This is a genomic window from Arthrobacter sp. C152 (genome assembly GCF_054890965.1).
Window position 1 is genome coordinate 1 of sequence record NZ_JBTZSU010000001.1, and the last position, 57,332, is coordinate 57,332.

Below are 57,332 nucleotides of genomic sequence, written 5' to 3' on the forward strand. Positions count from 1 at the left end.
TGCCGGTGCCGTTGGTACCGAGGCCGAGGTCGATGGCGGCTGCGACGTCGGTGGTCGTGCCGGCCGTGGGATCGGACGTGCTTGCCGTCCCCAGCCCAAGGTCGACGTTCACAGCGGCGGCGGCGCCCGTTGAACCGGCCGGCGTTGGGTCACCCAGCAGGCCCAACGACGTCGAGTCAGCGGGAGCCGCCGAGATCATGGCGGAAGCGGAGAGGTCCGCTCCAGTAGTGGTGTCCGCGGCATTCGCGGCGGTGCAGCCGAGGGCCAAAAGGCCGCCGGCAAAGAGGGTGCCGAGCAGCCCCCTGCGAAGGTTGGAACTCATGGTGGAATCTCCTGAGAAAGTTGAGGTTGGGGCGCTTGTCAGCTGCCCTTGTGGCCACGTGCTGCCCGGTGAAGGGCAGACGGGTCTCAACTAGTCAGGGGAAGAACCGGGGTCGAACGACACCGGTGCGGGCGCATGCTCGGGGTCTTCGAGGCCGCGCACGGCTGCGGCGAAGTGGAACTGGTAATCAAAAGCATCGAGCCAGGCGGCAGCCCCCGAGGGCCCGGCAGGCGATCCTCCCGCCCCCGTGCCCGAGCCCGGGGCCGGAGGGGCCGGGGCAGGCACAGGTGAAGGACCGGCGGGGAGGGGGTCACCCACAGCGGACGCAGGGCCCGCGGATTCGACGGCGGCAGTGGCCGCCAGGAGTTCAGAGCCTTGGGTACCGGCCTGGATGGCCGCCCCAGCGGCTGTTCCATTGGATTCGACAGCGATCTCCGGGGACGCGGTATCGGCGACAGGAGCGCCGGGCGAGGCCGCCGCGGCCGCGGGCAGGTCCGGTGCAGGCAGCCCGGGGGTGCCAACTACAGCGGGAAGATCCGGAAGCGTGACGGGCAGCACATCCGTCCCGGTGACAAGATCGGAAACCGGTTGGACTACCGGCTCAAGCACCGGAAGGGCATCGGACACGGGGGCAACGACAACCTGCACAACGTCCGAAGCCAGGCTGTCGGCTCCGCCGGCGATGGGGGCGGTGACGGTTGATACCGTCCCTGCCGGCACCACCTGGTTGGCGACCGGAACGGACGCGGCGAGGTCATCGGCCAGTCCGGAAACCTGGGCCGCCACTGGCTCGAGCAGGCCGCGGGGCTCTGCAGCAGCTCCCGCCGCTGTATCCACCGCCGTGGCCTGGGCCGGGCCGGCAAGGCTTTGGGTCAGGGATGAGACCTGCTCTGACACGCCGCCCAGGAGGGACGAGGAGTCGGTGCCTGCATCGGCGGTGGCAGCCGTGGAAGAGAGCGTCAGCCAGGTGACTGCGGCGGCTCCGGCAAGGAGCGCTGGGCGCAGGGCACGCCACGGCGAACTTCTCCGAGCCATGCGTACCACCCCCCAGTGAACGTTGCGGCCGGCAGCGGACGTTGCAGCCGACGCTGCCTACATCGTAAGACTGCTTATGACTGAAAGTCGAGGGAATCCCTACAACAAATTTACAATTGGGAACGCGGCGCGCGTGAAGCCATCAACAGCAAGGCGAAGCTGTCATATCCGCGGGTCAGTGGCTGTCATTCGGATATGTGACGCCAAGTTGGGCTCGCACCCCATCGAAGAGGCGCATGGTGTTCAACGAATCCTCCAGCGGCATCACGGGGCTCTCGGTCAACCCCTGCTGAATGCAGCGCGTCACCTCGCGGAGCTCGTAGGCGTACCCCTTGCCCACGACGTCGAACGTCTCTGTCCGGCGGTCATCCCAGCCCTTGGTGATGACCAGTTCACGCGGGTTGTTGATGGAGCCAATGCTTTGCAGGTAGCCGAGGCTCCCCGACACTGTGGCGGTCCGCGGGCCGTGGGCCAGCAGCGACGAGGTCAGCTGCACCTGGGCTGCGTGGCCGTAGCCCAGGGTCATGGCATTCTGGGCGTCCACGCCGTCGTCGTTGACGAAGCCGGTTGCGCTCACGGTGTGCGGAAAACCGAGCGTGCCAAGGGCCCAGAGCAGCGGGTAGACGGCGAGGTCCAGCAGGGCGCCCCCGCCGTCTTTCCGGGACCACAGCCTTGCCGTCGGCGAGTACGGCGCGGGGAATCCGAGGTCGGCCGTGATCCAGTGGATGTCACCCAACTCGCCGGACGCTGCGATGTCGAAGGCGCGCTGCATCGAGGGCAGGAAACGGCTCCACACGGCCTCCATCAGGAAAAGGTTCCGGCTTCGTGCATAGTCGATGAGTTCCGCGGCTTCCCGCGCATTGATGGTGAAGGCCTTCTCGCACAGCACGTGCTTGCCCGCGGTGAGCGCGGCAAGCACAATCTCGTGGTGCTGGGCGTGTGGCGTGGCGACGTAGACGACGTCCACGGCCTCATCGGCGAGGAGCCGCTGGTAGCCGGGGACGCCGTCGTCGTCCCCGTAGGCCTTGGCGAAGTCGTAGGCCACTGCAAATGCGTCCGCCGTGTCCTGCGCCCGTGAACTGACCGCGTACAACTGGGCGTCGGCGAGCAGCGCCAGCTCCTGCGAGACGGCGCGGGCGATGCTGCCGGTCGAGATGATGCCCCACCGCAGCGGAGCACCTGTGGCGGAGCGGGGATCCTTGTCCGGCTGGCTGAAAAGCCACGGCGTGGCGATGGGGGCACTCATGGATGCCATCCTGTCACAGCGGGGCGGAACGGTTTGGGAATTTCCGCGCCCGGAACGGGGCGGCGGACCGGGGCCGACGGCGGGAGGAACTGGAGGGCGGTTCCCCCGCCGACGGCACCGGATGGTCAGGCCGTGGCCGCGGCGGCGCTGCGGCTATGGACCGGTTCCTCCGTGAGCCTGCCCTGCTGGAGGCGGAAGCGCCGGTCGGTCTTATTCGCCAGGGCCCGGTCATGCGTCACCACCAGGATTGTGGTGTTGTGGTCCCGGCGGAGCGAGCTGAGGAGTTCGATGATGTGGTCCCCCGTCTGCTCATCCAGGTTGCCCGTCGGTTCGTCGGCAAGGATCAGCTTGGGCTCGTTGGCCAGGGCCCGCGCAATGGCCACGCGCTGCTGCTCGCCGCCGGAGAGCCTGTTGATGCGCCGCCCGTGCTTGGACGGATCCAGCTGGACCTGCTCCAACAAATCCTGGGCTCGCTGCAGCCTGGCTGCCTTACGCAGGCCGGCGAACTCCATCGGCAGCATCACGTTGTCCACTGCCGACAGGTTGGGGATGAGGTTGAACTGCTGGAAAACGAATCCAATATCGCGCCGGCGGTACTCAGTCAGCTTGGCGTCCGGCATGCCCGCGAGGCTCACGCCGTTGACCATCACGTCCCCGCTGGTCGGCTTGTCCAAGGCCCCCAGCAGGGAGAGCAGGGTGCTCTTGCCGCTGCCGCTCTTGCCCACGATCGAGGCCAGGGTGCCCTGTTCGAGGACGAAGCTGACGTCGTTGACCGGCTTGATGGTGCGGTCACCGGAGTTGAAGGTGCGGACCAGGTTCTTGACTTCAATCATGGCTATTCTCCTCGCAGGACTTCGATGGGACGGATGCGCGCGGTGAGCAGCGCGGGAACCAGGGCTCCGATGATGGCGACGCCGAACACGGCAGCGATGCCTCCGGCGATCACGCCGGGGGAGGCGCTCGCGGTGACGGAGTTCAGCAGCTGGGAGGCGCCGCCGAAGGGGCCGCCCTGGCCGCCGGGGAATCCGCCTCCCGCCCCGCCTCCGGGGAAGCCGCGGCCGGTGCTGGCAGTCGCCGTCGTGGTGGTGTTGCTGCTGATCAGGGCGGAGGCGATGCTTCCGCTGGCGAAGGAGGCGATCGCCGCGCCGACAGCACTGCCGAGGGCGGCAAGGACCAGTGCTTCCAGGACGAACTGCAGCCCGATGGTGCGGTTCGGCGCCCCGATCGCCTTCAGCACCCCGATCTCGCGGCGGCGCTCGCGGACCAGCATCACCATGATGAGCAGGATGATGATCCCGGCCGTGCCCAGCGCGGCGATGAAGGCGATGAAGGAGATGTTCTTCACGCTGTTGAGGGAGCTGAGGGCGGTCTGCAGGTTCTGTCCCTGGGTGACATCTGCCTTGCCGGTGCCGAGGGCGGCCTGCAGGGCGGTCTTGGTGGCGGCGACGTTTTCCAGGGAGTTGACGGTGACGATCATGCTGGACAGTTCGCCCGGCGTGCCGGCGAGGGTCTGTGCCGTGGGGAGCGTCAGGTAGACGGCGTTGTTGCCGAAGGCGGTGCCGGCGTCGAACAGTCCGGCCACGGTGTAGGTCTGGTCATTGATGGTGAACGTGGACCCGACGGCCAGGTTGTTCTTTTCGGCCAGCGTGGTGCCCAGCAGGGCGCTGGTGGACGCGGCCGAATAGTCGCCGAGTCCGGCGCCCTGGGTGATGTTGAGGGCCTTGCCGGTGGTGTCGACTTCCGCGCCGACGCCGGTGGCGGTGATCGGCAGGGACCGGGCGGGCTGCGTGGTTCCGGTGCTGCCTGTGGCGCCGTTGGCCTGCTGGTTGCGGTTGCCGAGGGTGCCGGCGTCCACTGCGGCGGTGAGGCTGGTGGTCAGGGTAGCCGCGGCCTGGCCGCCGGGGCCGCCCTGCCCGCCGGGCCCCGTTTGGGTTCCGGCCGCGGCCTGCGCTGCGGCCTCGCTGGCGTTGCGGAGCCTCAAGGATGAGGTCCCGACGACGGCGCTGACGTCCGCCACGCTGCCGGCCGTGGCTGCCTGGTCGGTGGTGAGCGGCTCACCGCCCCCTTCGAAGCCTTGCCCGCCCGCGGGGTTCACCGTGAGCACCGTGCCGACGGAGGCATTGAGCTCCTGCACTTTCGCTCCGACGGCCTGGTTGGCCACCAGCATGGCCAGGGCCAGGCCGATGGCGACTGCCAGCACCGCGACGACTGCCGCGGTGCGGACCTTGTTTCTGAAGGCATTGCCTACGCTTCGTGCGAGGACGCTCGCGTTTCTCCTATGGTTCAGGTGCCGGCCCGGGAGGCCGGCTTCAGCTTCCACAGTCGCCGGGGTCCCTGTGCGGCAAACAGGGCAAACCTATGTTTCTCCTGTGAAGACCTCTTGACATCGCTGTCACGCCGCGCGTAAGAATAAAGCACCGCCGAGAAACCGATTTCTCGGGCGTGAGCAATGTTCCTTTCACCCGCACCCACCAAAGGCATGTGGTCTGTTTGGCATGCCGGAAACAAGGCCAATGACGCCCCTCAAAAGCGACAAAGCACGAACCTCCACCACCGACAGGCTCCGAAGGGCTGCAGGAATTGCCGCGTCGGCGTCGGCGCTGGCGCTCGCCGCCGGAATGGCTATGACTGCACCCGCAACGGCCGGTCCCGCCCCGACCGGCGGCGGGGTGATCAAAGCTGACGATGCGGCACCCACCGGATGGGCCGCCGTCGGACGCGGAACAAACGGCGGTGCAGGCGCACCCGCCGGAAGCCGGTACGAGGTGGGCACGCTCAGCGAACTGAAAGCCGCCTTGGCCAACAACGGCCGGCCCACTGAACCCAAGATCATCTACGTCAATGGAACGATCGACGGAAACCAGGCACCCGACGGACGGATCCTTGGCGAACAGGATTACGCCCCGGGCTACGACATCGCCAAATACATCTCCTGCTTTGGCCCCGACGGAAAGGTATGGAGCGACCAGACCTTTGACTACTGCAAGAAGCAGCGCCAGCTGCGGCAGACCGGAAGCAACAACATGAAACGGCAGATCGAGGTGAGCCTGCCCAGCAATACGACGCTGATCGGGCTTGGGGCGGATTCCGGGTTCGTCGGCGCCAACATCGTGATCCTGAACGCCACCAATGTAGTGGTGCGGAATGTCAGCGTTGAAGCTCCCGTTGACTTCTTCACCACATGGTCACCCGATGACGGCGACGGCGCCTGGAATGCACGGTTTGACGCGTTGTCCTCGGTGACATCGGACCATATCTGGATCGACCACGTCAGCCTGTCCGACGGCCGCTTCCCGGATGGCGATGCGCCCCTGGGCCCCCACGGCAAACATGCCAACCGGCACGACGGCCTGCTGGACCTCAAGGACGGAACCGACTTTGTGACCATCTCCAACAGCAGGCTCTCCAACCACGACAAAACCATGCTGCTGGGTTCCGGTGACGAGCACGTAGACAAGGACGGCGGCAAACTGCGGGTCAGCTACGTTGGCAACTATTTCGAGAACCTCCAGCAGCGCGCACCCCGCGTCCGGTTCGGCCAGGTCCACGTGGTCAACAACTACTTCGCGGGCCGCACGGACGATCCCGACTATCCACTGCTAAGCCGGGCCCAGGGCGGCAGCAGCTACTTCCTCGGCGCCGGGTACGAGTCCCGGATCTTCTCCGAACGCAATGCCTTCGAATACACCGGCCCCGGCGCCGACCCGTCCATCATGGTCAGCAGCTACAACGGCAACCGCTTCAGTGACACCGGCTCCTGGTACAACGGCCAACCGGCGGACCTGAATGCCATCGCCAAGGCTTCCTTTGAACAGAACAGGGCAGGAGCGCTCGCTGAAGCCGAGGCCACCGGGGCACCCGCTCCGGACTGGACGGGCTGGGAATTCACCACGGACGTGGGCTGGAACCCGGCTGGCGTCTACAGCTACAAGGCCTTCACCACACCGCAGGCGGTCAAGAACCATGCCCTGCAGTTCACCGGGCCCGGGGTGCTCACCGTGAACCGTTAGGCTCCAGGCCAAGGAAGAACGGAACAGCCCGGTCCCCGAAGAAGGGACCGGGCTGTTCCGGATCGATTTATGTGGAGATCGCGTTACTTGGTGATCGGGCCGAGTACCGGGTCGTCGGTGTAGGCCGTCTTCACGTTGGCGGCGGTGACAATAACCGGTGCCAGCAGGTAGGCGGGAACAACCTTGTTGCCGTTGTTGTAGGACTTGTCGTCATTCACCTCAGGCTTCTTGCCGGCCTGGAGGTCCTTCACCATGGTGATGGCGTGCTCAACGAGCTTGCGGGTGTCCTTGTTGATGGTGGAGTACTGCTCGCCGGCCATGATCGACTTGACCGACTCCACCTCGGAGTCCTGCCCGGTGACCACAGGAATCGGCTTGCCGGCGGCCTTGACGGACGTCAGGACTGCGCGGGCCAGGGTGTCGTTGGGGGAGAGGACGCCGTCCAGATTGGCGCTGGTGTAGCTGCCGGTCAGCAGCGTGTCGGCGCGGCGCTGGGCGTTCTCAGCCTTCCAGCCCTGCGTCACGGCCTGCTCGAAGCTGGTCTGGCCCGAGACGACCTTGAGGGTGCCGTCGTCGATCTTCGGCTTCAGGACGCTCATGGCGCCGTCAAAGAAGACCTTCGCGTTGGCGTCGTCAGGGGAGCCGGCGAAGAGTTCGATGTTGTACGGACCCGACGGCTTCTTGGCCTTGAGTCCGTCCAGCAGCGCCTGGCCCTGGAGTACGCCGACCTTGAAGTTGTCGTAGGCCACGTAGTAGTCCACGTTGTCGGTGTTCAGCAGGAGCCGGTCGTACGCGATGACGGTGGCGCCGGCATCCTTGGCCTGCTTGAGCTGGGTGCCCAGCTGGGAACCGTCGATGGCGCCCACGATGATGACCTTGGCGCCCTTGGTCACCATGGCGCTGATCTGGTTCTGCTGCTCGGAGACGCCGCCGTTGGCGAACTGGACGTCAGCCTTGAACCCGGCACCGTTAAGCCCGTCATTGAACAGCTTCTCGGCGAGGACCCAGTTTTCACTGGTCTTCTGCGGCAGTGCGACGCCGATGGAGGAGTTCTGTTCGAATCCGCCGGCTCCTCCGCTGGCTCCGCCCGAGGGGGTTTCCGAGCGGCCGCAGCCCGTCAGCGCCAGTGCTGCGATGGCAGCAACCGCTGCGGCCTTTCCTGCTTTACCAAACATTCGCATTGTTGGTTCTCTTTCTCTATGTGATGGAACAGTGTTCAGGCGGCAAACTTCAGGCTTCCCTGGCGATCGCTTCCTTGGTGGAGGTGGTCTCGTCGGGCTGGAGCGGCGTGCTGGGACCGCCGGAGGGGCGGCCCATGTTCCTGGTCAGCATGCCGATGATCGAGCGCTTGCCCTGGGTCTTGTTGTAGACATCGAAGGCGACGGCGATCAGCAGGACCAGGCCCTTGATGATCTGGGTGAGGTCGGCGCCCACGCCCAGGAGCTGCAGGCCGTTGTTCAGGACCGCCATGACCAGGCCACCGATGATGGACCCGACCACGGTGCCCACGCCGCCGGTGACTGCGGCGCCACCGATGAAGACTGCGGCGATGGCGTCCAGTTCCCAGCCCACGCCGTCAAACGGCCCCGATGCGGTGGAGCGGCCCACGAAGATCATGCCGGCCAGGCCGGCCAGGATGGACATGTTCATCATGACCAGGAAGTTGACCTTCTTGGACTGCACACCGGAGAGCTCGGCAGCGTGCCGGTTGCCGCCGACCGCGTAGACGTGGCGGCCCAGGATGGTGCGGGATGAAATGAAGCCGTAGATCAGCACCAGGACCGCGAGGATCAGGCCGGGGATGGGGAAGGAGGTGCCGGGGCGGCCGGTGGCGAACAGGTAGGTGGCGTACAGGATCGCGGCGCAGATCAGGACCAGCTTCACGACCGTGACCCACATTTCGGGGACCTCGGCGCCCAGCGCCTTGGCCCTGGCACGGGAGCGCAGTTCACCGACCACCACGAAAGCGGCGACGGCGATGCCCAGCAGCAAGGTCAGGTTGTTGTAGCCGGTGTTCGGGCCGACCTCGGGCAGGTAGCCGGAACCCAGGTACTGGAAGTCGTTGGGAACGGGGATGGTGTTGGACTTGCCCACGAACTGGTTGAAGCCACGGAACAGGAGCATTCCCGCCAGCGTCACGATGAAGGCGGGGATTCCCACATACGCGGTCCACCAGCCCTGCCAGGCACCGATCACGGCGCCGAGCACCAGCCCCAGCAGGACGCCGGCCCACCAGGGGATTCCCCAGTCGCGGATGGCCAGGGCCACGGTGACGCCCACGAATGCGGCGACCGAACCGACGGACAGGTCGATGTGGCCGGCGATGATCACCAGGACCATGCCGATCGCCAGGATCAGGATGTAGGAGTTGCCGTTGAAGAGGTTGATGACGTTGCCGGGGGTCAGCGTCCGGCCGTCGGTGGCGAACTGGAAGAAGATGATCAGGGCCACAAGGGCGAAGATCATGCCGAATTGGCGGGTGTTGCCGCCAAACAGCTTTTTGAGGGCGTTCATGGTGTCAGTCCTTGTGTCCGGAAGGTTCTGGGTGGTCCAGAGGGTCAGGCGGCTTTTCGGGTAGCGGAGGTCATCAGCTTCATCAGGCTTTCCTGGCTGGCCTCTTCTTTGGTCAGGACGCCGGTGATGGCGCCTTCGAAGATGGTGTAGATGCGGTCGGACAGTCCCAGGAGTTCGGGCAGTTCCGAGGAGATGACGATCACGCCCTTGCCCTGGTTGGCCAGCTGCTGGATGATGCCGTAGATCTCGTACTTGGCTCCGACATCGATGCCACGGGTGGGTTCGTCAAGGATCAGCAGGTCGGGGTCGGTGAACATCCACTTTGCGAGGACCACCTTCTGCTGGTTGCCGCCGGACAGCTTGGCGACGCCTTCCTCCACGGACGGGGTCTTGGTGCGCAGCGACTTGCGGTACTGCTCCGCAACCGTGAATTCCTGGTTGGGATCCACCACCGAGTTGTGGCTGATCTTCTTCAGCGCAGCCGAGACCGTGGTGGTCTTGATGTCATCCAGCAGGTTCAGGCCCAGGGACTTGCGGTCCTCGGTGACGTAGCCCAGGCCGGCGTCGATGGCATGGCGCACATTCTTCAGGACCACCTCCTTGCCGTCCTTGTAGATGTGGCCGTCGATGAAGCGCCCGTAGGAACGGCCGAAGACGGAGCGGGCCAGTTCGGTGCGGCCGGCGCCCATGAGGCCGGCGAAGCCCACGATTTCGCCGCGGCGGACGAAGAAGCTGGAGTTCTTGCAGACCAGCCGGTCCTGGACGCTGGGGTGCCCCACCGTCCAGTTCTTGACCTCGAAGAACACCTCGCCGATTTTGGGGGTGTGGTCCGGGAACCGGGATTCCAGCGTGCGGCCCACCATGCCCTTGATGATGCGGTCCTCGTCCACGCCGTCCTTCTTGACGTCCAGCGTCTCGATGGACTTGCCGTCGCGGATGATGGTGATGGAATCGGCGATCTGCTCGATCTCGTTGAGCTTGTGGGAAATCATGATCGAGGTGATGCCTTTGGCCTTCAGGCCCAGCATCAGGTCCAGCAGGTGCTGCGAATCCGACTCGTTCAGGGCGGCGGTGGGCTCGTCCAGGATGAGGATCTTCACGGACTTGTTCAGCGCCTTGGCGATTTCCACCAGCTGCTGCTTGCCGACGCCGATTTCCTTGATGGGGGTGTCGGGATCGTCCCGCAGCCCAACGCGGGCCAGCAGGTCCAGCGACCGCAGCCGGGCCTCGGACCAGTCGATGATGCCGCGCTTGGTGGGCTCATTCCCCAGGAAGATGTTTTCCATGATGGACAGTTCGGGGATCAGCGCGAGTTCCTGGTGGATGATCACGATGCCCGCGTGCTCGCTGGCCCGGATGTCCCGGAACTGCTGCACCTGGCCCTGGTAGACGATGTCGCCGTCGTAGCTCCCGTACGGGTAGACCCCGGAGAGGACCTTCATGAGGGTTGACTTGCCGGCGCCGTTCTCGCCGCAGATGGCGTGGATTTCGCCGGCCTTCACCCGAAGGTTCACATTCGACAAGGCTTTAACGCCGGGGAATTCCTTGGTGATGGAGCGCATCTCAAGGATGATCGGCTCCGCTTGCGTGGTCTGGGACGTCATGAGCCCTAACCCTCCAATGCAAATGACTTCTTTGTCCGGCCGGCAAAGCGCAGGGCCGTCTGAACCAAAAGTAAACTGGATCACAGCTATTGTCGTCAAGTCTTTAACGCAATTGCCGGATAACGAAATGGTCTAGGACTTGCGGATCCCCGCGTGCTGGAAGACCAGGGCGGCGGCGCCGAGGGCCTCCGCGCGGTCCCCGAGTGAGGACATGGCAAGGGTGGTGGTTTCACCGATCACCGGCACCGCATGCCGGATCAAACCCCGCCGGATCGGGTCCAGCAGGATGTCTCCCAGGCCGGCCAGCGGGCCGCCCACCACGATCACTTCGGGGTTGATCAGGTTGGCCACATTGCCCAGGGCCCGGCCCACCGCCAGGCCGGCGTCATCCACCACCCGCAGTGTCGCGGGGTCCCGGTTCAGGGCTTTCCGGACGATGTCCGCCGGTGTCACCGGCCGGTCGTCGCCGCGGCTGAGCAGCTCGATCATGGTGGTGGTCGAGGCGATGGTTTCCAGGCAGCCGCGGTTGCCGCAGCGGCATACGAGGCCCTGTTCGTGGATGGTGGCGTGCCCGATTTCGCCGGTGATCCCCACGTTGCCGTAGTACGGTGCTCCGTTGAGGATCAGGCCGGCGCCGATGCCCGAACCGATCTTCAGGAACAATAGGTTGCTGACCCCCGTATGCTGGCCCCACGTGACCTCGGACCAGGCCCCGAGGTTGGCGTCGTTGTCAACAAAGACGGGGATTCTTAGGGTTTCCTCGAGGTGCTGCAGGATGTTGATGCCCACCCATTCGGGAAGGATTGCACCCTGCGCCACGGTTCCGGTGCGCCGGTCGATGGGGCCGGGGATTCCGACGCCGGCACCCACCACGGCGCTGCGCTCCACGCCGCTTTCCTGCAGCAGTTTGTCCAGCAGTGCCACGGCCGCCTGGATGCCTTCGTCGGCCTGGTGGCCGAGGGGGAGCATGACCGATTCCTCGGCGATGACGTGGTAGCTCAACGATGCCAGGACGACGCGGAGGTGGCGGCGGCCGAAGTCGATTCCCACGGCCACGGCACCGTTGCTGTTGAGGCGCACATTCAGCGCCCGCCTGCCCGAGCTCGTGATGGGCTCAGTGGACGCGAGCCCGGAATCGAGCATGATCTTGACGATGTTCGAGACGGTCGCCGTGGAGAGTCCTGTTTGCCGGGCGAGTTCGGCCTGGGTGGACGGGCCGCCCATCAGGGTCTCGATAATCCGCTGCTGGTTCAGCTGCCGCAGGGCTGACTGTGAGCCGGGATTTTTGGGTTTGCTCCTCGTTGAGCGCGGGGTTGCGGACATGCTAAGAACATTGCCCTATTTCCAGTCTTGTAGTCAAGAAGTTAACGCATACGTCGCTTTGATGCCCTAAAGCAAGTTGGCCGGGCAGCACCGAGGAGGAGGAGAGTGGCAGCCGGTGCATTGCATCCCGCGGACAGTTCGCCCGGGGCCAAACGACCCGCGGCCAGCCCGGGCGCACTGGCTACGCTGGAAAGCAGGAACACGCCGCGCCCCAGCCCGGGCCGGATGAGAGTCGAAGGGAAGGTGGCGAAGATGCTGCTGTCCGTCCTCCAGGAAAACGCCGTGGTGCTGGACGTCGAGGCCAACCTGCGGACCATTGCCGACGCCGCAAATCGTGCTGCCCGGGCGGGGGCCGCGCTGCTGCTGACCCCGGAGCTGTTTCCCGTCGGCTATGCACCGCTCAGGCTCCGCAGCGAATTTGACCCCGAACGCCTCCCAGATATCCGCGCCCGGCTTTCCGGAATCGCCCGGGAGAACCGGATTGGCCTGGTCTACAGCCTCCCTGCCGTGGCTGCAGCCGGACGCGATCAGGAGGCCGGCGGCCGCTGGCACATCAGCGCCACCCTCGTGGACGCGGAGGGCGTGGAAGTCCTCGACTACGCCAAGGTGCACCTCTTCGGCGCGGAGGAACATGCTGCCTTTGCGGCTGCCGCTGAGCCTCCCGCCGTCGTCGATTTCCAGGGCATCCAAACGTCCCTGCTGATCTGCTACGACATCGAGTTTCCGGAGGCCGCCCGGGCGGCCGCCACCCGCGGCGCCGAATTGCTCCTGGTCCCGACGGCACTCTCCGCAGGGTATGAAGGCGTGCCCCAGGTCCTGGTCCGGGCGCGGGCGCTGGAAAGCCAGCTGAACGTGGCCTACGCCAACCATTGCGGCAGCGAGGACGCGTACACGTTCCTCGGGGGGAGTGTGGTGGCGGGGCCTGGCGGGACGCTGCTGGCCGAAGCAGGCGGGGAGGCCCGCCTGCTTTTCGCCGAGGTGGGCACGGAGCCCGTCCGGGCGGCGCGGGCGGACGTCCCGTACCTCCAGGACCGCCGGCCGGCGCTGTACCGGGAATGGGACAGCCAGGCCTGGCCCCCGGCTGCCGGACTAGGACAATGAATCGACGTACTGCAGCGCGAACCATAGCTCTGCCCGCACCTGCGCCTGGTTGAGGTCCATGTCCAGGACCTCGGCAACGATGCCGATCTGCCGGCGCACGCTGTTGCGGTGCAGCCCCAGCCGCTTGGCCGAGCCGTCCCAGCTGCCGTTCTCGCTGAGCCAGCCGTGCAGTACGGTGAGCAGCGTTTCCCGGCGGTCCGGTTCCAGCGCCAGGACCGGGCCCAGGAGGCGTCCGGCCAGCAGGGTTCCGGCCTCCCGTCCCAGCAGCCCGGCCACCGACCAGGTCACCTCGTCCGCGCGGACGCTTTGGCCGCTCCGTTGCACCTGGCTGCGCAGGGAAGTCGCCCGCTGGTAGGCGGCGGGCAGGCTGGTAAGTTCGGCCGGCTCGCCGACCACCAGGCGCCAGCCGAGTTTTTCGATGTCGGCGAGCAGGGCGTCGTCCACCTTGAGGCGCGTGATGGCGGCGAAACCGTAGTCCGTAATTTCCACCAGTTTGGTGTCGAACATCCGCCGCCACTGCAGCAGTTCCCGCACCGGGCTGTCGCCGGCGGGCCAGTCGGGAGCTTCGACCTTGATGCCCTGCACCACGCGCGCGGGCGCAGATCTCGTGGAGGTGAGGCTTTGCGCCAGCAGGTCCTTCAGCCCGTTGACCTGCTTGGTGCTGCCCGTGGACAGGCTCTCGGGATGAAGCAGCACAGCGGTGGCCAGCTGGCTGGGCGCGAGGGATCCGCTGGTCCGCTGCCGCACCAGCAGTTCCAGCAGCCCCACCGCAGATTGGACCACATTGTTCTGCGCGGGCGTCAGCGGCGCGTCCGAGCCGAGGATGAGCGCCCCGAGGTTGGCGTCCCTGGTGCTGCGCAGCGGGTGGCCGACCACGAGCGCAGAGCCGGGCTGGTCGAACCCGTCCATCTCCACGCGGGGCCCACTGCCGGAGAGCAGCCGTTCCAGCATGGGCGCCAGGAGCGGAAGTTCGACGGCGGGGCTGCCGCCGGCGCTGGTGCCGCGTGCCCGCACCCGCCCGTCGGCGCCCACCAGCAGTGCCCACACTGGGACGCGCTGGACCAGCGCGGCAAGCAGTTCATGCTCAGGTTTTGGGGAGAGCACTGCACGCATGAGCTGGCGGTTGGTTTCGGCAAGCTGCCGGAAGACCCGGGCATTGTCGGTCTCCAGCAGCTGGGAGAACTGCAGGCCGATCGCGGCGAAGGGCAGCGCCTCCGGCACTTCGAGCAGCGTGAGGTTGTGCCGGCGGCAGGCCGCGACCACCGCATCGGGGACGGCGTCGAAATAGGGCCTGATGCCGAACCCGAGCGCTGCGACTTTGGCCGCCACGAGCCGCCGGACGTACGCGTCCACGTTGGCGGGCGAGCCGCCGTCACCCAGGAACGGCAGTCCCGCCGTGAGCAGGAACTCGCCTTCGGGAAGGTAGGGGGTGGGGTCCTCCAGTTCGCTGGGTTCAACCCAGCGCAGCAGCCGGTCCCCGCTGCCGCCGTCGTGAAGCATCTTCAACAACGGCGGCAGCTGCTCAAGGAACTGCTGGAGCGTGACGAAACTCAGGCGGGCGGCGTCGGCGGGCTCAGTCATGGGCGGGCCCGGCGGCTGCCGGCTCCTGGTAGTCCGGGCATTCATGCGCCGCGGTCCGGCGGCCGGAGCCGCGGTAGGAGCGCTGCAGCCGGGGCGCGATCCGGTTGATGATCTCATCCCCGTGGCTGCCGATCGCCGCCCCCCAGTCGTCGGCGCTGGCAGCACCGGTGGCCGGATCCCCGAACAGCACCGCCGTATCGCCCACGGCGATACCCAAAAGGTCCGGGCCAAGGTCCACCATGAACTGGTCCATGCAGACCTTGCCGATCACCGGTACCCGCCGGCCGCCGACAGTCACCAGGGGGCGGCCGCTGATGCCCTTGGGAATGCCGTCCGCGTACCCCAGCGGGATAAGGCCAAGGTAGCGGGGTTCGTAGGTGATGGCCTGGTGCTCGTAGCTGATGCCGGTGCCGGCGGGAACCTTCTTCACCATGACCAGGGGAGCCGTCACGCTGAGCGCGGGCCGCAGGCCGAAGTCGGCGGGATGCAGGTGGTCGGCGGGGGCCAGCCCGTACACGGCCAGGCCGGCCCGGACCATGTCGAAGTGGTGCTCCGGGCGGTCGAGGATGTTGGCGGAACTGGACACATGCCGGAGCTGAGGCGTGAGCCCCGCCTCGTGCGCAGCCTGGACGGCGTGTTCGAAGTCGGCCACCGCGGCGGCGTTCGCCGGATGGGCAGGCACATCAGCCCATGCAAGGTGCGTCCAGACACCTCGGACGCGGAGGGTGCCGTCCAGTTCGGCCTCCCGGGCCCGGCCCACGAGGGCAGCCCAGTCTTCCTTCCGCGCACCGCCGCGGCTGAGTCCGCTGTCCAGTTCCAGGTGCACGACGGCGGGACGGCCCAGCTGCCTGGCGGCACCTGCCAGTACCTCCAGCTGGGAGACGCTGCCGATGGAGACGTCGATGCTGTTCCGCAGTGCTTCCCCGATGTCTGCGCTGGTCTGGGATGCCAGATAAAGCCACGACAGGATGGGGGCCGTGATGCCCGCTTTTCGCAGGTCGACGGCCTCCTTCAGCTGGGCCGTCCCCAGCCAGTCGGCGCCCGAGGCGACCGCGGTGCGAGCCACCTCCACGAGGCCGTGGCCATAGGCGTTTCCCTTGACCACGGCCATGAAGAATCCGGCCCTGCTGCGGGTTTTCAACGCCCTGGTGTTGTCCGAAATGGCGGAAAGATCGACGATGACCTGTCCGGAAAACGCCGCCGGGGCGGCCGCATCGCATTGTGCATTAAGTCTCATGGGTGACCACTATAGGGCAATCTGCACCGGGCTGAGAGCTGACTCACATGCCAGCCTTGAGGAGGGGAAACCGCAACTACTCTGAAGGGACGTCAACGGTGACCGTGCCTGTGACCACTCAAAACTCCATTGCGCCCGACGCGGCCCGGCCACGCCTGCTGGACCAGCTGCTGCGGCGCAAACCGATCGGACAGATGGTCCGCGAGGCCGAAGGCATCGACGGCGGCACGCCGCTGGTACGCAGCTTCGGCGTCCTCCAGCTGACCATGATCAGCGTCGGCGCCACCCTTGGGACCGGCATCCTGGTGATCCTGGGCGAATCGGTTCCGCTGGCCGGCCCGGCCATCTGGATCTCGTTCGTCATTGCCGGGCTTGCCGCCCTGCTGTCCGCAGTGTCCTACGCCGAAATGGCCGGCCTGGTGCCGGTGGCCGGATCCAGCTACTCCTATTCCTACGCCACCATGGGCGAGGGGATGGCCTGGATCTGCGGCTGGTGCCTGGTGCTGGAATACGCCGTGTCGGTGGCCGCCGTCGCCGTGGGAGCCGGCCAGTACGTCAACGAGGCCCTGGCGGCCTTCGGGCAGGTACTGCCGGACGCCCTGTCCCAGCCGCCCGGTGACGGCGGCCTGGTGAACATCCCGGCCGTGGCCATCGTGGTGCTTGCCATGGTCCTGCTGGTCCGCGGCGCGAAGGAAAGCGCGTGGATCAACACGGCGATTGTGGTCATCAAGGTGGGCATCCTGCTCTTCTTCTGCGCCGTTGCCTTCACGGCGTTCAACGCCGGAAACTTCGAGCCGCTGCTGCCGATGGGCGCCGCCGGCGTGTCCGCTGCCGCCTCCCGGGTGTTCTTTTCCTACATCGGCTTCGACGCCGCCTCCACGGCAGGGGAAGAAGCAAGGAACCCCAAGCGGGACCTGCCCCGGGCCATCCTGCTGTCCATGGTGATCGTCACCAGCATTTACGTCCTCGTGGCCGTGGCCGCCATCGGCGCCCGCCCCTGGGGCTGGTTCGACGGCACCGAAGCCGCCCTCGTCCAGATCCTGGAGGAGCTCACCGGCCAGCCGTGGATTGCCCTCGTCTTCTCCGCCGGAGCCGTGCTGGCGATCGCCAGCATCGTGCTGACCGTCCTGTACGGCCAGACCCGCATTCTCTTGTCGATGTCGCGTGACGGCCTCGTGCCCAAGGTCTTCGGCCGCGTTTCCCCCCGGACCGGCACCCCGGCCGCCGGCACGCTCATCGTTGGCACCGCCGTCGCGCTCACCGCCGGTTTGGTTCCGCTGGGCGCACTCGCCGATGCCACCAGCATCGGCACGCTGTTCGCCTTTGCCCTGGTGAACGTCGCCGTCATCTACCTGCGCCGCAACCGCCCGGACCTGGTCCGCAGCTTCCGCGTGCCGCTCTACCCGTTCGCGCCGGTCCTGGGCACCCTCATGTGCGCCTACCTGATGGCGAACCTGGGCGCGGACACCTGGCTCGTCTTTGGCGCCTGGATGCTGGTGGGCGCCGCCATCTACTTCGGCTATGGACGCCGGAACTCCAAGGTAGCGGCTCTGAGCGAGCTGGACTACCGTGAACTGACCGCCACGGCCCCCGGCCGGGAACCTGTGAAAGCAGAACAATCATGACCATCGCCACCGAACTGCCGGCCTTCGACCCCTCCAGCACCTCCACCCCGCCGGCGGAGACGCCGCACCAGGAGGGCCACGCAGCCCCCATCACCATGCTGAACCCGGACTTCCCGTTCAGCTACGACCACTACCTGGCCCACCCCGGCGGCCTCGGCTCCGTGCCGCCGGAACTGCACGGCACCGAGGTCGCCGTCATCGGCGCCGGGCTCTCCGGCCTCGTGACCGCCTATGAACTGATGAAACTCGGGCTGCGGCCGGTGGTGTACGAGGCCGACCAGATCGGTGGAAGGCTCCGCACCGCAGCCTTCCCGGCCGCTCCCGGCGTTGTGGCCGACCTGGGCGGGATGCGCTTCCCCGTCTCCGGGAAGGCCTTCTACCACTACGTGGACCTGCTGGGCCTGGAAACGCAGGACTTTCCCAACCCGCTGGCCGAAGCCACGTCCAGCACCGTGATCGAGCTCGCCGGCAAGAAGCACTACGCCGAAAAGTCCAGCGACCTACCGCCGTTCTTCCGCGAAGTGGCGGACGCCTGGAAAGCAGCCGTCAACGACGGCGCCATGTTCGCCCAGATGCAGCAGGCCATCCGGTCCCGGGACACCGCCCGGATCAAGGAACTCTGGAACGGCTTGCTGCCGCTGATGGACGAGCAGACCTTCTACGGCTTCATCGCGGCCAGCGAGTCCTTCAAGAAGGCAGGGTTCGCGCACCGTGAGGCCTTCGGGCAGGTCGGTTTCGGCACCGGCGGCTGGGACACCGACTTCCCCAACTCCATCCTCGAAATCCTCCGCGTGGTCTACACCGACGCCGACGACCAGCACCGCTTCATCCGCGGGGGAGCGCAGCGGCTGCCCGAGGCCCTGTGGCAGCACGCGCCGTCGGACCTGGTGCACTGGCCCGCCGGCACCTCCTTGTCATCGCTCCACTCCGGTTCGCCCCGCGGCGCCGTGGGGAAGATCAGCCGCGACCCGGACGGCAACCTGCGCGTGCGTGAACGCTGGGGCCGCGAGGCGAGCTACCCGGCCGTGGTGACCACCTGCCAGTCCTGGCTGCTGTCCACCCGGATCCACACGGAGGAGGCCCTGTTCCCGGCCGAACTGTGGACCGCCATGGAGAAATCGCACTACATGCAGTCGTCCAAGACCTTCGTCATGGTGGACCGTCCGTTCTGGAAGGACATCGACCCGGAAACGGGCAACGAGGTCCTGTCCATGACCCTGACGGACCGGCTGAACCGTGCTACGTACCTGCTGGACAACGGACCGGACCAGCCCGCCGTCATCCTGCTCTCCTACACCTGGAACGATGACGCCCTGAAGTGGCTGGCCCTGGACGCCAACGAGAGGGTGGAACTGATGCTGCATTCGCTCGAGCAGATCTACCCCGGAGTGGACATCGCCAGCCACATCGTGGGGCAGCCCATCACCGTGTCCTGGGAGGCCGACCCCAACTTCATGGGCGCGTTCAAGGCCAACCTGCCCGGGCACTACCGCTACCAGCAGCGGCTGTTCACGCACTTCAAGCAGGACAACCTGCCGGAATCCCAGCGCGGCATTTTCCTCGCCGGCGACGACGTCTCCTTCACCGCCGGGTGGGCGGAAGGCGCCGTCACCACCGGACTGAATGCCGTGTGGGGCGTCGTGAACCACCTGGGCGGCTCCTCCGCGCCGGGCAACCCCGGACCGGGCGAGCTGTTGGACGAGTACGGCCCTATGTCATTGGACTGACCCGTCAGTGTCCTTGCGCGTGCAGTTCGCGGTGTTTCGCCGCGAGCTCCACGTACCGCGCCGCATTGGCGCGCACGCCGTCGAACTCCTCATCCGTCAGTTCGCGGCGCACCTTGGCGGGCACTCCCGCCACCAGCGACCGGGGCGGGACCACCGTTCCTTCCAGGACGACGGCGCCGGCCGCCACCAGCGAGCCGGCGCCGATCACTGCCCCGTTAAGTACGGTGGCGCCCATGCCGACCAGGCAGTCGTCCTCCACCGTGCAGCCATGGACGACGGCCGCGTGCCCCACGCTGACCCGTTCGCCCACCGTGCAGGGGAAGCCGGGGTCGGCGTGCAGCACCACGTTGTCCTGCAGGTTGCTGCCGGCGCCCACAGTGATGGCGGCGGTGTCGGCCCGGACGGAGACGCCGTAGAACGCGCTGGAATTCTCAGCCAGGGTTGCGTTGCCGATGATCGACGCGGACGGGGCGATGAACGCTGATTCGTGCACGGCGGGGGAGTTGCCGCCGAAAGGGTACAGGGGAGCCATAGCTTCACCCTAAGCTACCCCCGGCCGCCGGCGGCTCCAGGGCCCCTTTGCGACTGCCGGCGTTCGCAGGACCAGGAACTGGTAGTGCTGCGTCCAGGCGCCCCGCCCGGGGCCGGACTCGTCCCCAACGCCTTCGGGCCAGGTACGGAACTGCTCCACCTCGCCGTGGGAACCGAAAATCGACCGGACTGTGGCGTCGCTGCGCCGGCTGAAGAACCGCCGCGGCTCCTCAAGGTCCTCCGGGTTCAGTACCTCCTCGTCCCCGCCGGACCACAGGCCGACGGCGACGGGTGCCCCCGGTGCGCAGACGCGCACCAGTTCGCTGACCACGCCGTGGATTCCGCTGTTGGGCACGTGCAGGAGCGTGCTCATGGTCCATGCCGCGGAGAACGAACCGGCCGGAAACGGCAGGTGCCGGCCGCTGGCCACGCTGGTATCCAGCCCTTTGGCCCGCGCCACGCGGACGCTTTCGCCGGACAGGTCCACGCCGCAGTAGTGCAGCCCGGCGCGGACGAACTCGAGGCCCTCGTCGCCGGTGCCGCAGCCCAGTTCGAACACCGAGTGCCGGTGTTCGTCCTTCAGCAGCCGGATGAACCATTCGAGGCATTCGACCCGGCGGGGCGTGTGCGACCTGATGTTCGGCGCCGCGGCGTGCCGGTCGTAGAACACCGCGAGGTCTGCCTCATGGTCGCCGGCGTCCGGATTGCCCTGCATGGCACCAGCGTAGGGCCGGCCCCGGCCACACCCAAGGGCAGGAGGTCCCGTTGGCTGCTAGTTGAAGACCACTGTCCTGTTGCCGTCCAGCAGCACCCGGTGCTCGGCGTGCCACTGCACAGCCTGGACCAGCGTGCGGCCCTCGACGTCGCGGCCCATCTGTACGAACTGTTCCGGGGTGCGGGCGTGGTCCACCCGGATGACCTCCTGCTCAATGATCGGCCCTTCATCCAGGGCGGCTGTTACATAGTGCGCCGTGGCGCCGATGAGCTTCACGCCGCGGGCGTGTGCCTGGTGGTAGGGCTTGGCACCCTTGAAAGACGGCAGGAACGAGTGGTGGATGTTGATCGCCTTGCCGGTCAGTTCGGTGCAAAGCTCGTCGGAGAGGATCTGCATGTACCGGGCCAGGACGGTCAGTTCGATGTCGTGCTCGGCGATGAGGGCGCGCAGCTTGTCCTCCGCCTGGACCTTGGTGTCCTTGGTGACGGGGATGTAGTGGAACGGGATGCCGTAGAACTCTGCGAGTCCGGCCAGGTCCTGGTGGTTGGACACGATCGCGGGGATCTCAATGGGAAGGGTCCCCGAGCGCTGCTGGAAGAGCAGGTCGTTGAGGCAGTGGGCGGAGGTGCTGGCCATCACCAGGGTGCGCACCTTGTCCCCGACAGTGTTGAGGCTCCACTGCATGGAGAACGCCTCAGCGACGGGCTCCAGGGCTGCCCGGAGTTCGGACTTGGGGGCGGACGTGGTGACCTCGACGCGCATGAAGAAGTTCCCGGTGGCCGGGCTGCCGTACTGCTGCGAGTCCGTAATGTTGCATCCCGCCACCAGCAGCGCACCGGCCACCGCGTGGACGATTCCGGGGCGGTCCGGGCAGGACAGGGTTACGACGTACGCTTGGTTCAGCTGCTCTTCATTCACGCGTAATAGCCTACCCGCGCGGCGGGCGGTGGTTTTGGTAGGCTGGGATGGTCGCAACTGGCGTTGGGTGGCTAACCACCAGGGAGCGGCAATCACGAAGACCACGGATCGTACGCCTGGGCCGAGGGTCATGTTTTGCCGGATTGTGGGGCTGCACCTGCGACAGAACGCAGCACCCTCCCGTGCGTTTCCACGCCGTGTCACCGACACAGTGCGGAAGATCGCCAGCCGGTAGCCTGACCTAAGCAGTGCCCGTCCCTAGCCAGGAGTTCTTCGTGACTACTACAGCCACCTCAACCACCGACGTCAGCAACCAGCCGCTGGCTGAGCTCGACCCAGAAATCGCCAAAGTCCTCGAGCAGGAGCTTGGCCGCCAGCGCGGCACCCTGGAAATGATCGCCTCCGAGAATTTCGCGCCCCGCGCCGTGATGGAAGCCCAGGGCTCCGTCCTTACCAACAAGTACGCCGAGGGCTACCCGGGCCGCCGCTACTACGGCGGCTGCGAATACGTCGACGTCGCAGAGCAGCTGGCCATCGACCGGGTCAAGGCACTGTTCGGCGCCGAGTACGCCAACGTCCAGCCGCACTCCGGCGCGCAGGCCAACGCCGCCGCCCTGTCCGCGATGATCACCCCCGGCGACAAGATCCTCGGCCTGTCCCTGGCCCACGGCGGCCACCTGACCCACGGCATGAAGCTGAACTTCTCCGGCAAGCTGTACAACGTGGCTGCCTACCAGGTGGAAGAGGACAACTTCCGCATCGACATGGACAAGCTCCGTGAGCAGGCCATCGCCGAGAAGCCCCAGGTCATCATCGCCGGCTGGTCCGCGTACCCGCGCCACCTCGACTTCGCCGCCTTCCGCTCCATCGCCGATGAAGTGGGCGCGCTGCTCTGGACCGACATGGCCCACTTCGCCGGCCTGGTTGCCGCCGGACTGCACCCGAGCCCGGTGCCGCACTCCGACGTCGTCACCTCCACCGTGCACAAGACCCTGGCCGGCCCCCGCTCGGGTGTCATCCTCGCCAAGGAGCAGTGGGCCAAGAAGCTGAACTCCAGTGTCTTCCCGGGCCAGCAGGGCGGCCCGCTCATGCACGTCATCGCAGCCAAGGCCGTGGCCTTCAAGGTCGCCGGCACGCAGGAATTCAAGGAGCGCCAGGAGCGCGTCCTGGAAGGCGCCCGGATCATCGCGGACCGCCTCAACCAGGCCGACGTCGCCGAGGCCGGCGTCTCCGTCCTCACCGGCGGCACCGACGTCCACCTGGTCCTCGTTGACCTGCGCAACTCCCAGCTGGACGGCCAGCAGGCCGAGGACCTCCTGCACTCCGTGGGCATCACCGTCAACCGGAACGCGGTCCCGTTCGATCCCCGCCCCCCGATGGTCACCTCCGGCCTGCGCATCGGCACGCCGGCGCTGGCCACGCGCGGCTTCGGTGCGGCCGAGTTCACCGAGGTCGCCGAGATCATCGCCACCGCCCTCAAGGCCGGCACCGGCGCCGACGTCGAAGCCCTGCAGGCCCGCGTCGACAAGCTGGCCGCGGACTTCCCGCTCTACCCCCAGCACGAGCAGTGGTAACCCATGGCTGAAACCACCACCGCACAGATCCTTGACGGCCGGGCCACCGCCGCTGCCATCAAGGCCGAGCTGACCGAACGCGTGGCCGCACTCAAGGCCAAGGGCGTCACTCCCGGCATCGCCACTGTTCTCGTGGGCGCTGACCCTGCCTCGCAGCTGTACGTGTCCATGAAGCACAAGCAGTCTGTGCAGATCGGGATGAACTCCATCCAGCGCGAGCTCCCGGCCGATGCCACCCAGGAGCAGGTCGAGGCCCTCATTGACGAACTTAATGCGGACCCCGCCTGCCACGGGTACATCGTGCAGCTGCCGTTGCCCAAGCACCTGGGCACGGACGCCATCCTGGAGCGCATCGACCCCGCGAAGGACGCCGACGGCCTGCACCCGACCAACCTTGGCCGGCTGGTGCTGAACGTCAACAACAAGATCACCACGCCCCTGCCGTGCACCCCCCGTGGTGTCATCGAGCTGCTGGAACGCAACGGGTACAGCCTGTCCGGCAAGCACGTCGTGGTGGTGGGCCGCGGGGTCACGATCGGCCGTTCGATCGGCCTGCTGCTGACCCGGCGGGACGTCAACGCCACCGTGACCCTGACCCACACCGGCACGAAGAACCTGTCGGAGCTGCTCCGACAGGCCGATGTGATCGTCGGCGCGGCCGGCGTCAAGCACATCGTCAAGGCTGCGGACGTCAAGCCGGGCGCTGCCCTGCTGGACGTCGGAGTGACCCGGGAAACCGATCCGGAGACCGGCAAGAGCCGCGTCTACGGCGACATCGACCCCGCCGCCGCCGAGGTGGCCGGCTGGATTTCGCCGAACCCTGGCGGCGTGGGCCCGATGACCGTGGCGTTGCTGATGACCAACGTGGTCGAAGCCGCGGAGCGCCAGGCGGGCGTCGCAGGCTAGGGGCGCCAGGAACGCACGACGGCGGCACGGCACCTTTCGCACGAAAGGCGCCGTGCCGCCGTCGGCCGTTAAACCCCCGGAAACTGCGAGCCCACTTCCACCTGCCCGGCGGCTCCACTAGTGTGCGGAGGGTGCACAACGAAGCCATCCTGCCGTCCGGCACCCGGTCCGGCAGCCCGCCGTCGCGCCCCGCCGTGATCACCGCGGAGAACCTCACCAAGACGTACGGGGACGTGGCGGCCGTAGACGGCATTTCCTTCACGGTAACGGCGGGGGAGTCCTTCGGCCTGCTCGGGCCCAACGGTGCGGGCAAGTCCACCACCATGAAGATGATCGGCGGCGTCACCCGGCGCACGTCCGGCAGGCTCCGCATCATGGGCCTGGACCCGGACACGCACGGGCCGGAGGTCCGCGCGCACCTGGGCGTGGTGCCGCAGCAGGACAACCTGGACGAGGAACTGCGGGTCCGGGACAACCTCCTGGTCTACGGGCGCTACTTCGGGCTGCCCATGAGCTACCTGAAGCCCAAGGCCGACGAGCTGCTGGAGTTCGCCCAGCTGACCGACAAGGCCCGGTCCAAGGTTGACGCGCTCTCCGGTGGCATGAAACGGCGGCTGACCATCGCCCGGTCGCTGATCAATGAGCCCCGGATCCTGCTCCTGGATGAGCCCACCACCGGCCTGGATCCGCAGGCCCGGCACATCCTGTGGGACCGCCTCTTCCGGCTCAAGGAGCAGGGCGTCACGCTGATCCTCACCACCCACTACATGGACGAGGCCGAGCAGCTCTGCGACCGGCTGATCGTGGTGGATAAGGGCCGGATCATGGCAGAAGGCTCGCCCGCGCAGCTGATCCGCGGACATTCCACCCGGGAGGTGGTGGAACTGCGGTTCGGGTCGGAACGCAACGCGTCCATCGCGGGGCGGCTCGAAGGCATCGGCGAGCGCATCGAGGTGCTCCCGGACCGGGTGCTGCTTTACACGGACGACGGCGAGTCGGCCCTTGAGCAGGCTGTGTCCCGCGGCCTGCGGCCGTTGACGTCCTTGGTCCGCAGGTCCTCGCTGGAGGACGTTTTCCTCCGGCTCACCGGGCGGAGCCTCGTTGACTGAATTGCGGCCCCTGCCGGCGGCGCACCCGCCGGAAGCCTCGGCGGCAAGGGCGCGGCGCTGGGGTGCCTTCTACTATGCCGAACATGTGCTCCGGGTGATGAAGGGTTACACCTGGTCCATCCTGATGTACAGCGTGGGCCAGCCGGTGGCGTACCTGTTCGCCATGGGGGTGGGCCTGGCCACCCTGGTGGACACCGGGCATACGACGTTCGGCGGTGTGTCCTACCTTGCCTTCATCGCCCCGGCGCTGCTGGTGTCCGCGGCGGTCATGACGGCCGCGAACGAGTTCACTTTTCCCGTCATGGCCGGGTTCAAATGGCGCAAGACGTATTTCGGACCGCACGCCTCCCCGATCACCCCGGGCCAGATCGCGGCTGGACACATCATGGCCGTGACCTTGCGGCTGCTGCTTCAGTCGGCTGCCTATGTCGTTGCCGTGGCGATGTTCGGCGCCTCGCCGTCCGGCTGGGGCTGGGCCGGGATCCTGGTGGCCACCCTGGCCGGGCTGGCCTTCGGGCTGCCGCTGATGGCGTACTCGGCCTCGATCACCGAGGACAAGGGCCAGTTCGCGCTGGTGATGCGCTTCATCGTGATGCCGCTGTTCCTCTTCTCCGGCACCTTCTTCCCCCTGGACAACCTTCCACTGGCTGTCCGGTGGATCGGCTGGATGTCGCCCATCTGGCACGGAACCGAGCTCGGCAGGGTGTTCAGCTTCGGTTATGCCGAGCCGCCGCTGCTGACGGTCCTTCATGCCGTGGTGCTGGTGGGCCTGGCGGTGGCGGGCTGGATCATGACCCGGCGACGCTTTGCCCGAAGGATGGGCCAGTGACCGCCGGCGCGCGGGAGGCCGGGGCGCGCACCGCAACTGACCAGGCCCGGAACCGGACCTTCGGGCCGCTGTACTCCCGCAATGCCAGGGCCGTGATTTCGCGGGGTTTGATGGCGACGCGGAGCACCAACTGGCTGGTCATGGTGTCCGGGTTCTTCGAACCGGTCCTGTTCCTCGTCTCCATGGGCGTGGGCCTGGGCGCCATCGTGGGGTCCGTGACGGGGCCGGACGGAACACCCATCAGCTACGCGGCCTACATTGCCCCCGCCCTGCTGGCCGTCTCTGCCATGAACGGCGCAGTCTACGACTCCACTTGGAACGTCTTCTTCAAGATGAACTTCGCCAAGCTGTACCAGGGCATGCTGTACACCTCGCTCGGGCCGCTGGACGTCGCCTTGGGGGAGATCTTCCTGGCCCTCCTGCGCGGGATGCTGTACGCCACCGGGTTCACCGCCGTCATGGGTGCCATGGGGCTGGTCACCACACCGTGGGCGCTGCTGATGATCCCGGCGTCCGTGCTGGTCGCGTTCGGGTTCGCCAGCCTCGGAATGGGCATCACCAGCTTCCTGAAGACGTTCCAGCAGATGGACTGGATCAACTTCATCCTGCTGCCGATGTTCCTGTTCAGCGCCACGTTCTACCCCCTCAGCGTCTACCCCGAACCCATCCAGTGGTTCATCCAGGCCATGCCGCTGTGGCACGGCGTGGAACTGCTGCGCCAGATCAGCGTTGGCGCCTTCAGCGCGGCCACAGCACTGCACATCAGCTACTACCTGGTGATGACCGCCGTCGGGATGATGCTGACCACCCTCAGGCTGCGGAGCCTGTTCCTCAGGTAGACCCCACCCAACCAGGTAGCAGTTGGGTGTTCGCCGGAGGTGGAAGGCGGCCGAAGCACCGCCACCCGTTTGAGACAATGGCTGCATGCGAACTTTGGGCAGCTCCTCGTCATCCTCCAAACCCGCCAGGGCCGGTTTCTCGATGTTCCGGATCAGCGGGCCGGGCCTGATGGTCCTGGTGACCGCGTTCATCGTGGCCGTCATCTTCGCGGCCAACCAGAACGACGTCGTGGGCTGGGTTGTCGCCGTCATCGCCGGCTTCTGGCTCGCGCTGGCCGCGTTCGTGGTGTTCAGCATCCAGAAGGCAGCCAGGAAGGCCGGAGCCAAACTTTCCGAAGCCCACAACGCCTTCAACACCGCAGCCGGCCGCGCGCCGTCACACGCCTCCGCCGACCAGGGCGGAACGCGGGTCCTCTACGAGCGCAGCGAAGCCGACGAGGTGCGGGACCTGAAACTGGACCACTCCTTCAAGATCGTCCAGGTACAGGTCCGTGTCGTTGAAGAGGAGCGCGCCAAGGGCGCCGGCGCCAACCAGGACACCATCAACCGGGCCCTTGAGACGATCGAGATTACAGCCACCAACGCCCGGGACATGATCAAGTCCTCCGGCGGCAGCGGGGAGCCGGTCTCCGGAACCATCATCGACTAGAGTGGAGCGGGTGAGCTCGGCATTGAACAAGGACCACCTTCGCATCGCATCCGTCAACGTGAACGGCCTCCGGGCTGCCTACAAGAACGGCATGGCGGCGTGGCTGGAGCCGCGGGAAGTCGACATTCTCTGCCTGCAGGAGGTCCGCGCGCCCGACGCCATCGTCCGGCAGCTGCTGGGGGAGGGCTGGCACATTCTGCACGCCGAGGCCGAAGCCAAGGGCCGCGCCGGCGTCGCCATCGCCTCCCGGCAGGAACCGCTGGACACCAGGAACGGCATCGGCGATGACTACTTCGCCACCGCCGGCCGCTGGGTCGAAGCCGACTTCCGCGTGCCCGACGCCGCCGGAAACCCGGTCCAGCTCACCGTTGCCAGCGCTTACGTCCACTCCGGCGAAGTCGGCACCCCGAAGCAGGACGACAAGTTCCGCTTCCTTGACGTCATGAGCACCCGGCTGCCCGAGCTGACCAAGCACAGCGACCACGCCCTGGTGGTAGGCGACCTCAATGTCGCCCACACGCCCCGGGACATCCGCAATTCGAAGGGCAACGTCAAAAAGGCCGGCCACCTGCCGGAAGAGCGGGCCTACTTTGACCGGTTCTTCGGCGAGGAGATCGGCTGGCATGACGTCCACCGCAACCTCTCCGGCGATGTTGACGGGCCCTACACCTGGTGGTCCTGGCGCGGCAAGGCGTTCGACAACGACACCGGCTGGCGCATCGACTACCACCTGGCCACCCCCGGACTGGCCGCGTCCGCCATCTCGGCGGTCGTGGACCGCGCCGCCACGTGGGACACCCGCTTCTCCGACCACGCTCCGCTAGTAGTGGACTACCAGCTCTAAGCCCCGAAGGTTTCCTCCCCATGACCAGCCAGAACTCCCCGGCCACCAAGAAGCGCATCCTCTCCGGTGCCAAGCCCACCGCCGACTCCCTGCACCTTGGAAACTACATTGGCGCCGTCCGCAACTGGGTGGACATGCAGGCCGAGTACGACGCCGTGTTCTTCATTCCGGACCTGCACGCCATCACCGTGGACTTCGACCCCGCGGAGCTTGCCAAGCGCACCCGCATCGTTGCGGCCCAGTACATCGCCGCCGGCATTGATCCGGACAAGAGCATCTTCTTCGTCCAGTCCCATGTGCCCGAGCACGCGCAGCTGGCCTGGGCGTTGAACTGCATCACGGGGTTCGGCGAGGCCTCCCGCATGACCCAGTTCAAGGACAAGACCCAGAAGTCCGGCGCTGATGCCGCCACCCTGGGCCTGTTCGCCTACCCCACCCTGATGGCGGCGGACATCCTGCTGTACCAGACCGACCTGGTGCCCGTGGGCGAGGACCAGCGCCAGCACCTGGAACTCACCCGGAACCTGGCCCAGCGGTTCAACACCCGGTTCGGCCACACGTTCACGGTTCCCGAGGCGACCATCCTCAAGGAAAGCGCCAAAATCTACGACCTCCAGAATCCCAGTGCCAAGATGTCCAAGACGGGGGAGTCGCCCAACGGCGCCATCCAGCTGCTGGAGGACCCCAAGATCGCGGCCAAGCGCATCAAGTCCGCCGTGACCGACGCCGGCACGGACATCCGCTTCGACGCCGAGGAAAAGCCCGGGGTTTCGAACCTGCTGACCATCTACTCGTCCCTGACCGGGAAGTCTGTGGCCGAGCTGGAAGCCGAATACCAGGGGAAGATGTACGGGCACCTCAAGGTGGACCTCGCCGAGGTGCTGGTGGAGTTCATCACCCCGCTCCGGAACCGGACCAACGAACTGATGTCCGATCCCGCCGAACTGGACCGGCTGCTGGCGCTCGGGGCCGAGCGGGCCCGCGAGATTGCCTCGGTCACCCTGGGCCAGGTGTATGACCGCATGGGCTTCCTGCCGTCGCTGAGCCTCGCGGGAGTCCGCTAGGGTCATGGCTGCGAGGAACGTCACCGCCAGGGGAGGCACCTGCCCGGCCAGCCAGGCGGAGCAGACACTCACCAACCCGTACCCGGAGCAGCCGGGTCAGAGCGCGGCGGCGGCCCAGCCTGCCCGCAGTGACGAGATCAGCGTCGGCGTCATCCTCGGTTTCCCGCCGCGGATAGCGGAGGAACTGCAGCGGTGGCGCGCATCCTTCGGGGATCCGCTGGCCGATGTGGTGCCCGCGCACATCACCCTGGTGACCACCACACCCACCCGGGACTGGGACGCCACCCTCCGCCATGTCCGCGAGGTGGCCAGGTGCCAGAGCCCGTTCATGGTCACCATCGCCGGGACCGGCACCTTCCGGCCCGTCTCGCCGGTCGTCTTCATTAATGTGGAGGAAGGCTTCGAGGAATGCGTGGAACTGCATCGCAAGCTCCAGCAGGGCCCGCTCCACCGGGACCTGCCCTTCGCCTACCACCCGCACGTCACGATCGCCCACGACGTCGCCCCGGAAAGCCTGGACGAAGCCGAAACGGTGCTGAAGACCTACAAGGCCACCTTCCCCGTGGTTAGCATGGGACTTTACGAGCATGATGCCGAGGGCATCTGGCAGCTACGGGAAGAGCTGGACTTTGGGACCGAAACTGACAACGACGCCCGCGCCCGCTTCACCGGTGCCGCCGCGGACAGGACAACCGACGCCGGCTGACCAGCAGCCGCTGCCCACCGACCACGCCCGGCTGAAGCTTGCGGTCATCCAGAAGCAGATGGACTGGAACCGGGCCCGCAGGGACGGCGGCAAAGTCGCGGCCCTCATGGCCTTGCTTCAGTGGGTCACCGCCCGCGTGAACGTCCTGCGCCCCATGCGCGCCTTCAGGCATTACAGCCTGCAGCACGGCCCGCTGCTGAGCGCGGGCATCGGCTTCAACATGTTCTTCTCCATCACCGGCCTGCTCGCTACCGGCTTCTCGGTGGCAGGGCTGGTGCTGCGCGGCCAGCCGGCGCTGCTGGACACCATCGTCGGCAGCGTGGCCACCAGTGCCCCCGGGCTGCTGAAGGTCAACGGCGGACCGGGGCTGGTGGACCCCAAGGACATGCTGGATCCGAACGGATTGGGCTGGACGGCCGTCGTCAGCGCCGTCGTCACGGTGATCACCTCCCTCGGCTGGATCAGCGGCCTGCGGGACGGCCTGCGCGGCGTCATGCAGCTGCCGCCGCTGATGGTCAATCCGGTCCTGATGAAGGTGCGCGACGCCGGGACGCTGCTGCTGCTGGGGGTGGCGCTGGTGATCAGCGCCGGCGCGTCCCTGGTGTTCGGCACGGCGGCCGGGTGGGTCGCGGATTTCATGCACCTCACCGACGCCGTGGCCGGGCCCCTGACCACCTCCGTCAAAATCATCGTCCCGCTGGTCCTGAACTGGGTGACGGCGCTCATCATGTACCGGCTGGCGGCGGGACTTAAGCTGTCCCGGCGGGCGCTGCTGGAGGGCACTATCCTGGCCGCCGTGGGCACCACCGTCCTGCAGGTGTTCAGCACCGAACTGCTCGCCGGCGCCAGCCGCAACCCCATCCTTGCCCCGTTCGCCATCATCATCGGCCTGCTGATCTGGTTCAACCTTGTCAGCCAGGTGTACCTGGTGTCCGCCGGGTGGGCTGCCGTCCGCGAAGCGGACCTGGCGTCCGGCCGGCCGCCGCGCACGACGATCCTCGGTGCCCGCCGGGCGACGCCCCAGACCTGAGGCCAGACCTGAGGCCGGCGCCCGACTACGGTGCCGGCACCAGGCCTTCCCACGCCACAGTCCACCCGGGCGGAAAGCCGGGGGCATGGCGGTCCGGTCCGTTGTCCCACCCCGCGGCCATCAGGGCAACGGCGGCCAGCAGCCCTCCGTTGCCGGGCAGGTACACCGGCAGGGAGTCCGTTTGCCGGTTGTGGCCGTTGGGCAGGGCCGTGTTCTTCGGCGCATCCAGCAGGAGCGCACTGACTGCACGTTCGGGGTCGCCCAGGCGGGCGGCGGTCATGGCCATGACGGGGTAGTCCCAGCCCCACGTGCTGTCCCAGTCCCACCCTGCAAGGACGTCGTCGAGGGTTGCGCGCATGAGGGCGGGGTCGATCAGGTCCGTCCGGGGAAGGACTCCCAGTGCCGCAAGCATGGAAGGGTGGTCGGTGCGGATGGTGAAGGGTTCGGTGTCGATGGCAGCGTAGGTGCCGTCGACCACGCGCGGACTTACCAGCCCGTCGGCCACCTCCGCCCATGCTGCCACCGGTTCCAGGCCCAGCCGGTCCCGCCATGCTGCGGCAGTGCGGAGGCCCCACTGCCAATACGCCAGTTCGAACGTGGGATTGGCGACGGCGGCGCGCATCGAGCCGTAGCTTTCCTGGGCGGGAACCAGGGGCGGCCCCAGCTCAAATCCGCGCGGCGTCCGGTGCGCGAAGCTGGCCATGAACGCCGCGGACTCGAAGACGGTCTCCGCGAACTCTTCGAGGACTGTGCTGCCGCCGCCGGCCCGGTACACCAGTTCGGCCAGGTGGATGGGATGCGGCTGCTGCCAGATCAGGAAGGTGCCGATGGGGCTGGGGCTTTCCCGGCCGTCCGGGCCTACCTGCTTGGGCCAGCGGACGCCGTCGAACCCCTGAGCCTCTGCTGTCTGCCGCGATGCCTCCAGGATGGTGGAATACCAGCGCAGTGAGGGCAGCAGCAGCCCAGGCCGGTTCCACAGCGCGAAATGCGCGGCGTGCCACCAGTGCATTTCCAGGTGGAACCGGCCGCGCCAGGAATTGCACACCAGGCCGGTTTCCTGCGGCGGCAGTGAGCCGGAGCAATTGATGGCGGTGAGGTACTGCGAGAGGACAACCCGGCGCTCCAGCTCCAGGGCCCGGGGATCGGCGGTGCCGGCAAGTTCGATGGCGCCACCGGAGGACCAGAAACCCGGCCAGTGCGCCGTTGACGCCGCTGCCACGCTGCTGCCCGGCAGCGGTCCGTCCTTGGAACCAGGGACGACGGCGGGACGCGGCAGGGTGCTTTCCCCCGCCAGATCGGCCGGGCTTCCTGCCATCGCGGCAAATCCGGTACCGCCCCGGGCGATGCAGTCGCCATCCCCGGCCGGTATGAACCCGATGGACAGGTCCAGGATGTCAGTGCCGGCGTCTGGATCCCGGCGTATCTGCAGGTGGTGCGTGTCTGTCTGTTCCACGGCCAGGCCGCCCCCGGTGACCACCACCTGGTAACGCGAGTTGTCCAGTTCGCGGCTGATGGTCCAACTGGTGGCGCCGGGGTGGTTCCGCGAGGGCTGGGGAGCGCCCAGGCGGGTGGAGTGTGCCGTGGGAGCGTCCCACACCGCTGCGTCGTGCCACGCCTCCGACCCGTAAGGAAAGCCGATGCCGATCACCAGGCCGTCATTGAGCGCCGGCGACTCCACGCGGAGGCCGAGCTCGTCCCGGTACGGGTGGCACGCCGTCGTCACTTTGACAGGGTGGCCGGCGAGCATGAAGGTGCTGGTCACGGTCCCGGTCCACATATCGAGGGTCTGCGCGGCCGCGGAAATGTCGTCCGGGGTGATGGCGCGGTCCCTGCCCGGGGCTTCCAGGCGAAAGCCGATGCGTCCCAGGTCCAGGCGGTGGGGGTTCGCGCGGAGCCATGTTTCTGCCGCCGAGTTGCCCGTTTCCCGGTCGTTGACGATGTCGCCCACCATGTCCACGTACGGCAGCGGTCCGTGCGGCGAGTCGTAGAACACCGTGGACCCTGCGAGTCCATAGAGCTCCGGGGCAGGGACGGAGTGCCATCCCCATTGGGCCTGGGTGCCAAGGAGCGTTCCGGGCGGGAGCCCATCCCTGGCGCCCACCGGATACGCCTCCGGGAAGGATTGCAGGCCGGTGAGGTCCACGGTGGCGGCGAATTCCCCATTTCCCACGGAGACGGGGCTGCGGGGATCCAATCGCTCCTGGTGCACGTTGTGCCGGCGCACCAGGGATTCCCTGTCAATGGGTGCCCGCGCGTCGCGGATGTCCCCGCCATCCCGCCCGGGACGGAGGGTGCTGCTCTGGCTGTGCACGGCGCACACCTTCCTGCTCAGAATGGAAACCGGTTTCTCGGGTCCATCCTGATGACTGGGAGCCTAAGTGTCAACAGTTTCGGAGCTAACGCGGCTGTCCACGGCGCCCGCGGCGTTCACCCGCTAAAGCCGGGCTATTGACCGACCGGGAATTCACTTGATACGTTTCACGAAACCGCTTTCTGACTGGAGAGAAGCCTGCCCAATGACGCGCTACGGTAACCGAAGTATTCGTAAGTCACTCGCCATCCTGTCCGCGGCGGCCGTCCTGGCTGTGACCGCGGGGTGTTCCGGACCCTCGTCGAACACGGCAGCTGACGGGCCCGTGGAGATCCGGTTCGCGTGGTGGGGCAACGCCGGCCGCGCCGAGCTTACGAACAAGGCGATTGCCGAGTTCGAGGCTGCCAATCCCACGATCAAGGTCAAGCCGGAATACGGTGACATCGGCGGATACTTCGACAAGCTGGCCACCCAGGTGGCCGCGAACGACGCTCCCGACGTCATCACCATGGGTGGCGCGTACCCTGCCGAGTATGCCAACCGCGGGGCCCTGCTGGACCTCTCGAAGGTCTCCGGTTCCCTGGACCTGTCAAAGATGGACGAGGGGGCGCTGGAGAACGGGCAGGTCAAGGGGAAGCAGTACGGCGTCTCCACCGGTGCCAACGCCCTGGCAATTGTCGCCAACCCGGCCGTTTTCGCCGCCGCCGGCGTTCCGCTGCCGGACGACAGCTCATGGACCTGGGACGACTTCGCCAGGACCGCCGCCGACATCACGGCCAAGAGCCCGCAGGGCACCTACGGAACCGCCACTGTCCTCACGCATGACTCGCTGGATGCTTTCGCCCGCCAGCGGGGCGAATCGCTGTATACCCAGGATGGCCAGCTTGGCCTGGGACAGCAGACAGTGCAGGACTACTTCGACTTTTCCCTGAAGCTCAGTGACTCCGGCGCCGCGCCCAGCGCGTCCGAGACCGTGGAGAAGCTCAATGTCAGCACAGAGCAGACCCTCATGGGCATGGGGAAAGCGGGCATGATGCTGACGTGGAGCAATTCACTGACCGCCCTCAGCAAAGCATCCGGCGCTGACCTGAGGCTGTTGAAGCTCCCCGGCGAAAAGCCCACTCCGGGTATCTGGCTGCAGTCTTCGCAGTTCTACACCATCGCTGCGCGCAGCAAGCACCCGGATGCTGCGGCGAAGCTGGTTGACTTCCTGGTGAACAATGCCGCGGCCGCCAAGATCATCCAGAGTGACCGTGGCATCCCCAGCAACCCCGGCATGCGCACCGCCATCCAGGACCTGCTGACTCCGCAGGGAAAGGTGGAAGCGCAATACATCAACCAGATCGGCACGATGGACTTTGCGCCCACATTCATCGGGCCCACGGGATCGACGGCGGTGTCGGAAATTACCTCGCGCATCAACACCGAGGTGCTGTTCAAACGGCTAACGCCCCAAAAGGCGGCGGAGCAGTGGATCAGCGAAAGCAAGGCCGCCATCGGGAAGTAGCCGGGCACCCCGGGCGCCCGGCCGCTGTCAGGAGGCCCCGGCGTCGAGGTACTGGTCCGCCCATGCCGCGATAATCCGGGCGGCACGGGCAGCCTGGCCCTTCCCCGTCAGCAGGTGGTCGCTGCCCTCGAGCGAGACGAAGTTCCTCGGGTGCCGGGCGGTCTGGAAGATGGTGCTGGCATTTTCGATTCCCACCGTGTTGTCGGTGGGGGAGTGGAGCACCATCAGCGGTTTGTGGAGCTGCCGGATGCAGTCCGTCAGGTCTGCGTTCTCCAGGTCCTCGACGAAGTGGCGGCGGATCTCCACCCGCTTGCCGCCCAAGTCCACTTCGGCGCTGCCTTCGCTCAGGATCCTGTCCAGGGCGGCGTCGAAGACGTGGGCCACGTGCTTCGGTGAGAAGGGGGCGCCGACGGTGGCGACGGCGTCGAGCTCTGGGATCTCGCGGGCGGCGGCGAGCACCGCTGCGCCGCCGAAGGAGTGCCCCACCAGCAGCGAGATTTCCTTGCCCTGGCTGAGCATGAACTCAGCCGCCTTCACGGTGTCGGCCACCTTGTGGCTGAACGATCCTGCAGACCATTCGCCGGCGGAGCCGCCCAGGCCGAGGTTGTCGAAGCGGAGCATGCCCACGCCGCTGTCCGCCAGTGCCTTGCACATCCTCGAGGCGGACGGGCTGTCCTTGCCCAGGGTGAAGCCGTGCGAGAAGACGCCCCAGCCCTTGACGGGCCCTTCGGGAACATCAATGATGCCGGAGAGCATCTCACCGGTGGAGCCTTCGAAGCTGACTTTTTCCGAGCGGGACACGGCGTCCCCTTTCTACATTCGGCTTGCCTAACACTTGTGGTCCCTAAAACGCCTTCTTGCGGGCCAAAACTGATAGAGCATTGGAGGATTTGGTGCGGATACGACGACGGCGCCGATCCCCTAAAGGTGGGGACGGCGCCGTCGTCTGCTTAATCCTTGGTCAGATCTTGCGGGACAGGATGGCCTGCTTGACCTCGGCGATCGCCTGGGTCACCTGGATGCCGCGCGGGCATGCTTCGGAGCAGTTGAAGGTGGTGCGGCAGCGCCACACGCCTTCCTTGTCGTTGAGGATCTCCAGCCGCATGTCGCCGGCATCATCACGGGAATCGAAGATGAACCGGTGCGCGTTGACGATCGCGGCCGGGCCGAAGTACTGCCCGTCGGTCCAGAACACCGGGCAGGAGGACGTGCACGCGGCGCAAAGGATGCACTTGGTGGTGTCGTCAAAGCGCTCACGGTCCTCGGCGGACTGCAGGCGTTCCTTGGTGGGCTCGTGGCCCTTGTTGATCAGGAACGGCATGACCTCGCGGTAGGACTGGAAGAACGGTTCCATGTCCACGATGAGGTCCTTCTCCACCGGCAGGCCCTTGATGGGCTCGACCGTGATGGGCTTGGAGGTGTCCAGGTCCTTCAGCAGGGTCTTGCAGGCCAGGCGGTTGCGGCCGTTGATGCGCATGGCGTCGGAACCGCACACGCCGTGGGCGCAGGAACGGCGGAAGGACAGGCTTCCATCCATCTCCCACTTGACCTTGTGCAGGGCGTCCAGGACACGGTCCGTGCCATACATGGTGAGGTGGAAGTCGTCCCAGGTGGCCTCCCCGGATACTTCCGGGTTGTAGCGGCGGACCCGCAGGTGCACATCGAAGGTGGGGATTTCCCCGCCCCCGCCGACGCCGGCAGGCAGTTCAACCTTGGAGGCTGGCTCAGCGATTTCAGCGGACATCTTAGTACTTCCTCACCATCGGCTCGTAGCGGGTAAAGACAACCGGCTTGGTGGCCAGCCGGATGCCGGCGATTGATTCCGCCGATCCGTCAGCCGGCGCGTGGTCGTCCTTGTACGCCATGGAGTGCTTCATGAATTTCTCGTCGTCACGGTCGGGGAAGTCCTCGCGGAAGTGTCCGCCGCGGGATTCCTCGCGGTGCAGGGCTGCCACGGTCATCACCTTTGCCAGCTCCAGCAGGAAGCCGAGCTCAACGGCCTCCAGCAGGTCCAGATTGAAGCGCTTGCCCTTGTCCTGGACGTTGATGCGCTTGTACCGCTCCTCGAAGGACTCGATGTCGCGCAGCACCTGGTTCAGGGTGTCCGCCGTCCGGAACACCTGCATGTTGGCGTCCATGGTGTCCTGCAGTTCCTTGCGGATCTGGGCCACCTTCTCGTCGCCGGTGCCGTTGCGGGCAATGTCCAACAGTTCGGTGGTGTAGGCCAGCGGGTTCTCCGGCAGTTCCACGAACTGGGCAGTCTTGGCATATTCTGCGGCGGCGATGCCGGCGCGCTTGCCGAACACGTTGATGTCCAGCAGGGAGTTGGTGCCCAGGCGGTTGGAGCCGTGGACGGAAACGCAGGCCACTTCACCGGCGGCGAAGAGTCCGGGGACCACGGTGTCGTTGTCCTGGAGCACCTCGGTTTCGATGTTCGTGGGAATGCCACCCATGGCGTAGTGGGCGGTGGGGAACACCGGGACGGGCTCGGTGTACGGCTCCACGCCGAGGTAGGTGCGGGCGAACTCGGTGATGTCCGGAAGCTTTGCGTCGATGTGCGCCGGTTCCAGGTGGGTCAGGTCCAGCAGGACGTAGTCCTTGTTCGGGCCGCAGCCGCGGCCTTCACGGACTTCGTTGGCCATGGACCGGGCCACGATGTCACGCGGTGCCAGGTCCTTGATGGTGGGGGCGTAGCGCTCCATGAACCGCTCACCCTCGGAGTTGCGCAGGATGGCGCCTTCACCGCGGGCGGCTTCGGAGAGCAGGATGCCCAGGCCGGCGAGGCCGGTCGGGTGGAACTGGAAGAACTCCATGTCCTCCAGCGGAATGCCGCGGCGGAAGGCGATGCCCATGCCGTCACCGGTGAGGGTGTGCGCGTTGGACGTGGTCTTGAAGACCTTGCCGGCGCCGCCGGAGGCGAACACCACGGACTTGGCCTGGAAGACGTGCAGTTCGCCGGAGGCGAGGTCGTAGGAGACGACGCCGGCAACGCGCTTCTGCTTGAAGGGCGTGCCGTCCTCGCGGACGGCATCCTCTTCCACCGTCAGCAGGTCCAGGACGTAGTACTCGTTGTAGAACTCAACGTTGTGCTTGACGCAGTTTTGGTACAGGGTCTGCAGGATCATGTGGCCCGTGCGGTCCGCGGCGTAGCACGCACGGCGGACCGGTGCCTTGCCGTGGTCACGGGTGTGGCCGCCGAAGCGGCGCTGGTCGATGCGGCCCTCGGGCGTGCGGTTGAACGGCAGGCCCATCTTTTCCAGGTCCAGCACGGCGTCGATGGCCTCTTTGGCCATGACCTCGGCGGCGTCCTGGTCCACCAGGTAGTCGCCGCCCTTGACGGTGTCGAACGTGTGCCATTCCCAGTTGTCTTCCTCGACATTGGCCAGGGCTGCACACATGCCACCCTGCGCCGCACCGGTGTGCGAGCGGGTGGGGTAGAGCTTGGTCAGTACTGCTGTGCGCGCGCGCTGACCGGATTCGATCGCGGCGCGCATGCCAGCGCCACCGGCACCGACGATGACGACGTCGTACTTATGGACCTGCATACCAGACGCTCTTTCTCTCAAAATTCGCAATAAAACAACGGGGCGGCGTTGCCTGCTCCGCAAAACAGGGCCCGCGGGAATGCCCGCGGGCCCGGGGTTGTGCCAGTGCTAGGCAGGGCAGAATCCGCCTGGAAGGGCAACACCATCCACCACGGGGCAGGGGTTGAAGGTGAAGATGACCAGGGTGCCCAGCAGGATGATGACCACCGCGGCGGCGTAGAGAACGGTCTTCAGCCAGCGGCGGGTGGAGTCCTTCTCGGCGTAGTCGTTGATGATGGTGCGCACGCCGTTGGTGCCGTGCAGCATCGCCAGCCACAGCATGGCCAGGTCCCAGAACTGCCAGAACGGGTCGGCCCACTTGCCGGCCACGAAGCCGAAGTCGATGGCGTGGATGCCTTCGCCGACCATGAGGTTCACGAAGAGGTGGCCGAAGATCAGGACGACGAGCACCACGCCGGAGAGCCGCATGAACAGCCAGGCGATCATCTCGAAGTTGCCCTTGGATCCGCCGCTGCGGCGGTACTGGGGGGCGATCCGCCCGCTGCGGGGGCTCTCGATCGTTGCAGTCATGGCTTAGTGACCTCCGAGGGCGAGGGACAGGTGGCGGATGGAGAATGCGACCATGGTCACGATCCAGAGGGCCAAAACCGCCCACAGCATCTGCCGCTGGTACTTTGCGCCCTTCTTCCAGAAATCGACCGCGATGATCCGCAGGCCGTTGAAGGCGTGGAACACGATGGCTGCAACGAGGCCGGTCTCGCCCAGCGCCATCAGGGGATTCTTGTAGGCGCCAATCACGGCGGTGTAGGCCTCGGGTGACACGCGCACCAAGGAGGTGTCCAGAACATGGACCAACAAGAAGAAAAAGATCACTACACCGGTAATGCGGTGTCCTACCCAGGACCACATGCCTTCACGGCCGCGGTACAAGGTGCCAGCTGGTTTCGTCGGCACTGAATAAACCTCCCTGCAACACAGCGGCGCTGGCATGAGATCCACGCGGGGGGAACGCCTGCTGCGAGAGCACTCGTAGCTCAGGCCTAAATCTAGGCTCAGCTAACAGCTTATTCAATTTGAGGGTTCCCTGCCGCCCAACAACGGCGCGGTTTTTTCGAATTTATGAGACAAACGCCACACTGTGTGGCGGGCGGGGGCCCAAGTGTGTCTTGGCAGGGGCCGCCCAAAAAGGGCGGTTGCGCCCCGTCGGCTAAAGTAGCGGTGATGAGTACAGACAAAGTGACAAGCCCGGTATCGCCCCTTGACCGCTTCGTTGCGGTGATTCCGGCAGGCGGAGTGGGGACCCGCCTCTGGCCCCTGTCACGTGCAGCAGCTCCCAAGTTCCTTCACGACCTCACCGGCTCGGGCAGCACCTTGCTGCGCGCCACGTACGACCGGCTGCACCCGCTGGCAGGCAGCCGCATGCTGGTGGTTACGGGCCAGGCCCACCGTGAGGCCGTCTGCCGGCAGCTTCCCGAGATCCATGACGCGGACCTGGTCCTCGAGTCCGAGCCCAAGGATTCGGCCGCAGCCATCGGGCTTGCGGCCGCCATCCTGCATGAGCGGGACCCGGACACAATCATGGGTTCCTTCGCCGCCGACCAGGTGATCAGCCCGGACGAACTCTTCCAGCAGGCGGTCCGCGAGGCGATCCATACCGCCGCCGCGGGCAAGATCGTGACCATCGGCATCAAGCCCACCCACCCGTCCACGGGCTTCGGGTACATCCGGTCCGGAAAGGCGCTGCACATCGACGGCGCGCCCAGCGCCCATGACGTGGTGGAGTTCGTCGAAAAGCCCGACGAAGTTGTCGCCCAGCAGTACGTGGACAGCGGCGACTACGTGTGGAACGCCGGCATGTTCGTAGCCCCCGTTGCGCTGATGCTCAAGCACCTCGAAGCCAACCAGCCCCAACTGTTCCAGGGCCTGCAGGAAATCGCGCAGGCCTGGGACACTCCCGAGCGTGACGAGGTCACGGCACGGGTCTGGCCCACCCTGCCCAAGATCGCCATCGACTACGCAGTGGCCGAGCCTGCCGCGGAAGCCGGGGACGTCGCCGTCGTGCCCGGCTCCTTCCGCTGGGACGACGTCGGTGACTTCGCGTCCGTTGGCCGGCTGAACAGCGCCAAGGAAGTGGACGCCGTCACTGTCCTCGGTGAGGGCGCCCGCGTGTTCACCGAAAACTCCAGCGGCGTGGTGGTCACCGACACCAAGCGCGTCATCGCCCTGATCGGGATCGAGGACGTGGTTATTGTCGACACGCCGGACGCCCTGCTGGTGACCACCATGGCCAACTCACAGCGCGTCAAGGCCGCCGTGGACGCCCTCAAAGCCAGCGGGGATACGGACGTCCTCTGATGCTTTGCTGCCGGCGCGCACAGTGCCGGCAGTAAAGCGGATGTAACGAGACGTTCGCGAATGGCTCCTTATGCGGCCACGCTCGCTAGAGTGAAGCAGTGCGCAACTACACTACTGAAGCCGAGCCCACCGCCTTGGTGGCCCCCTGGCTCGAGCCGCTCCTGCCGGAACTGATCGAATTCCGCCGGGACCTGCACGCACATCCGGAACTGTCCTTCAAGGAGTACCGCACCACCGACAAGCTCGCCGAACGGCTCGAGGCCGCCGGCCTGCGCCCCCGCCGCCTGGAAGGCACGGGACTCACGGTGGACGTGGGGGAGGGGCCCATCGCCACCGCCATCCGCGGTGACATCGACGCCCTGCCCATCATCGAGGAAACGGGGCTGGCCTTCGCGTCGCGCAACCATGGCGTCACGCACGCCTGCGGCCACGATGTCCATACCACCACCATGCTGGGCATTGCCCTGGTGCTTCACCGCATGCACGAGGAAGCCCCGCTCGGCGGCCGGATCCGGATCATCTTCCAGCCGGCCGAGGAGACCATGCCCGGGGGAGCCCACGCCTGCATCGAGCAGGGCGTCCTCGACGGCGTCCCCAGGATCATGGCGCTGCACTGCGATCCCCGCATCGAAGTAGGGAAGATCGGGACGCGCATCGGTGCCATCACCTCCGCCTCGGACACCATCCGGATCGAGCTGTCCGGCCGCGGCGGCCACACGTCCCGGCCGCACCTGACCGAGGACCTGGTGTTCGCGCTGGCCCAGATCGCGGTCAACGTCCCTGCCGTGCTGTCCCGCCGCGTGGACGTCCGCAGCGGCGTGTCCGTGGTGTGGGGGCAGATCACCGCAGGGTCGGCGCCCAACGCCATTCCCGGCACCGGCTACATGGCCGGAACCATGCGCTGCCTGGACCGTGACGCCTGGCACGCGGCCGGGGAACTCCTGGACGAGGTGGTGCACCAGGTGGCCGCTCCCTACGGCGTGGACGTCCACCTGGAGCACACCAGGGGCGTGCCGCCGGTGGTCAACTCCGAGCACGAGACTGCCATTATCGAAGCCGCCGCCCGCGCTGAAATCGGCGAAAGCGCAGTGGTGCTGACCCCGCAGTCCATGGGCGGTGAGGACTTCGCCTGGTTCCTCGCCGAACTTCCCGGCGCCATGATGCGCCTCGGCACCAAGACGCCGGGCGGGGAGGACTACGACCTCCACCGCGGCGACTATATCGTCGATGAACGCGCGCTGGGCCTGGGTATCCGGGTCCTGACCGCTGCCGCCCTGCGCACCATCCGCGACCTCTAGCACCCGGGTGCGCTCCGCCGTCGTGCACGGCTGCGCAGTGAAGCCTGGGCTCACCGCGCAGGGACAGTCCCTGCGCACTGAACCCTATGCCGGATACGCTGGCGCGCTCAGCAGAGTTAAGTTGTGCACAACCTAATTGCCCACTACTATATTTCTTGTGACTGAAGCCCCCCGCCTTGACCGGCAAGTGTGTTTTGCGCTCTACTCGGCCTCCCGGGCCGCCACCGCCGTCTACCGGCCGGTGCTGGACGAGCTGGGCCTGACCTACCCGCAATACCTCGTGATGCTGGTGCTCTGGGAGAACGAGCCGCGGGGCGTCAAGGAGCTCGGTGAGGAACTCGGGCTCGATTCGGGCACCCTGTCACCCCTGCTCAAGCGGCTGGAGGCGCTGGGGCTCGTGGAACGCCGTCGGCCCGCCGAAGATGAACGCCGCGTGGCCATCCACCTGACCCCGGCGGGACGGGACCTCAGCGGTCCGGCCCGCGCCATCCCGCAGCGGCTCGCAGATGCCGCCGGGCTGTCCCAGGACGAACTTGAACAGCTGCGCACCACACTGGGCAAACTGACTGCCGCCCTGCACGAATCCTTGTGATGCGCGGCAACCACCAAACAACAACAGGACGGAACTTTCTGTGAAGACCCTCTACACCGCCGAGGCGCTGGCCTCCGGCGAAGGCCGTGACGGCACTGCCCGCAGCAGCGACGGCAGGCTTGCCGTTGACCTGGCCAGCCCCGTTGAGCTGGGCGGAAACGGCCAGGGCACCAACCCGGAACAGCTCTTCGCCGCCGGCTATGCCGCCTGCTTCCACTCCGCCCTCCGGCTGGTGGGCCGGAAGGCCGGCGCGGACCTTTCCGACTCTGCCGTCGCAGCCAAGGTCCATCTCGGCCAGCTGGACGGCGGCGCAGGCTTTGGACTGGCCGCCGAGCTGGAAATCGCCCTTCCGGCGCTCAGCCTCGCCGCCGCCGAGGACCTCGTGGCCAAGGCGCACGAAGTCTGCCCCTATTCGAACGCCACCCGCGGCAACATCAACGTCGACATCAAGATCCTGGAGTATGCAGCATGAGCACCGTTCTGCCCGACACAACCCGCGAAATCCGGCTGGCCTCCCGCCCGGTGGGCCGCCCTTCCGGCGACAACTTCCAGCTTGCCGAATCGCAGCTGCCTGCGCTCGAGGACGGGCAGGTCCTGGTCCGGAACCTCTTCATGTCCGTGGACCCCTACATGCGTGGCCGGATGAAGGACGTGAAGTCCTACTCTGCGCCTTTCGCCGTGGGGGAAGCGCTCGACGGCGGCGCTGTGGGTGAGGTGATAGCGTCCCGTTCCGCCGCGCACAAGGAAGGGGACGTCGTCGTGCATCCGCTGGGCTGGCGGGAGTACTCGGTGGTCAGCGGCGCTGCCACGACCCCGGCGCGGACTGACCTGGCGCCTGCCTCTGCCTTCCTTGGCGCCTTGGGCATGACTGGACTTACGGCATACGCCGGCCTGCTGAAGGTCGCCGAATTCAAGCCCGGCGACGCGGTGTTCGTCTCCGGCGCGGCCGGCGCCGTGGGATCCCTGGTGGGCCAGATCGCGAAGGCGATGGGCGCATCGCGCGTCATCGGTTCCGCCGGGTCGCCGGCCAAGGTGGCACGCCTCCTTGAACTCGGCTTCGACGCCGCCTTTGACTACCACGACGGTCCGGTGGTGGAGCAGCTGGAGAAGGCCGCGGGCAGCGGCGGCATCGACGTCTACTTCGACAACGTGGGCGGCGACCACCTGGAGGCCGCGCTGTCCGTCCTCAACGTGGGCGGCCGGGTGGCGATGTGCGGCGCCATCGCCCAGTACAACTCCACCGAACCCACCCCGGCGCCGCACAACCTGATGCAGGCGATCGGCAAGCAGCTGACCCTGCGCGGCTTCCTGGTGGGCGGACAGCGCCAGCACGCCGCTGAATTCGCCGGGAAGATGGCCGGCTGGCTGGCCGACGGCACCGTGCGTTACGACGAGACGATCGTGGACGGCCTGGAGAACGCCCCGCAGGCGTTCATCGACCTCCTGGATGGGGCGAACACCGGCAAAATGCTGGTCCGGCTGTAGCCAACCCGCCCATCCACAGCAGTAGGGGCACCGCGTTTTGCGGTGCCCCTACTGCTTGGTAACAACTTGTAAACAATCTCCCGGATGGACTGCTGACGTGCTATGGGGACGTGGCGCAGGCCACTAAAGTTAGTGCCGTCAGAGCGCTCCGGCGCAGTGCTGCGTGCCTTCAGTGAAAACAGAATTTCAGCGCCGAAACGGACACTCATTGAATTCCAGCCCGTAGCGCCACTCGCATCATCCCTGGAGGGAAATTGAAGAAATCACTGCGTGCCAGCTTCAAGCGCGGTTCAATGGCCGGCGTGGCCACTGCAGGTGCCGCGGCATTCCTGCTGGCCGGCTGCGGAGCCCCGCCGTCCTCATCTGGTGGTTCAAGCGCTGCGCCCAAGTCTGATTACACCGCATGCATGGTCTCTGACTCCGGGGGCTTTGATGACAAGTCGTTCAACCAGTCCGGGTACGAGGGCCTGCAGGCTGCTGTCAAGGACCTCGGCATCCAGGAGAAGCATGTCCAGTCCAAGGCTGACACCGACTACGACCCCAACCTCCGATCCATGGTCCAGCAGGGCTGCAAGCTCACCGTGACCGTCGGCTTCCTGCTCGGCGACGCCACCAAGACCATCGCCACAGCCAACCCGAACAGCCACTTCGCCATCATCGACTACAACGACCCCACGTTCCCCAAGAACGTCAAGCCGATTGTCTATGACACGGCCCAGGCTGCGTTCCTGGCAGGCTACCTGGCCGCCGGCACGTCCAAGACCGGCAAGGTGGCAACCTTCGGCGGCATCAACATCCCCACTGTCACCATCTTCATGGACGGCTTTGCCGACGGCGTGAAGTACTACAACGGGAAGAAGGGCAAGAGCGTCCAGCTCATCGGCTGGGACAAGGATAAGCAGGACGGCACCTTCGTTGGCGACTTCAAGCAGGTGGACAAGGGCAAGGTCCTGACCCAGGGCTTCCTTGACCAGGGCGCGGACATCGTGCTTCCCGTGGCCGGACCCGTTGGCGGCGGCGCAGGCAGCGCGATCCTCGACGCCAAGTCCAAGGGCAAGGACGCCAAGCTCATCTGGGTTGACTCGGATGGCTACCTGACTGCCCCGGATTACAAATCCGTGATCCTGTCCTCGGTCCAGAAGACCATGGCCAACGCTGTGGAATCGGTGATCAAGGACGACAAGGACGGCAAGTTCGACGCCTCGCCGTACATCGGAACTCTTGCAAACGGCGGCGTGGACCTGGCTCCGTTCCACGATCTCGATTCCGCCGTGCCGGCAGATCTGAAGAACGACCTGGACCAGCTCAAGAAAGACATCATCTCAGGCAGTGTGAAGGTCGAGTCGAAGTCCAGCCCCACGAAATAAGCACAGAACTGCGCGGCGCGCTGCCCTTCTGCCGTTACCCCGGCCGAAGGGCGGCGCGTTCTGTCTTGCGTGCAACGTCCCGCTGCCCGCAACTTTCCAGCGCCCCTTTTTTGCTGGCTGCCTGCCCTGCCCAGGAACCACCCCTAACACTAGGCTGGGACTACCCGCTGCCTTGCCGCTGACAGCGCGCCGGAGCAGATCCATACACACAGATTGGTTGGGTTTTGAAACTCGAACTGAAAGGGATCACGAAGCGATTCGGGGCCCTTGTAGCCAATGACCACATCGACCTGGTCGTCGAACCGGGGCAGGTGCACTGCCTCCTGGGAGAGAACGGGGCAGGCAAATCCACCCTGATGAACGTGCTCTACGGCCTGTACGATCCGACCGAGGGTGAAATCCTGGTCGATGGCATGCCCGTCGTCTTTAAGGACCCCGGCGAGGCGATGGCGGCCGGCATCGGAATGGTCCACCAGCACTTCATGCTCATCCCGGTATTCACCGTGGCCGAGAACGTGGCGTTGGGCAACGAGACCACCAAGGCCGCCGGCCTGCTCAACCTGGAAGCCACGCGCGCGAAGATCCGCAGCATTTCGGACCAGTACGGATTCGACGTCGACCCCGACGCCATGGTGGAGGACCTTCCGGTGGGCGTCCAGCAGCGGGTGGAGATCATCAAAGCCCTGGTACGCGACGCCGAGGTGCTCATCCTCGACGAACCCACCGCCGTGTTGACGCCCCAGGAGACCGATGAACTCCTGGACATCATCCGCCAGTTGAAGCGCGACGGTAAGTCGATCGTCTTCATCTCCCACAAGCTGCGCGAAGTCAAAGCCATCTCGGACACCATCACGGTCATCCGCCGCGGCAAAGTGGTGGGGCAGGCGGATCCCACCGCTTCCCCCACCGAGCTGGCATCCGCCATGGTGGGCCGCACCGTCAGTTTGACGCTCGACAAGGCTCCGGCCAAGACCGGCGAGGTGACCTTCAAGGTCCGCAACCTGACCGTCACGGACCACAACGGCCAGCACGTGGTCGATGACCTGTCCTTCGACATCGCCAAGGGCGAAGTTCTGGCCATAGCCGGGGTGCAGGGCAACGGCCAGACGGAACTCACCGAGGCGATCCTCGGCGTGCAGCCGCACGTTGCCGGGTCCATCACGCTCGACGGCGAGGAACTGCTGGGCAAGAGCGTCAAGCATGTCCTCGGTGCCGGTGTGGGCTTTGTTCCCGAGGACCGCACCCTTGATGGCCTGGTGGGCACGTTCACCATCTCCGAGAACATGATCCTGGACCTCTACGACAAGACGCCGTTCGCACGCGGCGTGGGGATGAAACCGGGCGTGATCGCGGAGAATGCCGCCAGGAAGGTCGAGGAATTCGACGTCCGCACGCCCTCCGTGTCCGCCGCGGTGGGCACCCTCTCCGGCGGCAACCAGCAGAAGGTCGTCCTGGCCCGCGAGCTTTCACGACCGCTGCGCCTGTTCATCGCTTCGCAGCCTACGCGGGGGCTTGACGTCGGTTCGATTGAGTTTGTGCACAAGCGCGTCATCGCCGAACGTGACCACGGAACGCCGGTCATGATCGTGTCCACAGAACTGGACGAAGTACTGCAGTTGGCGGATCGGATCGCCGTGCTCTACCGTGGCCGCCTGGTCGGGATCGTACCCGCCACCACGTCCCGCGACGTGCTGGGCCTGATGATGGCCGGCGTCCCGGCGGCAGAAGCCGAAGCCAGCGCCTCCGCCCATGCTTCTGGTACCACGACCACAGCGGCGATGGCGGAGCAGGCAGGCAACGAAGGAGAATCCCATGTCTGAGAAGGCAACCCCTGAGCCGCACAACAACGCGCCGGAGCCCGCCGGCATCCAGGCTCCCGGCGGTACCACCTCCGAAGCCGTCGCCTCCGACGTCGTCCTGGACACCGCCGGCGGCCAGATGCCGCCGTCCGCCGTTCCGGCAGCCACCCAGCGTCGCGGCCGGGACCATGGCCAGGGCAGCAGCGGTTCTGTACTGCACCAGATCCTCACCGGCAACGCCATGGTCTCCTTCCTTTCCGTGCTGCTGGCGATCGTGCTCGGCGGCATCCTGATGGCCGTGACCAACCCCAAGGTGGCCGTCACGGCCAGCTACTTCTTTGCCCAGCCGGGGGACCTCCTGGCCGAGGTCATCCGTCCCTACACCGCCTTGGTGCAGGGGTCCATCTTCAACTGGGCCGGCGGCGACCTGGCCGCCCAGCTGTACCCGATCACGGAGACCCTCACGGTTGCAACCCCGCTGATCTGCGCCGGGCTGGGCGTCGCGCTGGCGTTCCGCGCAGGCCTGTTCAACATCGGCGCCCAGGGGCAGATCATCTTCGGCGCGCTCTTCGGCGCCTACGTGGGCTTCGCCTGGCACCTGCCCCTCGGCCTGCACCTGCTGGTTGTCATCCTGGCCGGCCTGGTCGGAGGTGCGGTCTGGGGCGGCGTCGTTGGCCTGCTGAAAGCACGAACCGGCGCCCACGAGGTGATCGTGACGATCATGCTCAACTACATTGCCAACTTCCTGCTCCTGTTCTTGCTCACCACGCCGGCCTTCCAGCGCAAGGGTTCCACCAACCCGATCTCCCCGTTCCTCGACTCCACGGCGTTGTTCCCGGAACTGCTCGGTCCGCAATTCCGGTTGCACGCCGGCTTCCTGGTCGCTATAGCGGCCACCGCTTTCGTCTGGTGGCTCCTGAACCGCTCCACGATCGGTTTTGAGTTCCGCGCCGTTGGTGCCAATCCCAGCGCAGCCCGCACCGCCGGCATCAACGTCGCCCGCAGCACCATCCTCGTGATGGCCATAGCCGGTGCACTTGCCGGCCTGGCCGGCGTGGCCCAGGTGTCCGGCACGGAAAAGTACCTTTCCGGCGGCGTCGCCGCTTCCATCGGTTTTGACGCCATCACGGTGGCACTGCTGGGACGCTCCACACCGTGGGGAACCTTCTTCGCGGGCCTGCTCTTCGGCGCCTTCCGGGCCGGCGGCGTGGCAATGCAGGCCCAGACCCAGACCCCGATCGACATTGTGCTGGTCATCCAGTCCCTGATTGTGCTGTTTATCGCAGCACCGCCGCTGGTCCGTGCGATATTCGGACTCAACCCCCGTAAGAAGAAGACCACCACGAGTGGGACCGCCGGCACGCGCGCCGGCGGCGTGAAGAGCGGAGCGGCAGCATGAGCGCCACCACACACCCCCCGGCCCGCACGCCGGGCACCGGGAAGGGCGGCGCCACCGCCCCCGGCGGCAAGGCCGGCGCCCCGGCCGCGGCCGAACTGGTGAGCTGGAAGGCCGGCATCGGCCTGGGCCTGCTGGCCCTCCTCGGCACTGTCCTGTTCGGCTTCCTGGCAAACACCAAGTCCGCCGGCTTCCGCATCGCCGAGGCCCGCGACCCCAACGCCTCCTCCGCCGCTGCCTGGATTACCCTGGCCGTCGCCCTCGCCGCCGCGGCCTACGTCGGCTACCGCTGGATCAGCCAGCGGCGCGACGGCGGCCCCATCGACCGCTGGATCCCTGCCACCACCGTCGCCGCCGTCGCCGTCCTGGGCCTGGCCGCCCTCGGCGTCGCCAGGGTGGAAAAGATCACCGTGCCTTCCATGGCGCTGGGCTGGATCTGTTCGGTCCTACTGCTCGCACTGGCCGGATACGCCTGCTTCCTGACCGTGCAGCGCAGGAAGGTCCCCGCCTGGGTGGGCGGAAGCTTCGCCGTCGTCTTCCTCGTCGGGTTCATGATCTGGATCGTCGCGGGCGGCCGGGACGCCGAGCCGTCCATCTCCCTCGCAGGGCTGATGGCCGGCGCCGTCACCCTGGCTGTGCCGCTGGTGTTCGGTTCGCTCTCCGGGGTCCTCTGTGAACGCGCCGGCGTGGTCAACATCGCCATCGAGGGCCAGCTCCTGCTGGGTGCCTTCTCCGCCGCCGTCGTGGCCACCGTCACCGGCAACGTGTACGTGGGCCTGGTGTCCGCAGCAGTCGCCGGTTCGCTGGTGTCCCTGGTCCTGGCCGTGGTCAGCATCAAGTACCTCGTCAACCAGATCATCGTCGGCGTGGTGCTCAACGTCCTGATCAGCGGCCTGACCAGCTTCCTGTTCTCAACCCTGCTCACGGCGGACCCCGAACACCTCAACAAGCCCGGCAGGCTGCAGGCACTGGACATTCCGTTCCTCGCTGACATCCCGATCATCGGCCCCATCCTGTTCCGCCAGTCCCTGGTCGGCTACCTCATGTACGTGGCTGTCATTATCGTGTACGTCGGGCTGTTCCACACCAAGTGGGGCCTGCGCGTGCGCGCCGTCGGTGAGCACCCGCAGGCGGCGGACACGGTGGGCATCAACGTCAACCGCACCCGGTTCATCAACGTCCTGATGGGCGGGGCAATCGCGGGCATCGGAGGCTCCTTCTTCACCCTCGTGTCCGTGGACGCGTTCAGCAAGGACATGTCCGGCGGCCGCGGCTACATCGCCCTCGCCGCCATGATCTTCGGCCGCTGGAACCCCATCGGGGCCTTCCTTGCCGCCTTACTCTTCGGTTTCGCCGACAACCTGCAGAGCATCATCACCATCATCGGATCGCCCGTGCCCAGCCAGTTTATGGCGATGCTGCCCTACGCCCTGACCGTCATCGCGGTGGCGGGCCTGGTGGGACGGTCCAGGCCGCCCGCGGCCGACGGCATACCTTACGTCAAGGGGTGACCAAGGTGACCGAATCCGAAGCCGCCGGCGTTCAGGGCCAACGTGGCCCGCGGGACGGCGGTACCGGCGTCGACTGGGCCGCACTGGAGGCAGCCGCGGTCGAAGCAATGAAACGCGCCTACGCCCCCTATTCGAAATTCCCGGTGGGGGCTGCGGCCCTCACCGCGGACGGCCGGATCGTCAGCGGATGCAACGTGGAAAACGCCAGCTACGGCCTGACCCTGTGCGCCGAATGCGTCCTGGTGGGGAACCTGCAGACCACCGGCGGCGGCCTCCTGCGCGCCTTTTACTGCGTGGACGGAACAGGCGCAATCCTGATGCCGTGCGGCAGGTGCCGCCAACTGCTGTATGAGTTCCATGCCCCGAACATGCAGCTGATGACCGCCCAGGGCATCAAAACCATGGACCAGGTGCTGCCTGACGCCTTCGGTCCCGAACACCTCGAGGAGACCCCGTGACCGAGAGCAGCACACCGGAGAGCAAGGCCGAGGCGTTCGACGCCGTGGACATCATCCGCACCAAGCGCGACAAAGGCACGCTGAGCCCCGAGCAAATCGACTGGACCATTGACGCCTACACGCGCGGCGCCATCGCGGACGAGCAGATGGCGGCCCTGAACATGGCCATCCTGCTCAATGGCATGGACCGGGTGGAGATCGCCCGCTGGACCGCCGCGATGATCGCCTCCGGGGAGCGGATGGACTTCTCCAGCCTGCGCCGCCCTGACGGCGGGCTCAAATACACCACGGACAAGCACTCCACCGGCGGGGTGGGGGACAAGATCACCCTGCCGCTGGCGCCGCTGGTCGCCGTGTTCGGCGTTGCGGTCCCGCAGCTCTCCGGCCGGGGCCTCGGCCACACCGGCGGCACCCTGGACAAGCTGGAGTCCATCCCCGGCTGGCGCGCCAACCTCAGCAACGACGAAATCCTCGCCCAGCTCCAGGACGTGGGCGCCGTCATCTGCGCCGCCGGAGCCGGCCTGGCACCGGCGGACAAGAAGCTCTATGCGCTGCGCGACGTCACCGGCACCGTGGAGGCCATCCCGCTGATCGCCTCCTCGATCATGAGCAAGAAGATTGCCGAGGGCACCGGGTCCCTGGTCCTGGACGTCAAAGTCGGCAGTGGCGCGTTCATGAAGGACGAAGCAAAAGCGCGCGAGCTGGCCGAAACCATGGTGGCACTGGGCAAGGACGCGGGCGTGAACACGGTTGCCCTCCTCACCAATATGGACACGCCGCTGGGCCTCACGGCCGGAAACGCCATCGAGGTGGAGGAATCCGTGGAGGTGCTGGCCGGCGGCGGCCCGGAAGACGTCGTCGAACTGACCGTCCGGCTCGCCGAAGAGATGCTCGCCTGCGCAGGAGTGCACGACGCCGACCCGGCCGCCGCGTTGAAGGACGGCCGCGCCATGGACGTGTGGAACAGGATGATCTCCGCCCAGGGCGGTGACACCCGTGCGGCGCTGCCCTCGGCAAGGGAATCCGACGTCGTGTACGCGCCGGCGGACGGCGTGCTGGTGGAACTGGATGCACTCGCCGTGGGCGTTGCTGCCTGGCGGCTCGGCGCCGGCCGGGCCCGCAAGGAGGACTCCGTGCAGGCGGCCGCCGGCGTGCGCCTACACGCCAAGCCGGGAGCCACCGTCCGGGCGGGCGAGCCGCTGATGACGCTGCTGACGGACACCCCGGAACGTTTCGACCGCGCCCGGGAGGCGCTGGAGCACGCGGTGGTCATCGCCCCGGAGGGCTCGCGCCCCGCCCAGCAGCTCATCATCGACCGCATAGCATAGTGATCCATGCAGGCCATCAATGACTTCATCCTCGCCGCCGCCGGACAGCCATGGGTGCTGGTCCTGGTGCTGGCCTGCTGCGTCATTGACGGTTTCTTCCCGCCGGTCCCCAGCGAATCCGTCGTGGTGGGCCTCGCCGCGGTAGCCGCCACCGCCGATGTCCCCAATCCGTGGCTCCTGGGCATGGTAGCCGCCGGCGGCGCCTTCGCCGGGGACAACATCGCCTACCTGCTGGGGCGCCGGGTGGGGACCACGCGGTGGGCGTGGATGCGCGGGCCGCGGATGCAGAGCGCGTTCCGCTGGGCCGGCCGGGAACTGCGGAAGAGGCCGGCTTCTTTGATCCTCGTGGCACGGTTCGTACCGATCGGCCGGGTGGCGGTCAACCTGACCGCGGGCGGCACCCACTATCCGCACCTGCGGTTCGTCGGCCTGACCATCCTCTCCGCCACACTGTGGGCAAGTTACTCGGTCGCAATCGGGCTTTTCTTCGGCCAATGGTTTGAAGACAACCACCTCCTCGGGGCCGCGATCGCCATCGTTTGTGCCGTCGCGCTGGGCATCCTGGTGGACCTGGCGATCAACAAATTCCGGGGCAATCCCAACGTGGTGGAACGGATCCGGGAACCCGGGACCTGACCAAGGCGTTTAACGCGTCGTTCCGGGCATTAAAGGCGTAGCGCACTGCGCCCCCTGCATGGGACACTTAGGAACGATTTTCCGCTTTGGCTGCCGCACTTTGGCTGTGTCATTTTTGTACAGGAGCAAGACCGCGTGGAGTTTATTAATGAGGCCGTGCTCCATGCAGCGGGCCAGTGGTGGATTTACCCCGTGCTGCTGGTGTTCTTCTTCGTTGACGGCTTCGCCATGGTGGTGCCCAGCGAGACCCTGATCGTGGCGCTGGCGGCGTTTTCCCGGCACAGCGGTGAACCCAACCTGTGGATCCTCGGCCTCACTGCACTGGTGGGCGCCATCTGCGGCGACAACATGGCGTTCATGCTGGGCCGCAAAATCGGCCTTGAGCGCTGGAAGTGGATGCGCCGGCCCAAGGTCCGCAAGGTCTTCGGCTGGGCCCGGTACGAACTGGACAAACGCGGCGCCGTACTCATCTTCACCGCCCGCTACATCCCGTGGGGCCGCGTGGCAGTCAACTACGTGGCGGGCAGCACCGGATTCTCGCACCGCCGGTTTTTCGTCCTTGATGCCGCCGCCTGCCTCACCTGGGTGGGCTACTCCATCGGCATCGGCCTGCTGGCCAGCTCCTTCCCCTGGCTGCACCACAACCCGCTGCTCAGCGCCGGCATCGCCGTCGTCTTCGCCATCGTGCTGGGGGTGGTCATCGACCACGCGCTCCGCTGGTGGCACAAACGCCTCGGCCGCCACGACACCCCGGAGACTCCCGGCACGGACGGCTGGGCGGACGGTTCCTCGGCCGGCGGCGGCCAGGACGGCCGTTCCGGCACCGTGGCGCTGGTAGTGCCCGCCGCCGAAGCCGGCCCCGCGGCCAAGTAGCGGCCACCTGGAGCGGCCCGCCGTGGACGGCTGGCTTTGAACACGGGCCCACCCTAAGGTGGGAACGTGACCGAGCCTATTGTTGACGCCGCCCCTGCCATCGATTTTGACCTGAAGAACCTGCCCAAGGTCTCCCTTCACGACCACCTGGACGGCGGACTCCGGCCGGCCACCATCATTGAACTGGCGGCGGCCGTCGGCCACACGCTTCCCTCCACGGACCCGGTGGCCCTGGGCCAGTGGTTCCGTGAGTCCGCGGACTCGGGCTCCCTGGTGCGCTACCTCGAGACCTTCGACCACGCCGTCGCCGTCATGCAGACCTCCGAAGGCCTGTTCCGGGTGGCCAAGGAATTCGTCGAGGACCTGGCGGACGACGGCGTGGTGTACGGCGAAGTGCGCTGGGCACCGGAACAGCACCTCCAGAAGGGCCTCACCCTCGACGAGGCAGTCGAAGCAGTCCAGGAAGGCCTGGAAGCCGGCGTCGAGGCTGTGGGGGAGAGCGGCCGCGAAATCCAGGTGGGCCAGCTGATCACGGCCATGCGGCACGCGGACCGCGGCCAGGAGATCGCCGAACTCGCCGTCCGCCACCGCAACAAGGGCGCCGTCGGCTTCGACATCGCCGGGGCGGAGGACGGGTTCCTTCCCTCCCGGTTCCGGGACGCGTTCACCTACCTCGCCCAGCACAACTTCCCGGCCACCGTCCACGCCGGCGAAGCGGCCGGCCTGGAGAGCATCCAGTCCGCCCTGGTTGACGGCCGGGCCCTGCGCCTGGGCCACGGCGTCCGCATCGCCGAGGACATCATGGTGGAATTCGACGACGACGACGAAACCGGGGAAACCGTGGGCCTGGTGACCCTGGGCGACCTCTCCAGCTGGGTCCGCGACCGCGGTATCCCGCTGGAAATCTGCCCGTCCTCCAACCTCCAGACCGGCGCGATCGCCGGCTTCGGCGAAGGCATCGAAAGCCACCCGCTGGACATGCTCTACCAGCTGGGCTTCAACGTCACCATCAACACCGACAACCGGCTGATGAGCGGCGTCACCCTGACGGACGAGTTCAACCTGCTGGTGGAAACCTTCGACTACGACCTCGATGACCTGCTCGAGCTGACCCTGAACGCGGCCGAGGCCTCCTTCCTGCCCCTGGAGGAAAAGGAAGCGCTGGTGGAGTACATCAACGACTCCTACGCCAACCTTGGCTGACCAGGCACCCATCGAGCAGCTGCTGGAGAAAATCGCGCAGCTGCGCGGGCACTGCCCCTGGATGGGCGCGCTGACCCACGCCTCCCTGGTGGAGTACCTCCTCGAGGAGGCGTACGAAGTCGCCGAAACCATCGAGGAAGGCCACCCCGACGCCGAACTCCTGGGCGAACTGGGCGACGTCCTGCTCCAGGTGGTGCTGCACGCCCGGCTCGCAGAGGAGCGCGGTGCCTTCACGTTCGACGACGTGGCACGCGGCCTGGTTGCCAAGATGGTCCGCCGCAATCCGCATGTGTTCCGGCCTGACGGCACCCTGCAGGACAGCTTCCCCGCCACGGTCGCGGAGATCGAGCAGACGTGGGATGCCGTCAAACGGGCCGAGAAACCGCACCGGACAGATCCCTTCGAGGGGATCCCGCAGGCCCTGCCCGCCCTGGCCAGGGCACACAAGGCGCTGGACCGCGCCGGACGCGCAGGACTGGGGCTGCCGCCGGGGGTTCCCGTCCCCGACGGCGAGGAAGAGCTCGGGGAGCTGCTGCTCGGCGTCGTGCGTTCCGCCCGGGACCGCGGCATGGACGCCGAGCGTGCCCTGCGGGGCGCCATCCTCCGGTACCAGTCCGATGCCGCCCCATCATGACGTCCGGAGCCGGACAGGTTTCCGTAACCCGCACCACTCTCGACTACGCTAGTCCGTGACGATCACGTCGAGTTTTTCTGCAACATCCCCCCGTTAATCGCCCATAAGGAGCAAATTCATGGCGCTTATCGATGCCATCCACGCCCGCGAGATCCTCGATTCCCGCGGCAACCCGACCGTTGAGGTCGAGGTCCTGCTTTCGGACGGCCAGATCGGCCGCGCAGCAGTTCCCTCCGGTGCTTCCACCGGCGAGCACGAGGCCGTTGAACTGCGCGACGGCGACAAGGGCCGTTACCTCGGCAAGGGTGTGCAGAAGGCCGTCGACGCCGTCATCGACCAGATCGCACCGGCCCTGACCGGCTTCGACGCCACCGACCAGCGCAGCATCGACCAGGCCATGCTGGACCTGGACGGCACCCCCAACAAGGGCAAGCTGGGCGCCAACGCCATCCTCGGTGTCTCCCTGGCCGTCGCCAACGCAGCGGCAGCCTCCGCTGACCTGCCCCTCTACAAGTACCTGGGCGGCCCCAACGCGCACGTCCTGCCGGTACCGCTGATGAACATCCTCAATGGTGGCTCACACGCCGACTCCGACGTCGACATCCAGGAATTCATGATCGCCCCGATCGGCGCTGAGACCTTCTCCGAGGGCCTGCGCTGGGGCGTTGAGGTCTACCACAACCTCAAGTCCGTGCTCAAGGAGCAGGGCCTGTCCACCGGCCTGGGCGACGAGGGCGGCTTCGCCCCCAACCTGCCGTCCAACCGCGCGGCACTGGACCTCATCACCGAAGCCATCAAGAACGCCGGCTACACCCCGGGCAAGGACATCGCCCTGGCACTGGACGTCGCCTCCTCCGAGTTCTACAAGGACGGCGCCTACCAGTTCGAGGGCAAGGCCCTGTCCGCCAGCGAGATGAGCGCCTACTACGCCGAGCTCGTGGCCGATTACCCGCTGGTGTCCATCGAGGACCCGCTGGACGAGAACGACTGGGACGGCTGGAAGACCCTCACCGACGCCATCGGCGACAAGGTCCAGCTGGTGGGCGACGACCTGTTCGTCACCAACCCCTCCATCCTGCAGCGCGGCATCGACACCCGGACCGCCAACTCGCTGCTGGTCAAGGTCAACCAGATCGGTTCCCTGACCGAGACCCTGGATGCCGTCAGCCTGGCCCAGCGTGCCGGCTACACCACCATCACCTCGCACCGCTCCGGCGAAACCGAGGACACCACGATCGCCGACATCTCGGTGGCCACCAACGCCGGCCAGATCAAGACCGGCGCTCCGGCCCGCTCCGAGCGCGTCGCCAAGTACAACCAGCTGCTGCGCATCGAAGAGGAACTCGACGACGCCGCACGCTACGCCGGACGCAGCGCGTTCCCGCGTTTCAAGGGCTAGTAGCCGCGTAATACCTGCAGCGGTGGCTATGGTTGAAAGACCATAGCCACCGCTGTCGTTTTCGGCAGCACCAGTTCCAGCCCAGATTTTGGCGGCCCCGGCAGGCTGCGTTTCAGGAGTGTCATGGCCACCCGCCGTCCCAAAGTCCCCAAGGTCGCCCGCACCAGTCCGCCCGGGGAGTCCGCCGAGGGCGCCGACGTCATCCGTGCCCACTTCGGCCCCGGCAAGGAACGCGCCGCAGGCGAATCCAAGGAAAGCACGGCCGGGGAGCCCCGCAGTGCCGGGGCGGAACGGCCGACGGCGGCGCGCACCACGCCGACGCGCGGCACCGGCAAGGACAGGACAGGCAAGGGGAGCAGTGCCACCGCCGGACACCCTGCCCAGGACGAGGACGCACCGCAGCCCGTCCCGGCCAAAGCCTTCTCCGGACGGATGCTTGCACTCGCCGTGGTCATGATTGCCATCACCATCATGCTCGCCCCCACGGTGAAGGTGTTCTTCGACAAGAAGGCGGAAATCGATGCGCTGAACGCCGACATCGCCGCACGCCAGGCCGAAGGTGACGTCCTGCGGCAGCAGGTCTCCCGCTGGCAGGA

The 57,332-nt window shown here is 66.8% G+C and carries 51 protein-coding genes, 1 pseudogene and 1 riboswitch (1 of these 53 running past the window's edge); of the genes and pseudogenes, 32 read left to right on the top strand and 20 right to left on the bottom strand.

Annotation, left to right across the window (positions count from 1 at the left end):
- The 5 genes and pseudogenes from ACYSM9_RS00005 to ACYSM9_RS00025 all read right to left on the bottom strand — a co-directional run.
- Positions 1-322: pseudogene (locus ACYSM9_RS00005) on the bottom strand (DUF320 domain-containing protein); the annotation flags it as partial.
- Between the two features lie 90 nt (positions 323-412).
- Positions 413-1,357, bottom strand: a complete 945-nt coding sequence (locus ACYSM9_RS00010; RefSeq protein WP_461854932.1) for a hypothetical protein — start codon at positions 1,355-1,357, stop codon at positions 413-415.
- 175 nt (positions 1,358-1,532) lie between these two features.
- Entirely contained in the window at positions 1,533-2,603 is a 1,071-nt protein-coding gene (locus tag ACYSM9_RS00015) for a Gfo/Idh/MocA family protein (protein WP_461854933.1), read from the bottom strand.
- Between the two features lie 125 nt (positions 2,604-2,728).
- Positions 2,729-3,436 (bottom strand): ABC transporter ATP-binding protein, encoded by a 708-nt coding sequence (locus ACYSM9_RS00020; protein WP_461854934.1) that lies wholly within the window; start codon positions 3,434-3,436, stop codon positions 2,729-2,731.
- Positions 3,437-3,438: 2 nt separating this feature from the next.
- Entirely contained in the window at positions 3,439-4,923 is a 1,485-nt protein-coding gene (locus tag ACYSM9_RS00025) for an ABC transporter permease (RefSeq protein WP_461854935.1), read from the bottom strand.
- Positions 4,924-5,227: 304 nt separating this feature from the next.
- Here ACYSM9_RS00025 and ACYSM9_RS00030 point away from each other — a divergent pair, with 304 nt between their 5' ends.
- On the top strand, positions 5,228-6,613 hold the full coding sequence (locus tag ACYSM9_RS00030; RefSeq protein WP_461854936.1) for a pectate lyase family protein: 1,386 nt from the start codon (positions 5,228-5,230) through the stop codon (positions 6,611-6,613).
- 83 nt (positions 6,614-6,696) lie between these two features.
- Here the strand turns inward: ACYSM9_RS00030 and ACYSM9_RS00035 are convergent, their stop codons facing one another.
- The 4 genes from ACYSM9_RS00035 to ACYSM9_RS00050 form a co-directional block, all read right to left on the bottom strand.
- Positions 6,697-7,794 carry a substrate-binding domain-containing protein gene (locus ACYSM9_RS00035; RefSeq protein WP_461854937.1) on the bottom strand — a complete coding sequence of 366 codons (1,098 nt, stop codon included), beginning with the start codon at positions 7,792-7,794 and terminating at the stop codon, positions 6,697-6,699.
- 49 nt (positions 7,795-7,843) lie between these two features.
- Entirely contained in the window at positions 7,844-9,127 is a 1,284-nt protein-coding gene (gene mmsB, locus ACYSM9_RS00040) for a multiple monosaccharide ABC transporter permease (protein WP_461854938.1), read from the bottom strand.
- A 44-nt stretch (positions 9,128-9,171) separates the two neighbouring features.
- Entirely contained in the window at positions 9,172-10,731 is a 1,560-nt protein-coding gene (mmsA, locus tag ACYSM9_RS00045; protein WP_461854939.1) for a multiple monosaccharide ABC transporter ATP-binding protein, read from the bottom strand.
- A gap of 132 nt (positions 10,732-10,863) precedes the next feature.
- A complete protein-coding gene (locus ACYSM9_RS00050) occupies positions 10,864-12,054 on the bottom strand; it encodes an ROK family transcriptional regulator (protein WP_461854940.1) in 1,191 nt (396 codons plus the stop codon).
- Between the two features lie 252 nt (positions 12,055-12,306).
- Here ACYSM9_RS00050 and ACYSM9_RS00055 point away from each other — a divergent pair, with 252 nt between their 5' ends.
- Entirely contained in the window at positions 12,307-13,155 is an 849-nt protein-coding gene (locus ACYSM9_RS00055; protein WP_461855192.1) for a nitrilase-related carbon-nitrogen hydrolase, read from the top strand.
- On the opposite strand, the gene ACYSM9_RS00060 is transcribed toward ACYSM9_RS00055, so the two are convergent.
- Together ACYSM9_RS00060 and alr are read right to left on the bottom strand one after the other, a co-directional pair.
- Positions 13,144-14,736 (bottom strand): PucR family transcriptional regulator, encoded by a 1,593-nt coding sequence (locus tag ACYSM9_RS00060; protein ID WP_461854941.1) that lies wholly within the window; start codon positions 14,734-14,736, stop codon positions 13,144-13,146. The two genes, ACYSM9_RS00055 and ACYSM9_RS00060, sit on opposite strands and share 12 nt — an antisense overlap.
- On the bottom strand, positions 14,729-15,973 hold the full coding sequence (alr, locus tag ACYSM9_RS00065) for an alanine racemase (protein ID WP_461854942.1): 1,245 nt from the start codon (positions 15,971-15,973) through the stop codon (positions 14,729-14,731). Before alr ends, ACYSM9_RS00060 begins: the two co-directional genes overlap by 8 nt.
- A gap of 98 nt (positions 15,974-16,071) precedes the next feature.
- Between alr and ACYSM9_RS00070 the strand changes: the two genes are divergently transcribed.
- Together ACYSM9_RS00070 and ACYSM9_RS00075 are read left to right on the top strand one after the other, a co-directional pair.
- Positions 16,072-17,598 carry an amino acid permease gene (locus tag ACYSM9_RS00070; RefSeq protein ID WP_461854943.1) on the top strand — a complete coding sequence of 509 codons (1,527 nt, stop codon included), beginning with the start codon at positions 16,072-16,074 and terminating at the stop codon, positions 17,596-17,598.
- Positions 17,595-19,325: a flavin monoamine oxidase family protein gene (locus tag ACYSM9_RS00075; protein WP_461854944.1), complete on the top strand. Its 1,731-nt coding sequence runs from the start codon at positions 17,595-17,597 to the stop codon at positions 19,323-19,325. Before ACYSM9_RS00070 ends, ACYSM9_RS00075 begins: the two co-directional genes overlap by 4 nt.
- 4 nt (positions 19,326-19,329) lie before the next feature.
- Here the strand turns inward: ACYSM9_RS00075 and ACYSM9_RS00080 are convergent, their stop codons facing one another.
- From ACYSM9_RS00080 to purU, 3 genes are read right to left on the bottom strand one after another with little or no spacing between them, the layout of a single operon-like run.
- Positions 19,330-19,857 (bottom strand): gamma carbonic anhydrase family protein, encoded by a 528-nt coding sequence (locus tag ACYSM9_RS00080; RefSeq protein WP_461854945.1) that lies wholly within the window; start codon positions 19,855-19,857, stop codon positions 19,330-19,332.
- A gap of 9 nt (positions 19,858-19,866) precedes the next feature.
- On the bottom strand, positions 19,867-20,571 hold the full coding sequence (locus tag ACYSM9_RS00085) for a class I SAM-dependent methyltransferase (protein WP_461854946.1): 705 nt from the start codon (positions 20,569-20,571) through the stop codon (positions 19,867-19,869).
- 57 nt (positions 20,572-20,628) lie between these two features.
- Complete coding sequence (gene purU, locus ACYSM9_RS00090; RefSeq protein WP_461854947.1) at positions 20,629-21,489, bottom strand: formyltetrahydrofolate deformylase; 861 nt, start codon at positions 21,487-21,489, stop codon at positions 20,629-20,631.
- A 43-nt stretch (positions 21,490-21,532) separates the two neighbouring features.
- Positions 21,533-21,618, top strand: a riboswitch (ZMP/ZTP riboswitch).
- 146 nt (positions 21,619-21,764) lie between these two features.
- Between purU and glyA the strand changes: the two genes are divergently transcribed.
- The 10 genes from glyA to ACYSM9_RS00140 all read left to right on the top strand — a co-directional run bounded on the left by glyA (position 21,765) and on the right by ACYSM9_RS00140 (position 31,039).
- Positions 21,765-23,063 carry a serine hydroxymethyltransferase gene (gene glyA / locus ACYSM9_RS00095; RefSeq protein ID WP_461854948.1) on the top strand — a complete coding sequence of 433 codons (1,299 nt, stop codon included), beginning with the start codon at positions 21,765-21,767 and terminating at the stop codon, positions 23,061-23,063.
- A gap of 3 nt (positions 23,064-23,066) precedes the next feature.
- Entirely contained in the window at positions 23,067-23,969 is a 903-nt protein-coding gene (locus ACYSM9_RS00100; protein WP_461854949.1) for a bifunctional methylenetetrahydrofolate dehydrogenase/methenyltetrahydrofolate cyclohydrolase, read from the top strand.
- 131 nt (positions 23,970-24,100) lie between these two features.
- Positions 24,101-25,078: an ABC transporter ATP-binding protein gene (locus tag ACYSM9_RS00105; RefSeq protein WP_461854950.1), complete on the top strand. Its 978-nt coding sequence runs from the start codon at positions 24,101-24,103 to the stop codon at positions 25,076-25,078.
- A complete protein-coding gene (locus ACYSM9_RS00110; protein WP_461854951.1) occupies positions 25,071-25,907 on the top strand; it encodes an ABC transporter permease in 837 nt (278 codons plus the stop codon). Before ACYSM9_RS00105 ends, ACYSM9_RS00110 begins: the two co-directional genes overlap by 8 nt.
- Entirely contained in the window at positions 25,904-26,746 is an 843-nt protein-coding gene (locus tag ACYSM9_RS00115) for an ABC transporter permease (protein WP_461854952.1), read from the top strand. The genes ACYSM9_RS00110 and ACYSM9_RS00115 overlap by 4 nt, the downstream gene beginning before the upstream one ends.
- Positions 26,747-26,831: 85 nt before the next feature.
- Positions 26,832-27,395: a hypothetical protein gene (locus tag ACYSM9_RS00120; RefSeq protein ID WP_461854953.1), complete on the top strand. Its 564-nt coding sequence runs from the start codon at positions 26,832-26,834 to the stop codon at positions 27,393-27,395.
- A gap of 10 nt (positions 27,396-27,405) precedes the next feature.
- Complete coding sequence (locus ACYSM9_RS00125) at positions 27,406-28,239, top strand: exodeoxyribonuclease III (protein WP_461854954.1); 834 nt, start codon at positions 27,406-27,408, stop codon at positions 28,237-28,239.
- A gap of 20 nt (positions 28,240-28,259) precedes the next feature.
- Complete coding sequence (trpS, locus tag ACYSM9_RS00130) at positions 28,260-29,303, top strand: tryptophan--tRNA ligase (protein WP_461854955.1); 1,044 nt, start codon at positions 28,260-28,262, stop codon at positions 29,301-29,303.
- Between the two features lie 4 nt (positions 29,304-29,307).
- A complete protein-coding gene (locus ACYSM9_RS00135; RefSeq protein WP_461854956.1) occupies positions 29,308-30,009 on the top strand; it encodes a 2'-5' RNA ligase family protein in 702 nt (233 codons plus the stop codon).
- A 58-nt stretch (positions 30,010-30,067) separates the two neighbouring features.
- Positions 30,068-31,039: a YihY/virulence factor BrkB family protein gene (locus ACYSM9_RS00140; protein WP_461855193.1), complete on the top strand. Its 972-nt coding sequence runs from the start codon at positions 30,068-30,070 to the stop codon at positions 31,037-31,039.
- Positions 31,040-31,064: 25 nt separating this feature from the next.
- Here ACYSM9_RS00140 and ACYSM9_RS00145 read toward each other — a convergent pair whose 3' ends face one another.
- Entirely contained in the window at positions 31,065-33,350 is a 2,286-nt protein-coding gene (locus ACYSM9_RS00145; RefSeq protein WP_461854957.1) for a hypothetical protein, read from the bottom strand.
- Positions 33,351-33,555: 205 nt separating this feature from the next.
- On the opposite strand from ACYSM9_RS00145, the gene ACYSM9_RS00150 reads away from it, so the two are divergent.
- A complete protein-coding gene (locus ACYSM9_RS00150) occupies positions 33,556-34,857 on the top strand; it encodes an ABC transporter substrate-binding protein (RefSeq protein ID WP_461854958.1) in 1,302 nt (433 codons plus the stop codon).
- Positions 34,858-34,884: 27 nt separating this feature from the next.
- Here ACYSM9_RS00150 and ACYSM9_RS00155 read toward each other — a convergent pair whose 3' ends face one another.
- From ACYSM9_RS00155 to sdhC, 5 genes are all read right to left on the bottom strand, one after another.
- Complete coding sequence (locus ACYSM9_RS00155) at positions 34,885-35,658, bottom strand: alpha/beta hydrolase family protein (RefSeq protein ID WP_461854959.1); 774 nt, start codon at positions 35,656-35,658, stop codon at positions 34,885-34,887.
- A 160-nt stretch (positions 35,659-35,818) separates the two neighbouring features.
- Positions 35,819-36,601: a succinate dehydrogenase iron-sulfur subunit gene (locus ACYSM9_RS00160; protein ID WP_461854960.1), complete on the bottom strand. Its 783-nt coding sequence runs from the start codon at positions 36,599-36,601 to the stop codon at positions 35,819-35,821.
- A 1-nt stretch (position 36,602) separates the two neighbouring features.
- Positions 36,603-38,402, bottom strand: a complete 1,800-nt coding sequence (sdhA, locus tag ACYSM9_RS00165) for a succinate dehydrogenase flavoprotein subunit (RefSeq protein WP_461854961.1) — start codon at positions 38,400-38,402, stop codon at positions 36,603-36,605.
- Between the two features lie 108 nt (positions 38,403-38,510).
- On the bottom strand, positions 38,511-38,972 hold the full coding sequence (locus tag ACYSM9_RS00170; RefSeq protein WP_461854962.1) for a succinate dehydrogenase hydrophobic membrane anchor subunit: 462 nt from the start codon (positions 38,970-38,972) through the stop codon (positions 38,511-38,513).
- Positions 38,973-38,975: 3 nt separating this feature from the next.
- A complete protein-coding gene (sdhC, locus tag ACYSM9_RS00175; protein ID WP_221384022.1) occupies positions 38,976-39,356 on the bottom strand; it encodes a succinate dehydrogenase, cytochrome b556 subunit in 381 nt (126 codons plus the stop codon).
- Positions 39,357-39,623: 267 nt separating this feature from the next.
- Between sdhC and ACYSM9_RS00180 the strand changes: the two genes are divergently transcribed.
- The 17 genes from ACYSM9_RS00180 to ACYSM9_RS00260 form a co-directional block, all read left to right on the top strand.
- Positions 39,624-40,757, top strand: a complete 1,134-nt coding sequence (locus tag ACYSM9_RS00180) for a mannose-1-phosphate guanylyltransferase (protein WP_461854963.1) — start codon at positions 39,624-39,626, stop codon at positions 40,755-40,757.
- A gap of 98 nt (positions 40,758-40,855) precedes the next feature.
- On the top strand, positions 40,856-42,055 hold the full coding sequence (locus tag ACYSM9_RS00185) for an amidohydrolase (protein ID WP_461854964.1): 1,200 nt from the start codon (positions 40,856-40,858) through the stop codon (positions 42,053-42,055).
- Between the two features lie 157 nt (positions 42,056-42,212).
- A complete protein-coding gene (locus ACYSM9_RS00190; RefSeq protein ID WP_461854965.1) occupies positions 42,213-42,647 on the top strand; it encodes a MarR family winged helix-turn-helix transcriptional regulator in 435 nt (144 codons plus the stop codon).
- A gap of 40 nt (positions 42,648-42,687) precedes the next feature.
- The gene (locus tag ACYSM9_RS00195; protein WP_461854966.1) at positions 42,688-43,119 is read left to right on the top strand and encodes an organic hydroperoxide resistance protein; all 432 of its coding nucleotides are present in this window, start codon (positions 42,688-42,690) and stop codon (positions 43,117-43,119) included.
- Positions 43,116-44,132 (top strand): NADP-dependent oxidoreductase, encoded by a 1,017-nt coding sequence (locus tag ACYSM9_RS00200; RefSeq protein WP_461854967.1) that lies wholly within the window; start codon positions 43,116-43,118, stop codon positions 44,130-44,132. The genes ACYSM9_RS00195 and ACYSM9_RS00200 overlap by 4 nt, the downstream gene beginning before the upstream one ends.
- A gap of 254 nt (positions 44,133-44,386) precedes the next feature.
- Positions 44,387-45,499, top strand: coding sequence for a BMP family lipoprotein (locus ACYSM9_RS00205; RefSeq protein ID WP_461854968.1), 1,113 nt, complete (start codon positions 44,387-44,389; stop codon positions 45,497-45,499).
- A gap of 224 nt (positions 45,500-45,723) precedes the next feature.
- A complete protein-coding gene (locus ACYSM9_RS00210) occupies positions 45,724-47,319 on the top strand; it encodes an ABC transporter ATP-binding protein (RefSeq protein WP_461854969.1) in 1,596 nt (531 codons plus the stop codon).
- Positions 47,312-48,697: an ABC transporter permease gene (locus ACYSM9_RS00215; RefSeq protein WP_461854970.1), complete on the top strand. Its 1,386-nt coding sequence runs from the start codon at positions 47,312-47,314 to the stop codon at positions 48,695-48,697. The genes ACYSM9_RS00210 and ACYSM9_RS00215 overlap by 8 nt, the downstream gene beginning before the upstream one ends.
- Positions 48,694-50,205 (top strand): ABC transporter permease, encoded by a 1,512-nt coding sequence (locus tag ACYSM9_RS00220; protein WP_461854971.1) that lies wholly within the window; start codon positions 48,694-48,696, stop codon positions 50,203-50,205. Before ACYSM9_RS00215 ends, ACYSM9_RS00220 begins: the two co-directional genes overlap by 4 nt.
- Before the next feature lie 5 nt (positions 50,206-50,210).
- Positions 50,211-50,663, top strand: a complete 453-nt coding sequence (locus ACYSM9_RS00225) for a cytidine deaminase (RefSeq protein WP_461854972.1) — start codon at positions 50,211-50,213, stop codon at positions 50,661-50,663.
- On the top strand, positions 50,660-51,991 hold the full coding sequence (locus ACYSM9_RS00230) for a thymidine phosphorylase (RefSeq protein WP_461854973.1): 1,332 nt from the start codon (positions 50,660-50,662) through the stop codon (positions 51,989-51,991). The genes ACYSM9_RS00225 and ACYSM9_RS00230 overlap by 4 nt, the downstream gene beginning before the upstream one ends.
- A gap of 6 nt (positions 51,992-51,997) precedes the next feature.
- Positions 51,998-52,627: a DedA family protein gene (locus ACYSM9_RS00235; RefSeq protein WP_461854974.1), complete on the top strand. Its 630-nt coding sequence runs from the start codon at positions 51,998-52,000 to the stop codon at positions 52,625-52,627.
- Positions 52,628-52,762: 135 nt separating this feature from the next.
- Positions 52,763-53,500 (top strand): DedA family protein, encoded by a 738-nt coding sequence (locus ACYSM9_RS00240; protein ID WP_461854975.1) that lies wholly within the window; start codon positions 52,763-52,765, stop codon positions 53,498-53,500.
- A gap of 66 nt (positions 53,501-53,566) precedes the next feature.
- On the top strand, positions 53,567-54,703 hold the full coding sequence (locus tag ACYSM9_RS00245; protein ID WP_461854976.1) for an adenosine deaminase: 1,137 nt from the start codon (positions 53,567-53,569) through the stop codon (positions 54,701-54,703).
- Positions 54,704-54,764: 61 nt separating this feature from the next.
- Complete coding sequence (locus ACYSM9_RS00250; RefSeq protein WP_461855194.1) at positions 54,765-55,337, top strand: MazG nucleotide pyrophosphohydrolase domain-containing protein; 573 nt, start codon at positions 54,765-54,767, stop codon at positions 55,335-55,337.
- Between the two features lie 118 nt (positions 55,338-55,455).
- Positions 55,456-56,736, top strand: a complete 1,281-nt coding sequence (eno, locus tag ACYSM9_RS00255; protein WP_461854977.1) for a phosphopyruvate hydratase — start codon at positions 55,456-55,458, stop codon at positions 56,734-56,736.
- Between the two features lie 123 nt (positions 56,737-56,859).
- Positions 56,860-57,332: the 5' portion of an FtsB family cell division protein gene (locus tag ACYSM9_RS00260; protein ID WP_461854978.1), read on the top strand. Its footprint extends 196 nt past the window's final position; the window shows 473 of its 669 coding nt (coding positions 1-473); its start codon is at positions 56,860-56,862; the stop codon falls past the right edge of the window.

What these genes read in the sequence shown, in the direction of transcription:
- sdhA (WP_461854961.1), bottom strand. Translation starts at nt 38,402, where the DNA reads ATGCAGGTCCATAAGTACGACGTCGTCATCGTCGGTGCCGGTGGCGCT.
- ACYSM9_RS00085 (WP_461854946.1), bottom strand. Translation starts at nt 20,571, where the DNA reads ATGCAGGGCAATCCGGACGCCGGCGACCATGAGGCAGACCTCGCGGTG.
- ACYSM9_RS00080 (WP_461854945.1), bottom strand. Translation starts at nt 19,857, where the DNA reads ATGGCTCCCCTGTACCCTTTCGGCGGCAACTCCCCCGCCGTGCACGAA.
- ACYSM9_RS00100 (WP_461854949.1), top strand. Translation starts at nt 23,067, where the DNA reads ATGGCTGAAACCACCACCGCACAGATCCTTGACGGCCGGGCCACCGCC.
- ACYSM9_RS00060 (WP_461854941.1), bottom strand. Translation starts at nt 14,736, where the DNA reads ATGACTGAGCCCGCCGACGCCGCCCGCCTGAGTTTCGTCACGCTCCAG.
- ACYSM9_RS00150 (WP_461854958.1), top strand. Translation starts at nt 33,556, where the DNA reads ATGACGCGCTACGGTAACCGAAGTATTCGTAAGTCACTCGCCATCCTG.
- ACYSM9_RS00020 (WP_461854934.1), bottom strand. Translation starts at nt 3,436, where the DNA reads ATGATTGAAGTCAAGAACCTGGTCCGCACCTTCAACTCCGGTGACCGC.
- ACYSM9_RS00200 (WP_461854967.1), top strand. Translation starts at nt 43,116, where the DNA reads ATGAGCACCGTTCTGCCCGACACAACCCGCGAAATCCGGCTGGCCTCC.
- ACYSM9_RS00120 (WP_461854953.1), top strand. Translation starts at nt 26,832, where the DNA reads ATGCGAACTTTGGGCAGCTCCTCGTCATCCTCCAAACCCGCCAGGGCC.
- ACYSM9_RS00010 (WP_461854932.1), bottom strand. Translation starts at nt 1,357, where the DNA reads ATGGCTCGGAGAAGTTCGCCGTGGCGTGCCCTGCGCCCAGCGCTCCTT.
- mmsB (WP_461854938.1), bottom strand. Translation starts at nt 9,127, where the DNA reads ATGAACGCCCTCAAAAAGCTGTTTGGCGGCAACACCCGCCAATTCGGC.
- ACYSM9_RS00135 (WP_461854956.1), top strand. Translation starts at nt 29,308, where the DNA reads ATGGCTGCGAGGAACGTCACCGCCAGGGGAGGCACCTGCCCGGCCAGC.
- ACYSM9_RS00140 (WP_461855193.1), top strand. Translation starts at nt 30,068, where the DNA reads ATGGACTGGAACCGGGCCCGCAGGGACGGCGGCAAAGTCGCGGCCCTC.
- ACYSM9_RS00160 (WP_461854960.1), bottom strand. Translation starts at nt 36,601, where the DNA reads ATGTCCGCTGAAATCGCTGAGCCAGCCTCCAAGGTTGAACTGCCTGCC.
- ACYSM9_RS00180 (WP_461854963.1), top strand. Translation starts at nt 39,624, where the DNA reads ATGAGTACAGACAAAGTGACAAGCCCGGTATCGCCCCTTGACCGCTTC.
- ACYSM9_RS00035 (WP_461854937.1), bottom strand. Translation starts at nt 7,794, where the DNA reads ATGCGAATGTTTGGTAAAGCAGGAAAGGCCGCAGCGGTTGCTGCCATC.
- ACYSM9_RS00250 (WP_461855194.1), top strand. Translation starts at nt 54,765, where the DNA reads ATGGGCGCGCTGACCCACGCCTCCCTGGTGGAGTACCTCCTCGAGGAG.
- mmsA (WP_461854939.1), bottom strand. Translation starts at nt 10,731, where the DNA reads ATGACGTCCCAGACCACGCAAGCGGAGCCGATCATCCTTGAGATGCGC.
- ACYSM9_RS00075 (WP_461854944.1), top strand. Translation starts at nt 17,595, where the DNA reads ATGACCATCGCCACCGAACTGCCGGCCTTCGACCCCTCCAGCACCTCC.
- ACYSM9_RS00050 (WP_461854940.1), bottom strand. Translation starts at nt 12,054, where the DNA reads ATGTCCGCAACCCCGCGCTCAACGAGGAGCAAACCCAAAAATCCCGGC.
- ACYSM9_RS00235 (WP_461854974.1), top strand. Translation starts at nt 51,998, where the DNA reads ATGCAGGCCATCAATGACTTCATCCTCGCCGCCGCCGGACAGCCATGG.
- ACYSM9_RS00170 (WP_461854962.1), bottom strand. Translation starts at nt 38,972, where the DNA reads ATGACTGCAACGATCGAGAGCCCCCGCAGCGGGCGGATCGCCCCCCAG.
- trpS (WP_461854955.1), top strand. Translation starts at nt 28,260, where the DNA reads ATGACCAGCCAGAACTCCCCGGCCACCAAGAAGCGCATCCTCTCCGGT.
- ACYSM9_RS00220 (WP_461854971.1), top strand. Translation starts at nt 48,694, where the DNA reads ATGAGCGCCACCACACACCCCCCGGCCCGCACGCCGGGCACCGGGAAG.
- ACYSM9_RS00215 (WP_461854970.1), top strand. Translation starts at nt 47,312, where the DNA reads ATGTCTGAGAAGGCAACCCCTGAGCCGCACAACAACGCGCCGGAGCCC.
- ACYSM9_RS00030 (WP_461854936.1), top strand. Translation starts at nt 5,228, where the DNA reads ATGACTGCACCCGCAACGGCCGGTCCCGCCCCGACCGGCGGCGGGGTG.
- ACYSM9_RS00015 (WP_461854933.1), bottom strand. Translation starts at nt 2,603, where the DNA reads ATGAGTGCCCCCATCGCCACGCCGTGGCTTTTCAGCCAGCCGGACAAG.
- ACYSM9_RS00055 (WP_461855192.1), top strand. Translation starts at nt 12,307, where the DNA reads ATGCTGCTGTCCGTCCTCCAGGAAAACGCCGTGGTGCTGGACGTCGAG.
- eno (WP_461854977.1), top strand. Translation starts at nt 55,456, where the DNA reads ATGGCGCTTATCGATGCCATCCACGCCCGCGAGATCCTCGATTCCCGC.
- alr (WP_461854942.1), bottom strand. Translation starts at nt 15,973, where the DNA reads ATGAGACTTAATGCACAATGCGATGCGGCCGCCCCGGCGGCGTTTTCC.